The sequence below is a fragment of the Streptomyces orinoci genome (genome assembly GCF_003121295.1).
GTDB lineage: Bacteria > Actinomycetota > Actinomycetes > Streptomycetales > Streptomycetaceae > Streptomyces > Streptomyces orinoci.
Window position 1 is genome coordinate 1,693,439 of the sequence record NZ_PHNC01000031.1, and the last position, 57,671, is coordinate 1,751,109.

The 57,671-nt window shown below is 71.1% G+C and carries 51 protein-coding genes (2 of these 51 running past the window's edge); 42 read left to right on the plus strand and 9 right to left on the minus strand.

Annotated features, from left to right (window positions below; all coding sequences use genetic code 11):
* The 5 genes from CV755_RS30100 to CV755_RS30120 all read left to right on the plus strand — a co-directional run.
* Positions 1-835, plus strand: the 3' portion of a protein-coding gene (locus CV755_RS30100; protein ID WP_109283398.1) for an ABC transporter permease. Its footprint begins 164 nt before the window's first position; the window shows 835 of its 999 coding nt (coding positions 165-999); its start codon lies off the left edge, out of view; the stop codon is at positions 833-835.
* Complete coding sequence (locus CV755_RS30105; protein ID WP_109283399.1) at positions 832-1,911, plus strand: ABC transporter ATP-binding protein; 1,080 nt, start codon at positions 832-834, stop codon at positions 1,909-1,911. The genes CV755_RS30100 and CV755_RS30105 overlap by 4 nt, the downstream gene beginning before the upstream one ends.
* Positions 1,912-1,922: 11 nt before the next feature.
* On the plus strand, positions 1,923-2,939 hold the full coding sequence (locus CV755_RS30110) for an ABC transporter ATP-binding protein (protein ID WP_109283628.1): 1,017 nt from the start codon (positions 1,923-1,925) through the stop codon (positions 2,937-2,939).
* A gap of 75 nt (positions 2,940-3,014) precedes the next feature.
* A complete protein-coding gene (locus CV755_RS30115; protein WP_241561452.1) occupies positions 3,015-4,460 on the plus strand; it encodes a M1 family metallopeptidase in 1,446 nt (481 codons plus the stop codon).
* Between the two features lie 67 nt (positions 4,461-4,527).
* Complete coding sequence (locus tag CV755_RS30120) at positions 4,528-5,187, plus strand: trimeric intracellular cation channel family protein (RefSeq protein WP_109283400.1); 660 nt, start codon at positions 4,528-4,530, stop codon at positions 5,185-5,187.
* A gap of 38 nt (positions 5,188-5,225) precedes the next feature.
* Here CV755_RS30120 and CV755_RS30125 read toward each other — a convergent pair whose 3' ends face one another.
* Positions 5,226-5,666: a carboxymuconolactone decarboxylase family protein gene (locus tag CV755_RS30125; protein ID WP_109283401.1), complete on the minus strand. Its 441-nt coding sequence runs from the start codon at positions 5,664-5,666 to the stop codon at positions 5,226-5,228.
* 87 nt (positions 5,667-5,753) lie between these two features.
* Here CV755_RS30125 and CV755_RS30130 point away from each other — a divergent pair, with 87 nt between their 5' ends.
* Together CV755_RS30130 and mnmA are read left to right on the plus strand one after the other, a co-directional pair.
* Positions 5,754-6,923 carry a cysteine desulfurase family protein gene (locus CV755_RS30130; protein ID WP_109283632.1) on the plus strand — a complete coding sequence of 390 codons (1,170 nt, stop codon included), beginning with the start codon at positions 5,754-5,756 and terminating at the stop codon, positions 6,921-6,923.
* Between the two features lie 156 nt (positions 6,924-7,079).
* Positions 7,080-8,237, plus strand: coding sequence for a tRNA 2-thiouridine(34) synthase MnmA (mnmA, locus tag CV755_RS30135; RefSeq protein WP_109283402.1), 1,158 nt, complete (start codon positions 7,080-7,082; stop codon positions 8,235-8,237).
* 19 nt (positions 8,238-8,256) lie between these two features.
* Here the strand turns inward: mnmA and CV755_RS30140 are convergent, their stop codons facing one another.
* Positions 8,257-9,420: a barstar family protein gene (locus CV755_RS30140; RefSeq protein ID WP_241561453.1), complete on the minus strand. Its 1,164-nt coding sequence runs from the start codon at positions 9,418-9,420 to the stop codon at positions 8,257-8,259.
* Positions 9,421-9,596: 176 nt separating this feature from the next.
* Between CV755_RS30140 and CV755_RS30145 the strand changes: the two genes are divergently transcribed.
* Complete coding sequence (locus CV755_RS30145; protein ID WP_153068770.1) at positions 9,597-10,280, plus strand: hypothetical protein; 684 nt, start codon at positions 9,597-9,599, stop codon at positions 10,278-10,280.
* Positions 10,273-11,148, plus strand: a complete 876-nt coding sequence (locus CV755_RS30150; protein ID WP_109283405.1) for a hypothetical protein — start codon at positions 10,273-10,275, stop codon at positions 11,146-11,148. The genes CV755_RS30145 and CV755_RS30150 overlap by 8 nt, the downstream gene beginning before the upstream one ends.
* Before the next feature lie 75 nt (positions 11,149-11,223).
* Here CV755_RS30150 and CV755_RS30155 read toward each other — a convergent pair whose 3' ends face one another.
* Positions 11,224-11,622, minus strand: a complete 399-nt coding sequence (locus tag CV755_RS30155; protein ID WP_109283406.1) for a nuclear transport factor 2 family protein — start codon at positions 11,620-11,622, stop codon at positions 11,224-11,226.
* 244 nt (positions 11,623-11,866) lie between these two features.
* Between CV755_RS30155 and CV755_RS30160 the strand changes: the two genes are divergently transcribed.
* From CV755_RS30160 to CV755_RS30230, 16 genes are all read left to right on the plus strand, one after another.
* Positions 11,867-12,334, plus strand: coding sequence for a hypothetical protein (locus CV755_RS30160; RefSeq protein ID WP_109283407.1), 468 nt, complete (start codon positions 11,867-11,869; stop codon positions 12,332-12,334).
* Between the two features lie 52 nt (positions 12,335-12,386).
* Complete coding sequence (locus tag CV755_RS30165) at positions 12,387-12,929, plus strand: LOG family protein (RefSeq protein ID WP_109283408.1); 543 nt, start codon at positions 12,387-12,389, stop codon at positions 12,927-12,929.
* A 62-nt stretch (positions 12,930-12,991) separates the two neighbouring features.
* The gene (locus tag CV755_RS30170; protein WP_109283409.1) at positions 12,992-13,681 is read left to right on the plus strand and encodes an SDR family oxidoreductase; all 690 of its coding nucleotides are present in this window, start codon (positions 12,992-12,994) and stop codon (positions 13,679-13,681) included.
* Between the two features lie 27 nt (positions 13,682-13,708).
* Positions 13,709-14,143 carry a MarR family winged helix-turn-helix transcriptional regulator gene (locus tag CV755_RS30175; RefSeq protein ID WP_109283410.1) on the plus strand — a complete coding sequence of 145 codons (435 nt, stop codon included), beginning with the start codon at positions 13,709-13,711 and terminating at the stop codon, positions 14,141-14,143.
* 117 nt (positions 14,144-14,260) lie between these two features.
* Complete coding sequence (locus CV755_RS30180; protein WP_109283411.1) at positions 14,261-15,667, plus strand: DHA2 family efflux MFS transporter permease subunit; 1,407 nt, start codon at positions 14,261-14,263, stop codon at positions 15,665-15,667.
* The gene (locus tag CV755_RS30185) at positions 15,660-16,676 is read left to right on the plus strand and encodes a methionine synthase (RefSeq protein ID WP_109283412.1); all 1,017 of its coding nucleotides are present in this window, start codon (positions 15,660-15,662) and stop codon (positions 16,674-16,676) included. Before CV755_RS30180 ends, CV755_RS30185 begins: the two co-directional genes overlap by 8 nt.
* Positions 16,677-16,708: 32 nt before the next feature.
* Positions 16,709-18,931, plus strand: a complete 2,223-nt coding sequence (gene ligA / locus CV755_RS30190; protein WP_109283634.1) for an NAD-dependent DNA ligase LigA — start codon at positions 16,709-16,711, stop codon at positions 18,929-18,931.
* 173 nt (positions 18,932-19,104) lie between these two features.
* Entirely contained in the window at positions 19,105-21,210 is a 2,106-nt protein-coding gene (locus CV755_RS30195; protein ID WP_109283413.1) for a putative bifunctional diguanylate cyclase/phosphodiesterase, read from the plus strand.
* Between the two features lie 256 nt (positions 21,211-21,466).
* A complete protein-coding gene (gatC, locus tag CV755_RS30200; RefSeq protein ID WP_109283414.1) occupies positions 21,467-21,763 on the plus strand; it encodes an Asp-tRNA(Asn)/Glu-tRNA(Gln) amidotransferase subunit GatC in 297 nt (98 codons plus the stop codon).
* Positions 21,764-21,765: 2 nt separating this feature from the next.
* Entirely contained in the window at positions 21,766-23,262 is a 1,497-nt protein-coding gene (gene gatA, locus CV755_RS30205; RefSeq protein ID WP_109283415.1) for an Asp-tRNA(Asn)/Glu-tRNA(Gln) amidotransferase subunit GatA, read from the plus strand.
* Entirely contained in the window at positions 23,259-23,498 is a 240-nt protein-coding gene (locus CV755_RS30210) for a hypothetical protein (protein WP_109283416.1), read from the plus strand. Before gatA ends, CV755_RS30210 begins: the two co-directional genes overlap by 4 nt.
* 25 nt (positions 23,499-23,523) lie before the next feature.
* Positions 23,524-25,032: an Asp-tRNA(Asn)/Glu-tRNA(Gln) amidotransferase subunit GatB gene (gene gatB / locus CV755_RS30215; protein ID WP_109283417.1), complete on the plus strand. Its 1,509-nt coding sequence runs from the start codon at positions 23,524-23,526 to the stop codon at positions 25,030-25,032.
* A gap of 249 nt (positions 25,033-25,281) precedes the next feature.
* Positions 25,282-25,863, plus strand: coding sequence for an AMIN-like domain-containing (lipo)protein (locus CV755_RS30220; protein WP_109283418.1), 582 nt, complete (start codon positions 25,282-25,284; stop codon positions 25,861-25,863).
* Between the two features lie 229 nt (positions 25,864-26,092).
* Entirely contained in the window at positions 26,093-28,330 is a 2,238-nt protein-coding gene (locus tag CV755_RS30225) for an MMPL family transporter (protein WP_109283419.1), read from the plus strand.
* A 323-nt stretch (positions 28,331-28,653) separates the two neighbouring features.
* Complete coding sequence (locus CV755_RS34820; protein WP_161968768.1) at positions 28,654-28,827, plus strand: hypothetical protein; 174 nt, start codon at positions 28,654-28,656, stop codon at positions 28,825-28,827.
* Positions 28,828-28,852: 25 nt separating this feature from the next.
* A complete protein-coding gene (locus tag CV755_RS30230; protein ID WP_422070613.1) occupies positions 28,853-31,876 on the plus strand; it encodes a helix-turn-helix transcriptional regulator in 3,024 nt (1,007 codons plus the stop codon).
* Here the strand turns inward: CV755_RS30230 and CV755_RS35245 are convergent.
* Positions 31,854-32,018: a DUF6191 domain-containing protein gene (locus CV755_RS35245; protein ID WP_164503325.1), complete on the minus strand. Its 165-nt coding sequence runs from the start codon at positions 32,016-32,018 to the stop codon at positions 31,854-31,856. The genes CV755_RS30230 and CV755_RS35245 overlap by 23 nt on opposite strands.
* Positions 32,019-32,149: 131 nt before the next feature.
* Between CV755_RS35245 and CV755_RS30235 the strand changes: the two genes are divergently transcribed.
* Positions 32,150-32,743 (plus strand): DUF4865 family protein, encoded by a 594-nt coding sequence (locus CV755_RS30235; protein WP_109283636.1) that lies wholly within the window; start codon positions 32,150-32,152, stop codon positions 32,741-32,743.
* Between the two features lie 102 nt (positions 32,744-32,845).
* On the opposite strand, the gene CV755_RS30240 is transcribed toward CV755_RS30235, so the two are convergent.
* Positions 32,846-33,838, minus strand: a complete 993-nt coding sequence (locus tag CV755_RS30240) for an aldo/keto reductase (protein ID WP_109283421.1) — start codon at positions 33,836-33,838, stop codon at positions 32,846-32,848.
* An 84-nt stretch (positions 33,839-33,922) separates the two neighbouring features.
* Here CV755_RS30240 and CV755_RS30245 point away from each other — a divergent pair, with 84 nt between their 5' ends.
* The 7 genes from CV755_RS30245 to CV755_RS30275 all read left to right on the plus strand — a co-directional run bounded on the left by CV755_RS30245 (position 33,923) and on the right by CV755_RS30275 (position 44,228).
* Positions 33,923-34,900 carry a 2-hydroxyacid dehydrogenase gene (locus CV755_RS30245; protein ID WP_109283422.1) on the plus strand — a complete coding sequence of 326 codons (978 nt, stop codon included), beginning with the start codon at positions 33,923-33,925 and terminating at the stop codon, positions 34,898-34,900.
* Between the two features lie 307 nt (positions 34,901-35,207).
* Positions 35,208-38,120, plus strand: coding sequence for a putative bifunctional diguanylate cyclase/phosphodiesterase (locus CV755_RS30250; protein ID WP_422070614.1), 2,913 nt, complete (start codon positions 35,208-35,210; stop codon positions 38,118-38,120).
* A gap of 247 nt (positions 38,121-38,367) precedes the next feature.
* Positions 38,368-40,248, plus strand: a complete 1,881-nt coding sequence (locus CV755_RS30255) for an acetolactate synthase large subunit (RefSeq protein WP_109283423.1) — start codon at positions 38,368-38,370, stop codon at positions 40,246-40,248.
* A gap of 21 nt (positions 40,249-40,269) precedes the next feature.
* Entirely contained in the window at positions 40,270-40,794 is a 525-nt protein-coding gene (ilvN, locus tag CV755_RS30260; RefSeq protein ID WP_109283424.1) for an acetolactate synthase small subunit, read from the plus strand.
* 133 nt (positions 40,795-40,927) lie between these two features.
* On the plus strand, positions 40,928-41,929 hold the full coding sequence (gene ilvC, locus CV755_RS30265) for a ketol-acid reductoisomerase (protein ID WP_109283425.1): 1,002 nt from the start codon (positions 40,928-40,930) through the stop codon (positions 41,927-41,929).
* A gap of 231 nt (positions 41,930-42,160) precedes the next feature.
* Positions 42,161-43,765 carry a phosphoglycerate dehydrogenase gene (serA, locus tag CV755_RS30270; RefSeq protein ID WP_109283426.1) on the plus strand — a complete coding sequence of 535 codons (1,605 nt, stop codon included), beginning with the start codon at positions 42,161-42,163 and terminating at the stop codon, positions 43,763-43,765.
* A gap of 277 nt (positions 43,766-44,042) precedes the next feature.
* Positions 44,043-44,228 carry a hypothetical protein gene (locus CV755_RS30275; RefSeq protein ID WP_109283427.1) on the plus strand — a complete coding sequence of 62 codons (186 nt, stop codon included), beginning with the start codon at positions 44,043-44,045 and terminating at the stop codon, positions 44,226-44,228.
* Positions 44,229-44,372: 144 nt separating this feature from the next.
* Here the strand turns inward: CV755_RS30275 and CV755_RS30280 are convergent, their stop codons facing one another.
* On the minus strand, positions 44,373-45,254 hold the full coding sequence (locus CV755_RS30280; protein ID WP_109283428.1) for a helix-turn-helix domain-containing protein: 882 nt from the start codon (positions 45,252-45,254) through the stop codon (positions 44,373-44,375).
* A gap of 213 nt (positions 45,255-45,467) precedes the next feature.
* Here CV755_RS30280 and CV755_RS30285 point away from each other — a divergent pair, with 213 nt between their 5' ends.
* The 3 genes from CV755_RS30285 (at position 45,468) to CV755_RS30295 (ending at position 48,423) form a co-directional block, all read left to right on the plus strand.
* Positions 45,468-46,496: an aldo/keto reductase gene (locus CV755_RS30285; protein WP_109283429.1), complete on the plus strand. Its 1,029-nt coding sequence runs from the start codon at positions 45,468-45,470 to the stop codon at positions 46,494-46,496.
* Between the two features lie 65 nt (positions 46,497-46,561).
* Complete coding sequence (locus CV755_RS30290) at positions 46,562-47,971, plus strand: DHA2 family efflux MFS transporter permease subunit (protein ID WP_109283430.1); 1,410 nt, start codon at positions 46,562-46,564, stop codon at positions 47,969-47,971.
* Positions 47,968-48,423: a MarR family winged helix-turn-helix transcriptional regulator gene (locus tag CV755_RS30295; protein WP_109283431.1), complete on the plus strand. Its 456-nt coding sequence runs from the start codon at positions 47,968-47,970 to the stop codon at positions 48,421-48,423. Before CV755_RS30290 ends, CV755_RS30295 begins: the two co-directional genes overlap by 4 nt.
* Before the next feature lie 10 nt (positions 48,424-48,433).
* Here the strand turns inward: CV755_RS30295 and CV755_RS30300 are convergent, their stop codons facing one another.
* The gene (locus tag CV755_RS30300; protein ID WP_422070603.1) at positions 48,434-50,008 is read right to left on the minus strand and encodes an MFS transporter; all 1,575 of its coding nucleotides are present in this window, start codon (positions 50,006-50,008) and stop codon (positions 48,434-48,436) included.
* A 143-nt stretch (positions 50,009-50,151) separates the two neighbouring features.
* Here CV755_RS30300 and CV755_RS30305 point away from each other — a divergent pair, with 143 nt between their 5' ends.
* The 3 genes from CV755_RS30305 (at position 50,152) to CV755_RS30315 (ending at position 52,733) form a co-directional block, all read left to right on the plus strand.
* Positions 50,152-51,132, plus strand: a complete 981-nt coding sequence (locus CV755_RS30305; protein ID WP_109283432.1) for a TetR/AcrR family transcriptional regulator C-terminal domain-containing protein — start codon at positions 50,152-50,154, stop codon at positions 51,130-51,132.
* 168 nt (positions 51,133-51,300) lie between these two features.
* Positions 51,301-52,521: a cytochrome P450 gene (locus tag CV755_RS30310; protein ID WP_109283433.1), complete on the plus strand. Its 1,221-nt coding sequence runs from the start codon at positions 51,301-51,303 to the stop codon at positions 52,519-52,521.
* A 20-nt stretch (positions 52,522-52,541) separates the two neighbouring features.
* Positions 52,542-52,733, plus strand: coding sequence for a ferredoxin (locus tag CV755_RS30315; protein WP_109283434.1), 192 nt, complete (start codon positions 52,542-52,544; stop codon positions 52,731-52,733).
* A gap of 44 nt (positions 52,734-52,777) precedes the next feature.
* Here CV755_RS30315 and CV755_RS30320 read toward each other — a convergent pair whose 3' ends face one another.
* On the minus strand, positions 52,778-53,995 hold the full coding sequence (locus tag CV755_RS30320) for a PucR family transcriptional regulator (RefSeq protein ID WP_109283435.1): 1,218 nt from the start codon (positions 53,993-53,995) through the stop codon (positions 52,778-52,780).
* Positions 53,996-54,171: 176 nt separating this feature from the next.
* Between CV755_RS30320 and CV755_RS30325 the strand changes: the two genes are divergently transcribed.
* The 3 genes from CV755_RS30325 to CV755_RS35250 all read left to right on the plus strand — a co-directional run bounded on the left by CV755_RS30325 (position 54,172) and on the right by CV755_RS35250 (position 57,224).
* Positions 54,172-55,098, plus strand: coding sequence for a proline dehydrogenase family protein (locus CV755_RS30325; RefSeq protein ID WP_109283436.1), 927 nt, complete (start codon positions 54,172-54,174; stop codon positions 55,096-55,098).
* Between the two features lie 35 nt (positions 55,099-55,133).
* The gene (gene pruA, locus CV755_RS30330) at positions 55,134-56,765 is read left to right on the plus strand and encodes an L-glutamate gamma-semialdehyde dehydrogenase (protein ID WP_109283437.1); all 1,632 of its coding nucleotides are present in this window, start codon (positions 55,134-55,136) and stop codon (positions 56,763-56,765) included.
* 315 nt (positions 56,766-57,080) lie between these two features.
* A complete protein-coding gene (locus CV755_RS35250; RefSeq protein WP_164503326.1) occupies positions 57,081-57,224 on the plus strand; it encodes a hypothetical protein in 144 nt (47 codons plus the stop codon).
* A gap of 73 nt (positions 57,225-57,297) precedes the next feature.
* Here the strand turns inward: CV755_RS35250 and CV755_RS30335 are convergent, their stop codons facing one another.
* Positions 57,298-57,671 carry the 3' portion of a purple acid phosphatase family protein gene (locus tag CV755_RS30335; RefSeq protein WP_109283438.1) on the minus strand. It continues 1,213 nt past the right edge of the window, so the window shows 374 of its 1,587 coding nt (coding positions 1,214-1,587); the start codon falls outside the window, past its right edge — the gene reads right to left on this strand; its stop codon occupies positions 57,298-57,300.

A 57,671-nucleotide genomic window follows, 5' to 3' on the forward strand; every position in this document is an offset into this window, starting at 1 on the left:
CCGGCAGAAACTGGGGCTCGGCCAGCCGATCCTGGAGCAGTTCTGGCACTTTGTCACCGGCATCTTCGCCGGCCGGGACTACACCGGCGGCGGGACCAGCGATCACTGCCCGGCCCCCTGCTTCGGCTACTCCTTCCGCACCGAACAGGCCGTCTGGCCGGTGCTCACCGACCGGCTGCCGGTCACCCTCTCGCTGGCCGGCGGGGCCTGTGTGATCTGGCTGCTTGCCGGGGTGAGCACCGGAGTGGTCTCCGCCCTCAAACGCGGCACCAGGATCGACCGGGCCGCCATGGTGACCGCGCTGGCCGGGGTCTCGCTGCCCATCTACTTCACCGCGCTGCTCGCCCTGGCCGTCTTCAACAACCAACTGGGCTGGACCAAGGCCGAGTACACCCCCTTCGGCGAGGACCCGGGCGCCTGGTTCAGCGGGCTGGTGCTGCCCTGGATCACCCTGGCCTTCCTCTATGCCGCCATGTACGCCCGGCTCACCCGGGCCACCATGCTGGAGGTACTGGGCGAGGACTACATCCGCACCGCCCGCGCCAAGGGCCTCACCGAACGGGTGGTGATCGGCAAGCACGCCATGCGCTCCACCATGACCCCGGTGCTCACCATCCTGGGCATGGACCTGGGCGCCCTGGTCGGCGGCGCCATCCTCACCGAGACCGCCTTCAACCTGCCGGGCCTGGGCCAGGCGGCGGTCACCGCCATCAGCAACCGGGACCTGCCGCTGATCCTGGGCGTGGTGCTGATCGCGGCCACCGCCGTGGTGCTCGCCAACCTGGTGGTGGACCTGCTCTACGCCGTGATCGACCCCCGAGTGAGGCTCTCGTGACCACTCCCGTGACCGGCGCGGCCGCCCCCGCCGCCACCGCCTATCTGGACGTCCGCGACCTGCGGGTGCACTTCCCCACCGACGACGGACTGGTGAAGTCGGTGGACGGGCTCTCCTTCCAGCTGGCCAAGGGCCGCACCCTGGGCATCGTCGGCGAGTCCGGTTCCGGCAAATCGGTCAGCTCGCTGGGCATCATGGGCCTGCACACGGTGGGCCAGTACGGCCGCCGCAAGGCCAGGATCAGCGGTGAAATCCACTTCGACGGCAAGGAGTTGCTCACCGCCGACCCCGAGGAGGTGCGCCGGCTGCGCGGCCGCGAGATGGCGATGATCTTCCAGGACCCGCTGTCCGCCATGCACCCCTACTTCAGCGTCGGCCACCAGATCGCCGAGGCGTACCGGATCCACCATGACGCGGACAAGAAGACCGCCCGCAAACGCGCCGTGGAGATGCTCGACCGGGTCGGCATCCCCCAGGCCGACCGCCGGGTGGACGACTACCCCCACCAGTTCTCCGGCGGCATGCGCCAGCGCGCCATGATCGCCATGGCGCTGGTCAACAACCCCAGCCTGCTGATCGCCGACGAGCCCACCACCGCCCTGGACGTCACCGTGCAGGCCCAGATCCTGGACCTGATCCGGGACCTGCAGAAGGAGTACGGCTCGGCGGTCATCATCATCACCCATGACCTGGGGGTGGTGGCCGAACTGGCCGACGACATCCTGGTGATGTACGCCGGCCGCTGCATCGAGCGCGGACCGGCCGAGCAGGTCTTCTACCACCCCCAACACCCCTACACCTGGGGCCTGCTGGGCTCCATGCCGCGCATCGACCGGGCCCAGACCGAACGGCTGATCCCGGTCAAGGGCTCCCCGCCCAGCCTGATCAATGTCCCCGCCGGCTGCGCCTTCAACCCCCGCTGCCCCTACGCCGACAAGCCGGAGGGCGGACTCACCCGCACCCGGCGGCCCGAACTCGCCCCGGTGCCCGGCCAGGAGAACCACCACGCCGCCTGCCATCTGCCACCCGGGGAGCGGACGCGGATCTGGACCGAAGAGATTGCCCCCAAGCTGTGAAGGACCACAAGATGAACGTCCCCCGGCAGCGGACCGAGACCCTGCTGAAGGTTGACGGCCTGGTCAAGCACTTCCCCATCCACAAGGGGCTGCTGCGCCGCCAGGTGGGCGCGGTGCGCGCGGTGGACGGGCTGAGCTTCGAGGTACGCGCCGGGGAGACCCTGGGCGTGGTGGGCGAGTCCGGCTGCGGCAAGTCCACCATGGGGCGGCTGGTCACCCGGCTGCTGGAACCCACCGGCGGCAGCGTGGAGTTCGAGGGCCGGGACATCTCCCATCTGAGCGTGGGCGCCATGCGGCCGCTGCGCCGGGACATCCAGATGATCTTCCAGGACCCGTACTCCTCGCTCAACCCCCGGCACACCGTGGGCACCATCGTCGGCGCCCCCTTCCGGCTCCAGGGCATCACCCCGGAGGGCGGGGTGAAGCGGGAGGTGCAGCGGCTGCTGGAACTGGTCGGCCTCAACCCCGAGCACTACAACCGCTATCCGCACGAATTCTCCGGCGGCCAGCGCCAGCGCATCGGCATCGCCCGCGCCCTGGCCCTCAAGCCCCGGCTGGTGGTGGCCGACGAGCCGGTCTCCGCCCTGGACGTCTCCATCCAGGCCCAGGTGGTCAATCTGCTGGACGACCTCCAGGACGAACTCGGCCTCACCTATGTCATCATCGCCCACGACCTCTCGGTGATCCGCCATGTCTCGGACCGCATCGCCGTGATGTACCTGGGCAAAGTGGTGGAACTGGCCGACCGCCAGGCGCTCTACGACAAACCCATGCACCCCTACACCAAGGCCCTGCTGTCCGCCGTGCCGGTGCCCGACCCCAAGCGGCGCGCCAAACGGGAGCGCATCCTGCTCAAGGGCGACGTCCCCTCACCGATCTCGCCGCCCGCCGGCTGCCGCTTCCACACCCGCTGCTGGAAGGCCACCGAGGTGTGCAGACAACAGGAGCCACCGCTGGCCGCGCTGGAGACGGGACACCGGGTGGCCTGCCACCACCCGGAGAACGCGCCGCAGGACAAAGCGAGTTGAGGGAAGTACGGGCATGAGGTGACGGGAGAGGGGGCAGATTCCGCACGTCCGTCAACGCCATCGAAGGGACGTACGGTGCGACCCAAACCCGCTCGCTCGCTCACCACCGCACTGAGAACGCGCTCCACCAGGCTGCTGGCCATCGGTGTGGCGGTGGCCTCGGCCGGGGTGATCTCGGCCGGCCCCACCGCCCCCGCCGGCCACCACCCCACGCCCGGCGCGCCCGGCGTCGGCGACCCGTACTTCCCCCACCTCGGCAACGGCGGCTTCTCCGTGGCCCACTACGACCTGGACATCGGCTATGCCCCCGACAGCGGCCGGCTGGACGGCCGCACCACGGTAAGGGCCCGCGCCACCCAGGACCTCTCCCGCTTCGACCTGGACCTCCAGCAGCTCACCGTCAGCTCCGTCCAAGTGGACGGCCACCGGGCCGCGTTCACCCGGCAGGGCGACGAACTGGTCATCACCCCCCGGCACTTCATCCCCAAGGGACGGTCCTTCACCACCACCGTCATCTACGGCGGCATACCCCAGCCGCTCAGCGGCCCCATAGTCTTCGGCTCCAAATACGGCTGGATGAAGACCAAGACCGGCGTCTTTGTGGCCTGCGAGCCCAATGCCGCCTCCACCTGGTTCCCGGCCAGCGACCACCCCTCCGAGAAGGCCACCTTCGACATCACCGTCACCGCCCCCAAGGGCCTGACCGCGGTCTCCAACGGACGGCTGGTCTCCACCCGGAACCGGGGCGGCAGCACCGTCACCCACTGGCGGGAGAGCCGCCCCATGGCCACCTATCTGGCCACCGCCACCATCGGCAGAATGGACGTCCGCACCGGCCGCACCCCCGGCGGCATCCCCGTCTACACCGCCATCGACCCCACCCTGCCCAATCCGCGCAAGGTGGACGTCTTCGGACTGACCTCCGAGATCACCGACTACTGGTCCAAGGTCTTCGGCCCCTATCCCTTCGAGGAGACCGGGGCCATCGTCGATGGCATGCCGGATGCCGGGTTCTCCCTGGAGACCCAGTCCAAGCCCATCTACTCGGCGGTGCGCAGCGAGACCACCATCGCCCATGAGCTGGCCCACCAGTGGTTCGGCGATTCGGTCTCGGTACGGCAGTGGAAGGACATCTGGCTCAACGAGGGCTTCGCCACCTACGCCCAGTGGCTGTGGGACGAGCACAAGGGGCGGCGCACCGCCCATGACGCCTTCCGGAGTGCGTACGACTCCATCAAGCCCGAGGACCCCTTCTGGAAGATCGACGTGGCCGACCCCCAGCGGGACACCATGTTCGCCGACGCGGTCTATGAGCGCGGGGCGATGGCCCTCCAGGCCCTGCGGGAGCGGATCGGCGACCGGGACTTCTTCCGGCTGCTGCCGCAGTGGACGGCCCGGCACCGCTATGGCAACGCGAGCGTCGGCGAGTTCATCGCGCTGGCCGAGAAGGTGTCGGGGCAGCGGCTGGGTGACCTCTTCCACACCTGGCTCTCCCAGCGGGGGAAGCCGGCGCTGGGCTAGGCGGCCACAGGGGGCGCGCGGCCGGCCGCAATGCACCCGCACTGTCCGCCACGCGTAAGAATGTCGCGTGCTCTCCGATCTGTTCAGTCCCTCCGTCCAGCACTGGCTGGACATCGCCGGGATCTTTGTCTTCGCCATATCCGGCGCGCTGCTGGGTGTGCGCAAGAACTTCGACGTCTTCGGCATGGCCGTACTGGCCGAGGTCACCGCGCTGGGCGGCGGACTGTTCCGGGATCTGGTCATCGGCGCGGTGCCGCCGGCCGCCTTCACCGACCTCGGCTACTTCCTGACCCCGCTGCTGGCCACCCTGATCGTCTTCTTCCTGCACCCCGAGGTGGAGCGGATCACCACCGCGGTGGGCGTCTTCGACGCGGCGGGCCTGGGGCTGTTCTGTGTGACCGGCACGGTCAAGGCGTACTCCCATGGCCTGGGTCTGACCCAGTCCGCGACCCTGGGCCTGGCCACCGCCGTGGGCGGGGGCGTACTGCGCGACGTCCTCGCCCATGAGGTGCCCTCGCTGCTGCGCTGGGACCGCGATCTGTACGCGGTGCCGGCGATGGTGGGCGCGGCCATCGCGGCGGTGATGATCCGCTTCCATGCGCTGCACGGTCCCACCAACGCGGTGCCCGTCCTCACCGCCTTCTCGCTGCGGCTGCTCGCCATGCGGTTCAACCTGCGGGCGCCGAGGGCCTGGCATCGCAGGAGCCGGGCGGTGGAGGAGGTGTGAGATCACTTGCCGGTCCGAGATCACTGACCGGCCTGAGATCACTTGCCGACCGGCAGCAGCCCCCGCTCCGCGAAGACCTTCTTCGCCACAAAGGTGGCGTTCAGTGCCTTGGGAATGCCGCAGTAGACCGCCGAGTGCAGCAGGGCCTCCACCACCTGCTCCGGAGTCAGCCCCACATTGAGCGCTCCGTTCACATGCACCTCCAGCTGCGCCTCGCAACCGCCCAGCGCGGTCAGCATGCCGAGGGTGACCAGCTGCCGGTCGCGCGGCGCCAGCCCGGGGCGGTCGTAGATCTCGCCGAAGGCCCAGGAAATGATCTGGTTGCCCAGCTCCGGGTTGATGTCGGCCATGGCGTCCACCACCCGCTGGCCGGCCTCCCCGTCCACGTGCTTGAGCACCTGAAGGCCGCGCTCGAAGCGCGCCTGGCGGGCGTCGTCGATGGTGTTCTGGCTGCTGTTCTCGTTGATCGCGTCGTTCATGGGAGAGACGCTAGATGTTGGAGTTGACTCCAATGCAAACCCGCGGGGGACTGGCCGGGCGAGCCGGCTCGTAGAATCGTGCCCACCATGGCCTACCTCGACCACGCCGCCACCACTCCGATGCTGCCGGAGGCGGTGCAGGCGATGACCGCCCAGCTCGCCGTCGCCGGAAACGCCTCCTCCCTGCACGCCGCGGGGCGCCGGGCGCGCCGCACCGTCGAGGAGGCCCGGGAATCCCTCGCGGCCTCGCTCGGCGCCCGCCCCAGCGAGGTGGTGTTCACCGCGGGCGGCACCGAGGCGGACAACCTCGCCGTCAAGGGCCTGTACTGGGCCCGGCGGGCCGCCGACCCGGCCCGTACCCGGGTGCTGTCCAGCCCGGTGGAGCACCATGCCGTGCTGGACGCGGTGCACTGGCTGGCCGAGCACGAGGGCGCCACGGTGGAGTACCTGCCGGTGGACGGCCATGGCCGGGTGCACCCGGACGCGCTGCGCGAGGCGATAGAACGCGACCCGGACGATGTGGCCCTGGCCACCGTGATGTGGGCCAACAACGAGATCGGCACCGTGATGCCGGTGCGCCAACTCGCCGAGGTGGCCGCCGAGTTCGGCATCCCGCTGCACGCCGACGCGGTGCAGGCGGTCGGCCAGCTGGAGGTGGACTTCGCGGCCAGCGGCCTGGCGGCGCTCACCGTCAGCGGCCACAAGATCGGCGGCCCCTATGGCATCGGCGCCCTGCTGCTGGGACGGCAGTACGAGCCGGTGCCGCTGCTGCACGGCGGCGGCCAGGAGCGGCAGGTCCGCTCCGGCACCCTGGATGTGCCCGCCATCGCCGCCTTCGCGGTGGCCGGCGCGCTGGCCACCGAGCGGCGGGCGGACTTCGCCCGGGAGATCGGCGCCCTGCGCGACGGGCTGATCGAGGGCGTACGGGCGGCCGTACCCGACGCGGTGCTCGGCGGCGATCCGGACCCGGCGGGCCGGCTGCCCGCCAACGCCCACTTCTCCTTCCCCGGCTGCGAGGGCGACTCCCTGCTGCTGCTGCTGGACGCCCAGGGCATCGAGTGCTCCACCGGCTCCGCCTGCACCGCGGGCGTGGCCCAGCCCAGCCATGTGGTCCTGGCCACCGGCACCGACCCCGACCTGGCCCGGGGCACCCTGCGGTTCTCCCTCGGCCACACCTCCACCGAGGAGGATGTCCGGGCCGTGTCGGAGGCCATCGGCCCGGTGGTGGCCCGCGCCCGCAACGCCGGCCTGAGCTAGGCGGCCCCGTCAGACGCCATCAGGGGCGCGGGGAACTGTCCGATATGCGGCTCCGCCGCGTGGGCGCGACCAGCCACCCGGCCACCCGCACATGAAACGCAACCGGAAACGTGGGGCTCCAAGGCCCCGCACGGGGCCCCGTACCCTGGAGAGACCATGACGACTGACTTCCCCGGTGCACCCGACCTCTCCGCCCCCCGCGAGGGAAAGCCCCTCCGTGTGCTCGCCGCCATGTCCGGCGGCGTGGACTCCGCCGTGGCCGCCGCCCGCGCCGTAGAGGCCGGCCATGAGGTGACCGGTGTCCACCTGGCGCTCTCGGCGAACCCCCAGTCCTTCCGCACCGGGGCCCGTGGCTGCTGCACCATCGAGGACTCCCGGGACGCCCGCCGCGCCGCCGACGTCATCGGCATCCCCTTCTACTGCTGGGACCTGGCCGACCGCTTCCGTGAGGATGTGGTCGAGGACTTCATCGCCGAGTACCAGGCGGGCCGCACCCCCAACCCCTGCCTCCGCTGCAACGAGAAGATCAAGTTCGCCGCGCTGCTGGACAAGGCGCTGGCCCTCGGCTTCGACGCGGTCTGCACCGGCCACTACGCCACCATCGTGGTCAACCAGGACGGCACCCGCGAGCTGCACCGCGCCTCCGACATGGCCAAGGACCAGTCCTATGTCCTCGGCGTACTGGACGAGAAGCAGCTGGCGCACGCCATGTTCCCGCTCGGCGACACCCTCACCACCAAGGAGGAGATCCGCGCCGAGGCGGAGCGCCGCGGCCTGGCGGTCGCCAAGAAGCCGGACAGCCACGACATCTGCTTTATCGCCGACGGCGACACCCAGGGCTTCCTGGCCGCCCGCCTGGGCAAGGCGGAGGGCGACATCGTGGACGAGTCCGGCAGCAAGGTCGGCACCCACCAGGGCGCCTACGGCTTCACCATCGGCCAGCGCAAGGGCCTGCGGATCGGCCACCCCGCGCCGGACGGCAAGCCGCGCTATGTCCTGGACATCTCCCCGGTGAACAACACCGTCACCGTCGGCCCGGCCGAGTCCCTGAGCGTCACCGCCCTCACCGCCATCAGGCCCCGCTGGTGCGGCACCGCCCCGTCCGGCCCGGGCCAGTACACCGCCCAGCTGCGCGCCCACGGCGGCGAGACCGCGGTCACCGCCGAGCTGGTCGGCGACGAACTGAAGGTCTCCTTCACCGAGCCGGTCCGCGGCGTCGCCCCCGGCCAGGCCATCGTCCTCTACGACGGCACCCGCGTGGTCGGCTCGGCCACCATCGCGGCCACGGAGCGGGCGGGGGCCCTCAGCGGCTGAGGCAAAGGGGGCCGGCCTCTCAAGCGAGGACCACCGTGGCCCCATGCCGTTCAAGCAGTCGCACGATGTCCTCGAAGTAGGAGAGGCCCCCTTCCCCGGAACCGGATACGGCATCCGCCGGCACCCGGCGCGCGATATGGGCGTCGTGCCAGATCAGGGTGAAGGGAGGCACCACACCGAATCCGCCGCACAGGCAGTCGCGGAACGCGTTCCACTCCCGTCCGAAGTACTTTCCGGGGCCGAGCAGCGCCTCGGCCATGGCGCAGTGGAGCCCGGGTACGTCCGTGACAAATCTGCCGTCAAGGTGGTGCACGCCCCCGGACCGGTCGGGGCGCCGGCCGCTCAGGCCGGTGGCCGTCAGCTCCAGCCACTCGTTCCGCCCCTGCTCGCCATAGGGAGCCCACTGGTTCGGGGCCGTAGGAATTCCCCGGTACCAGGTCTCCCAGACCTTGCGGGCGATCAGCGAGGGCCGGTTGTCGCCGCCGTCGGTGAGCGTGATGTCGAGCAGGGTGCCCCCGAGTACCGATGGCCGCGCCCCGGTGATATCCAGACCGGCGTAATGGCGGTACATCACCCGGCCGTTGCCGTCCAGCGCCCACAACTGCACCCGGTCCCCGGCCCACTTGCGCGGCCCGCGCAGCACAGCGAGCAAGGGCTCCGCGGCCTCGCAGCCGATGAGCTCCAGGGGGAACACCGGCGGATCCGCACGCGGCCCGGACAGGCCGTCCACTCCCAGGCAGGACCCCAGGGCGCGGGCGCTTTGGGCGGACAACTCGAACCGCGGTGACGGTGGCAAGGCTCCTGACCACCCCTCGTCCTCTTCGACGCCGGATCCCACGATCACGTCCACCAACGCCGGATCGGCCCGGCTGGGGCGGTGGGCGAGGACCACGGTGTCCACCAGGTTCCACCACTGCACCGGGCGCTCCTGGTCCCAGATCTCGACGCAGACATCCCCCAGCTGCCGGGTCGCCTTCCCGCCCGGAGCGAGAGCGTCGCGCAATGGCCCCGCGGGAGCGCATCCCCGGAGAGTCAGCACCTCACGCGGCGGTGGCACCTTGTCCATGAAGAGGCCCTCCACATCCGCGCACCGCCCCCAGAACCGCTCCTCGCCGTCCTCGTCCTCGCGAACCAGGAGGTACTTGACCGGGAAGGCCCGGTCCCAGACGGCGTGTTCTTCCATTCGCGACAACCTCCGCATCACCGGACGACACTTCGGGCTCACGATACGGGGCGGCCCGGCCGGCGCTCCGTGCCATACGCACTGCCGAGCGCCGGGGGCGCGAGGCCGCGGTGCGTGCTCCAGCCGGACCGCACCAGCTGGTGACTGCCCGAATTCGGATTGAAACACTGGGGATTGTGAGCGCCGGTACCCGGCAGGAAGGGTTTGCCATGCCGCCCGCCATCCATCTCCCTCCGCCGCCGGACCGTCCGGGACTGCCCGAGCTTCCGCCGGTCGTTCATCCCGCCCTCAGGGAACTGCCCGCACCGGCCGCCGGGGAGGTGCCGGTCGAGGTCCTCGCCGACGCCCACCACCCGGACCGGGCAGCCAGGGAGCCGGACATCCTGGCCGTGCTGCTCGCGGATGAGCGGGTGCGCGGCGCGCTCCGGGGACACCGCTACGCCTACCTGGGCGCCGGCCCCGTCGATGACCACAAGGGTGCGGAGGCCCAAGTCCGCGCCCTGCTCTACGACTACACCGCCGGACGCCCCCTGGAGATCACCCTGCGCGGCGACGGGCCGTCCGTGGCCGCCGTCGGCGAGGGCACGGGGCAGCCCGCGCTGTCCGGCGCGGAGGCGGAGCGCGCGGTGGCGCTGGCCCGGGCGCACCCCGGGGTGGCCGGGCGCCTGGGGCCCGGCGATGTCCCCATGGTGCTGCTCACCAGCGATGTGGGGGAGGGCGACCGGCACCATGGCCGCCGCCGCGCGTATGTCGGCTTCGGCCCGCCGGACGAACGCCTGCCCCGGGTACGGGTGATCGTGGACCTGGGCGAGGAGCGCGTGGTGGAGACGGATGCCGGGGGAGGGTGCTGCGATGAGTGAGTCCGGTCAGGTCTCCTGGCCCGAGGGGCAGCCGCTGTGGACCTTCGACTGGCGGCTGGCCGACGCGCCGGACGAGGAGGGGATCGTCATCTCCCGGGCCGCGTACCGCGGCCACCAGGTGTTCGCCAAGGCGAGCCTGCCATCGCTGCGTGTGCAGTACGACGGCGACGCCTGCGGCCCGTACAAGGACCCGCTCAACTACGACAACTCCCATCCCACGCGCCACTGTCCGGGCCGGCGGGTGTGCGTCTACTCCTACTCCGGCGGCGGGCAGCGGGCGCTGAGCGTGGATTCGTACCACACCATCGGCGCCTACCGGCTGACCCACCGCTGGGTGTTCTGGTCCAACGGCGTGGTGATGCCACGGCTGTTCAGTGCGGGGCTCCAGTGCCGTTTCGATCACCGGCACCATGCCTACTGGCGCTTTGACTTCGATATCGACGGCCCGCCGCGCGATCTGCTGCTGGAGTACAACTCCTATGGCGGGGACGAGGGATGGGGCCGCGGCTGGCACCCGTTCCGCCGGGAGACCCGCCGCGTGAAGAACGCCCCGTCGCGCCGCGCCTGGGCGACCGTGGACATGGACAGCGGCCGCGGCTACTACCTGCTGCCGGGGCCCAACGACGGTAAGGCGGACGCCTTCTCCACCGGAGACCTGTGGCTGCTGCGCTACCACGCCGCCGAGGACCGGCACGGGCGCCAGGGCAGCGCGGCGGGCGACGGGCTGGACGCCTATGTGAACGGCGAGGACGTCTACGGCCAGGACCTGGTGGTCTGGTACTGCGGCCATCTGTTCCACCGGGTGAGCGGTGGCGGCGATGAGTGGCACGCGATCGGGCCGGACCTGGTGCCGGTGGGGCCGTGGTGACGTCTGGGTACGGATCGGTGTCCTGCGGCGGAAGAGGATTGCCGTCGCAGGCCACCGCCGTCATGCCGTCACGCCTCAGCCGACACCGAAGGAGCGCGCCAGGGCGAGGCTGTCCTCGTAGGCGATATAGCGTGTGATCTTCCCGTCCACGACCGTGAAGTGGAAGGCAAAGGGGGAGTCGAAGAGCAGCCCGGTGGGCTTGACCTTCTGCACCATGCGGCCCAGGACCACGGCGTCCTCGCCGTCGATGAAGACCTTCGCCACGGAGAACTCCTGCGGCTGCAGATACTCGGGCAGCGTCTTGAAGAACGCGACGGCCTCCGCCTTGGTGGTACGCCGCCCCGTCCACGGCACCTCCTCGGCGCCGTACACGTTCAAGTCCACCGTCTCGGCGAAGAATTCACCGAGCCCGGCGATGTCGCCGTTGCCGACGCGGCGGAAGAACTCGTCTATGACGGTGCGGGTGTCACTCATGGCACTCCTCGGGCAGGCGAGATCGCTACGAGGGGGCGAGCGCTTTGGATGCGCGGGGTATTCCCGCCGCCGGCGCTGCACCTCGCGGCGGTCCGGCCCGTGGTACCGCGCCGGTATGACGCCGCTTCCTCCCTGCCGTGGGCGGTGGACGAAGGGTTCAAACGACCGGAGGTGGAGACCCCTCGGCCCGGGCACCTACCGTCGTGCCGTCATCAACACCCATGGCAACGAGGGGGAGTCCGTCATGAGAACCCAACTGGTCCTGCGCCGTACCGCAGTTGCCGCCACCATGGTGCTCGCCTGCTCCGCCGGCCTGGTGCTCAGCGGCGGGTCGGCCCAGGCGGCCGCCGCAGAGCCGGACGGCACCATCAACCACAGCTGCGGCCCGGCCATCAATGTCAACAGCACCACCAGCCGCCATGTAGTGACGCCGGCGCCGGTCGGAGGCGCCACCATCCGGCTGGAGGCCGGCCGGAGCAGCCGGTACGGCACCACCTACTGGGCCCACCTGCTGAAAGCCCGCAAGGGCAGCTCGGTATGGATGGACTGGTCCGACGACGGCGGCCATAACTGGCACCAGTGCGGCCCCTACTCGGTGGACGGCAGCCAGGGCGCACACGATCGCTGGACCTGGGGGGTCAACTGGGTCGGCGGACGGAAGTTCCGTGCCTGCGCGCACCAGGGCTACACCCACTGCACCATCTGGAAGTGACGCGGCAGGGGCGGGCGAGCCGCCCGCTCCGCCGGCCCGTAACCTCACCCCCATGGACATCACCGTCTTCTGCTCAGCCGCCGACCTCGACGACCGTTACACCACCCCCGCCCGGGAGTTCGCCGAGCTGATCGGCAAGGGTGGTCACACCATGGTCTGGGGCGGCTCGGAGAGCGGGCTGATGAAGGTGATGGCGGATGGCGTCCAGGCCAACGGCGGCCGTCTGGTGGGGATTTCGGTGGAGTTTCTGCGGGACAAGGCCCGGACGGACGCCGATGAGATGGTGATCGCCAAGGACCTGGCGGAGCGGAAGGCGGGGCTGCTGGCGCGCGGCGAGGCGATCGTGATCATGGTGGGCGGGACCGGGACGCTGGACGAGGCCACCGAGATCCTGGAGCTGAAGAAGCACGGGCTGCACGAGAAGCCGGTGGTGCTGCTGAACACCGCCGGGTTCTATGACGGGCTGCGGCAGCAGTTCCGGCGGATGGAGGCGGAGGGCTTCCTGCCGCGCCCGCTGGCCGAGTTGGTGTTCTTCGCGGAGGACGGGGCGGGGGCGCTGGCCTATCTGGAGTCCGTAGCGGCGCGGACGCGCTGACCGGCACCCTTCCGCCGGGGGCCACCGAGCCCCTCCCTGCAAGGTAGGGCAAGCTGTACCGCATGGCTACACATATGATCACCGGCGCTGGATCCGGCATTGGGGAAGCGGTCGCGGAGCGGCTGCTGGAGCGGGGGGACGAGCTCTGGCTGTTCGCCCGGGACGCGGGGCGGGCCAAGGAGCTGGCGGCGCGGTTCCCCGGGGCCCGTACCCTCGTCGCCGACCTGGCCAACCCGGACCGGCTGTCCTGGGCGCTGGGGCACCAGACGCTGCCCGAACGGGTGGACTCGCTGCTGCATATCGCGGGGATCGCCGAGCTCGGCCCGGTGGGCGAGCTGACGACCAAGACCTGGAACGCCACCCTGGCGGTCAACCTGGTCTCGCCCGCCGAGCTGACCCGGCTGCTGCTGCCCCAGCTGAGGGTCTCGCGCGGAACGGTGGTCTTCGTCAACTCCGGCGCGGGGCTGAACGCCGGCCCCAACTGGGGCGCGTATGCGGCGAGCAAGCACGGGCTGAAGGCGCTGGCCGACTCGCTGCGGGGCGAGGAGCACGCCAACGGGGTGCGGGTGACCAGCGTGTACCCGGGGCGTACCGCCACCGCCATGCAGGCCAAGGTGCACCAGCAGGAGGGCAAGGCGTACGACCCGGGGCAGTGGATCGACCCGAAGTCCGTGGCGGACACCATCCTGCTGGCGATCGACCTGCCGCGGGATGCGGAGATCAACGACCTCACGGTCCGGCCGGGCCGCTGATCCGGTGACGGACGTACGCTGAGTGGCATGAGCAGCGCAATGGACACCGCCGCGGCGGGGACCTCGGTCCGGGACATCCGGCTCCTGGTCAATGAGCTGGGCAAGCGGATGGACGCGCACCGGCGCAGCCGGATCGCCGAGTTCGATCTGACCCTGACCCAGGCCAACGCCCTGGAGGAGCTGGCGGATCCCAAGACGGCGCGGGAGCTGGCGGCGGTGCTCAGCTGTGAGCCGCCCAATGTCACTTATGTCATGGACAAGTTGGAGAAGCGCGGCCTGGTGGTGCGCGAGCCCCATCCGCAGGACCGGCGGGCCAAGCGGCTGGTACTGACCGACGCCGGGCGGCAGTTGCGGCTGGAGCTGCTGCGGCGGATGGCGCAGGACTCCCCGCTGGACCACCTCTCCGGGGAGGACCTGGGGGAGTTGCGCGACCGGCTGTTCCGGGCGCTGGCCGGGTCCTGACGGGTGGCGGTCGGGTGAAGCCCCCGGGGATCGCCCCTGGGGGCTTTCGTATAGCCTCAGTAAAGTTCGAGCTGTAATCAGTAGTGCTGTAGTCGGTACAGTTGTAACTTCTTTCGCATGATCACTGAGACCCGTCCCGCGGCCGCCGGCGCCACCGCCACCGCCCGCCTGGGGCTGCAACTCCCCGCACTCGCCCTGGGCTTTGTGATGGCCACCCTGGACACCACCATCGCCAATGTGGCGGGCCCCTCCCTGCGCTCCGGCCTGCATATGTCGCTCACCGGCCTGACCTGGGTGATGAGCGGCTATGTACTGGCCTTCGCCTCGCTGCTGCTGCTCGCCGGCTCGCTGGCCGGGCGCTTCGGGGCCCGGCGGGTGTATCTGGCGGGCCTGGGGCTGTTCACCCTCGCCTCGGTGCTGTGCGCCGCCGCCCCGGTGACCGGAGTGCTGGTGGCGGCAAGGCTGTTGCAGGGCGCGGGCGCCGCGCTGTTCATGCCCAGCTCGCTGACGCTGCTGCTGGCGGCCTTCCCCGGCGGCCGGGAGCGGGCGCGGGTGCTGGGCCTGTGGTCGGCGATCGTCTCCACGGCGGCGGGCGTGGGCCCGGCCGTGGGCGGCGCGCTGGTGAACGCCTTCGGCTGGCGCGCCATCTTCCTGGTCAACCTGCCGGTGGGGATCGCCGGACTGGTGCTGGCCCGCCGCCATGTGGCCGAGTTGCCCGGCCGGGCCGGAGCGCTGGGCCTCGGCGGGCATGCGCTGGGGATGCTGGCCCTCGCCGGGCTGAGCTATGGGCTGGTGCAGGGGCCGGAGGCGGGCTGGGACTCGCCGGTGGCGCTGGGCTCGCTGGCGGTGGCGGCGCTGGGGGCGGCCGCCTTCGCGGTACGGGAGCGCCGCTCGTCCGAACGCATCGTGCCCGCCGTCCTCATCGCCAACTCCCGCTTCCGGGCCGCCAGTCTGATCGGATTTGTGTTCAACTTCGCGGTATACGGCGGGATGTTCGTCCTCGCCCTGTTCTTCCAGCAGGCGCGGGGGGCGAGCCCCATGGAGGCGGGACTGGAGATGCTGCCCGCCCAACTCGTCTGGCTGGCGGGCAACATCCTCTATTCGCGCCTGGGGCGCCGCGTGGGCAACCGCGCGGCGCTGGGCGCGGCGCTGGGCCTGGCCGCGGCCGGCATGCTGACGCTGGCCCTGACCGTCTCCGCCGCCATGCCCTACTGGGTGATCGCCGCCATCCTCACCGTGACCAACCTGGGCGTCGGGGTGGCCTCCCCGGCCATGACCGGTGCCCTGATGGAGGCCGCCGGGCCGGCCCACGCCGGGATCGCCAGTGCCTCGCTCAACGCCAACCGGCAGATCGGCAGCCTGGTGGGGATCGCGGTGATGAGCGCCGTGCTGGGCGGGGTGAGCGGCTGGTACGGGGGCGTGGCGGTGGTCTTCGCCCTGATGGCCGCCGCCTATGGCGCGGGGGCGCTGGCCGGATGGCTCGGGCTGCGGGCCCGGCGTTGCGTACCCTTCCCGGGTGAGTGACAACGAGCTGAACCAGGGCCCCGGCGTCGCCACGGGGGTCGGGTCGATGCCCGGGATGGATGCCCGGGAGGCCGTCAAGACCGTCGTGGGGTCGCTGGAGGCCCTGCCGTATCTGCCCGAGCTGCCGGCGCGCGGGCCGGGCGCCGATATGACCGGCCGGACCGCCGGGCTGCTGGTGGAGGTCTTCGCCCATCTGGAGCCCAGCGGCTGGCGGATCTCCGACCGGCCGGGACGCGACACCCGGCGGGCCCGCTCCTGGCTGGGTGAGGACCTGGACGCGCTGGAGGAGTTCGCCCGGGACCACCAGGGGCTGCTCAAGGTATCGGCGGTGGGCCCCTGGACCCTGGCCGCCGCCCTCGAACTGCGCGGCGGAGAGGCCGCGTTGAGCGACCCGGGCGCCTGCCGGGACCTGGCCGCCTCGCTGGCCGAGGGGCTGCGCGGGCATCTGGCCGAGGTACGGCGCCGGGTGCCCGGCGCCCGGCTGGTGCTCCAGCTGGACGAGCCCTCGCTGCCCGCCGTGCTGGACGGGCGCATCCGTTCCGCCAGCGGCTACCGGACCTACCGGGCGGTGGACCGGTCCGTGGTCGAGGCGGGGCTCCGTGAGGTGGGACAGGTGGTGAAGGAGGCCGAGGGGGCGCTGATCATCCACTCCTGCGCTCCCCAAGTGCCCTTCGGGCTGCTCCGCCGGGCCGGCGCCCAGGGCATCTCGTTCGATTTCTCGCTGCTCACCGAGCGTGAGGAGGAGGCCATCGGCGAGGCGGTGGAGGCGGGCACCAGGCTGTTCGCGGGCGTGGTGCCGGGCGTGGACGGCCGATTGTCCGACCCTGCCGGTAGCGTCATGGGGGTCAGGACGCTGTGGCGCAGGCTGGGGCTGGCACCGGGAATCCTCGCGGAATCCGTGGTGGTCACGCCCTCGTGCGGGCTGGCGGGCGCTTCGCCCGCATATGCCCGTACGGCGCTGGCGCACTGTGTCCGGGCGGCCGCATCGCTCGCGGACAACCCTGAGTGACGGCGCTCAACGGAAAACGGGAGGAAAAGACGGTGGCTGTCGAACAGCACGGCGGCAAGCTCGCGGCGGGGGGCTCGGTGCCCGCCGAGGCGCGGGAGAAGCATGCGCTGCTGGCCGAGCAGGTGGAGGAGCACCGCTTCCGGTACTACGTCAAGGACGCGCCGGTCATCAGCGACGCCGAGTTCGACACACTGCTGCGCTCGCTGGAGGCGCTGGAGGAGGAGTATCCGGAGCTGCGCACTCCGGACTCGCCCACCCAGAAGGTCGCCGGGTCCTATGAGACCGAGTTCACCTCGGTCGAGCACCGGGAGCGGATGCTCTCCCTGGACAACGCCTTCACCGACGAGGAGCTGGCCGGCTGGGCCGACCGCATCGTCAAGGAACTGGGCGAGAAGGCCGGCTACCACTTCCTGTGCGAGCTCAAGGTGGACGGTCTGGCCGTCAACCTCACCTATGAGCACGGCCGTCTGGTGCGCGCCGCCACCCGAGGCGACGGCCGCACCGGAGAGGACATCACCCCCAATATCCGCACCATCGCCGAGATTCCCAACCGGCTGACGGGCAAGCGGATCCCGCCGCTGGTGGAGGTGCGCGGCGAGGTCTACTTCCCGATGGCCGAGTTCGAGAAGCTCAACGCCCGTCTGGTGGAGGCCGGGAAGCCGCCGTTCGCCAACCCCCGTAATGCGGCGGCCGGTTCGCTGCGGCAGAAGGATCCGCGGGTCACCGCCACCCGCCCGCTGCATATGGTGGTGCACGGGGTGGGTGCCCGCGAGGGCTTCGCCATCGAGCGCCAGTCCCAGGCCTATGAGCTGCTGCGCGAATGGGGCCTGCCCACCGCCGCGCACGCCGAGGTGGTCGATTCGCTGGACGGGGTGCGCAAGTTCATCGCCCACTACGGCCAGCCCAAGGTGCGCCACTCCATGGAGCACGAGATCGACGGCGTGGTGGTCAAGCTGGACGAGGTCCCGCTCCAGGGCCGGCTGGGCTCCACCGCGCGTGCCCCGCGCTGGGCCATCGCCTGGAAGTACCCCCCGGAGGAGGTCAACACCAAGCTGCTGGACATCCGGGTGGGGGTGGGCCGCACCGGCCGGGTGACGCCCCAGGCGGTCTTCGAACCGGTCACCGTGGCCGGTTCCGAGATCGAGTTCGCCACCCTGCACAACCAGGAGGTGGTCAAGGCCAAGGGCGTGCTGATCGGCGACACCGTGGTCATCCGCAAGGCCGGAGATGTGATCCCCGAGGTCCTCGGCCCGGTGGTGGATCTGCGCGACGGCACCGAGCGGGAGTTTGTGATGCCCGCCGAGTGCCCCGAGTGCGGCACCGCGCTGCGCCCCATGAAGGAGGGCGATATCGACCTCCGCTGCCCCAACGCCGAGAGCTGCCCGGGGCAGTTGCGCGAGCGCGTCTACTATCTGGCCGGCCGCGAATGCCTGGACATCGAGAACTTCGGCTATGTGGCCGCCTCCGCCCTCACCCAGCCGCTGGAGCCGGCCACCCCGCCGATGAAGAACGAGGGCGACCTCTTCGATCTGACCATCGAGCAGCTGCTGCCCATCAAGTCCTATGTGCGCGACCCGGATTCGGGGCTGCCCAAGCGCGACCCCGGGTCGGGCGAGGAGAAGGTGGTCACCTTCTTCGCCAACCAGAAGGGCGAGCCCAAGAAGAACGCCCTGGCCATGCTGGAGAACATTCAGGCCGCCAAGCAGCGCCCGCTGGCCCGGATCATCAACGGCCTGTCCATCCGTCATGTGGGCCCGGTCGCCGCGGCCGCGCTGGCCCGGGAGTTCCGCTCCATCGACCGCATCGCCGAGGCCACCGAGGAGCAACTGGCGGCGGTGGACGGGGTGTCCAAAGTCATCGCCGCCGCCGTCCGGGAGTGGTTCGCCGAGGACTGGCACCGGGAGATCGTGGAGAAATGGCGGGCCGCGGGCGTCCGGATGGAAGAGGAGGGCGGCGAAGAGGAAGGGCCTCGTCCGCTCGCCGGGCTGACCGTGGTGGTCACCGGAACCCTCAGCTCCTACACCCGGGATGCGGCCAAGGAGGCACTGCAGAGCCAAGGAGCGAAGGTGACCGGTTCGGTCTCCAAGAAGACCGACTTCGTGGTGGTGGGTGACAACCCCGGTTCCAAATACGACAAGGCGATGCAGTTGAAGGTTCCGGTGCTGGAGGAGGACGGCTTCGCCGTGCTGCTCACCGAGGGCCCGGACGCCGCCCGGGCGGCCGCCGTTCCCCAGGAGGCCACCCCAGCGGAGTAATGCCCGCAAGGGCAGTGGGCATTACCCCTACAGCGCTCAACAGAAGGCTGCGGAAGGCCGGATCCCGTTCGGGCAACCGGTGCCGATCGCTGCCCGTCGTAGCCTTCTGCGGCCTACTGTTGAGATGTGCGCCTGCCGTGGCGCGGGCACCGCCGGCTGTGAGAGGGACGGGCATGAAACCCACCGACAGCGCCGAACCGGTATCACGGCTGCGCCGGGATCCACCGCATGCGCTCCCGGTGATCTGCATCCCTCTGGCGGCGCTGGTGCTGGCCGTCGGCGTGGTGTGCAGCTTCACCGCCGGCCGGGCGGTGTTCCCCGGCCATACCGTGGGCTGGTCGCTGGCCACCCTCACCGCGCTGATCGTCGCCCATCTGGTGGCGCTCGGCCGGGACCGGTGGTGGGGCGGCACCGGCTCCGGCGCCGCCCTCACCCTGGCGGTGCTGCTGCTCTTCGGCTGGATCCCGGCCGCCCTGATCGGCATGGCGGTGGTCACCTTTGTGGCCATCGCCCGCCGGCACCGCTGGCGCCAGGCGTTACTCCACTGCGCCGTGGACATCCTCGGAGTCGCGGCGGGCGGACTGGTGCTGAGCGCCTGGGGCACCGATGTGAGCGTGGAGAATCCCTGGCTGCCGGACCTCTGGCGGCTGGGGGACGTCCCGGAGATCGCACTGGCCGCCTTTGTCTATCTGGCCGTCACCCGCGCCCTGCTATGGCGCTATCTGGCCCCCGGGAACGGGCTGACCACCAATCTCGCCCGGGCCGCCCTCTGGCGGCAGGCCCTGGTCGGCGGCGCCCTGCTGGGCATCGCCCCGCTGATCGCCGTGGTCGCCGACCACGCCCCGCTGCTGCTCCCGCTGTTCGCGGTGCCGCTGATCGCCCTGGACTCCACCCTGTGGATCGCCCACGCCCGCGCCGAGGAGCAGCTGCGCGACCCGCTCACCGGACTGCCCAACCGGCAGTGGCTGCTGGAGCGCACCTGGGCCGCGCTGGACGAGGCGGAGGAGTCCGCCGACCGGACGGCCCTGGTCCTGATCGACCTGGACCGCTTCCGGTCCGTCAATGACACTCTCGGTCATCTGGCCGGGGACCGGCTGCTGTTGCAGATCGCCGCCCGGCTTCGGCTGGCCCTGCCACGCGACGCCGAGGCCGCCCGGCTGGGCGGCGATGAGTTCGCGGTGCTGCTGCCGGTCACCGACTCCCTCACCAGCGCCCAGCGGGTGGCCCGTTCCCTGGTGGCCGCCCTGGGCTCGCCCCTGGACCTGGACGGGCTCACCCTGGTGCTGGAGGCCAGCGCCGGAGTCGCGGTCTACCCCGACCACGCGCTGGACGCCGAGGGGCTGCTGCGGCGCGCCGATGTGGCCATGTACCAGGCCAAGCGGGACCGCAGCGGGGTGGAGGTCTACGAGGCCCGGCGGGACGGCAACACCCCCGACCGGCTGGGGCTGTTGGGCGACCTGCGGCGGGCGCTGGACGCGGGCGAGGTGGAGCTGCACTACCAGCCCAAGGTCGGCTTCGACGGACATGTCGAGGGCCTGGAGGCCCTGGTGCGCTGGGTGCACCCCGAGCGGGGGCGGATCTCCCCGGATGAGTTCATCGCCATCGCCGAGTCCTCCGGGCTGATGCCCCGGCTGACCGAGTACGTCCTGGAGACCGCGCTGGCCCAGGTCGCCCGGTGGCGGGCGATGGGCCTTGAGGTGCCGGTCGCGGTCAATGTCTCCCCGCGCGATGTGCACACCCCCGGCTTCGCCGGCTCGGTGGCCGCCCGGCTGGCCCGGCACGGGGTCCCGCCGGGAGCGCTCCAGCTGGAGATAACCGAGCACGTCCTGCTGGAGGACCCGCAGCGGGCGGCCGACACCCTGGCCGGGCTCACCGGGCATGGCGTGAAGATGTCCCTGGACGACTTCGGCACCGGCTACTCCTCGCTGGTCCATCTGCGGCGGCTGCCGGTGAGCGAGCTGAAGATCGACCGTTCCTTTGTGGCCCGGCTGGCCATCGACAACGAGGACGCGGAGATCGTCCGCTGCACGCTGGACCTGGCCCACTCACTGGGGCTGCTGGTGGTTGCCGAGGGCGTGGAGGACGACGAGACCTGGGAGCGGCTGCGGGATCTGGGGTGCGATGCGGTGCAGGGGTGGCTGGTGGCGGCCGCGATGCCGGCCGATGAGACGACGGCCTGGCTTCGCCTCCGCAGCGAGAGCGGCTGGCACCGGGAGGGTGCGGCTCCGCTGCCCCGGGTAGTCCCCGCGGCCGCGGCCGAGGAGGATGCGGTCACGTAGGGCGTCACATAGGGCGGGTTCGCAGTCGGGTGCGGGCCGTCCTGGGCTGGTCGCGCAGTTCCCCGCGCCCCTGACGGGGCACGTGTCCGCCGGTTGTGGGCAGTCGTTCCGCAGGGCGGAACGGGTGGGCACAACCGGCCACCGGGCCGCAGCCGGCGACGAACCACGCACGCTCCGGCCAAACCGTTTCGCGGCCACCGCGCACCGAGCCATAGGATTGGGCGCGAAACCACCCACTCACCCTGAGGATCGCTGCATGCCTGGCATCACGCGCGAGGAGGTCGCCCACCTCGCCCGGCTGGCGCGCCTGGAGCTGCGGGACGAAGAGCTCGATCACTTCGCCACCCAGCTCGACGACATCATCGGCGCGGTCGCTCGCGTCTCCGAGGTCGCCGAACAGGACGTACCGCCGACGTCGCACCCGCTGCCGCTGACCAACGTCATGCGCCCGGACGAGGTCCGTCCGTCGCTGACGCCCGAGCAGGCGCTCTCCGGCGCCCCCGCCCAGGAGCAGCAGCGTTTCAAGGTGCCGCAGATCCTGGGGGAGGAGTGACCATGACCACCGAGCTGATCAAGCTGACCGCCGCCGAGATTGCGGCGAAGATCGCCTCCGGCGAGGTCACCGCCGTCCAGGTCACCGAGGCCCACCTGGCCCGGATCGAGGCCGTGGACGAGAAGGTGCACGCCTTCCTGCATGTGGACCGCGAGGGCGCGCTGGCCCAGGCCCGTGCCGTGGACGCCAAGCGCGAGCGCGGCGAGAAGCTGGGCCCGCTGGCCGGTGTCCCGCTGGCGCTGAAGGACATCTTCACCACCGAGGGCGTGCCGACCACCGTCGGTTCCAAGATCCTCGAGGGCTGGATCCCGCCGTATGACGCGACGCTCACCAAGCGCCTCAAGGACGCCGGCGTCGTCATCCTCGGCAAGACCAATATGGACGAGTTCGCCATGGGCTCCTCCACCGAGAACAGCGCCTACGGCCCCACCGGCAACCCCTGGGACCTGACCAAGATCCCCGGCGGCTCCGGCGGCGGCTCCTCCGCCGCGCTGGCCGCCTATGAGGCCCCGCTCGCCATCGGCACCGACACCGGCGGTTCCATCCGCCAGCCGGCCGCCGTCACCGGCACCGTCGGCGTCAAGCCCACCTATGGCGCGGTCTCCCGCTACGGCATGGTGGCCTTCTCCTCCTCGCTGGACCAGGGCGGCCCCTGCGCCCGTACCGTGCTGGACGCGGCCCTGCTGCATGAGGTGATCGCCGGTCACGACCCGCTGGACTCCACCTCCATCGACGCCCCGGTCCCGCCGGTGGTCGAGGCGGCCCGCAACGGCTCGGTGGCCGGCATGCGGGTCGGCGTGGTCAAGCAGTTCCGCGGCGAGGGCTACCAGGCCGGTGTGATCCAGCGCTTCGACGAGTCGGTGGAGCTGCTCAAGGAGCTGGGCGCCGAGATCGTCGAGCTGGACTGCCCGTCCTTCGACCTGGCGCTGGCCGCGTACTACCTGATCGCGCCGTCCGAGTGCTCCTCCAACCTGGCCCGCTTCGACGGCCTGCGCTATGGCCTGCGGACCGGTGACGACGGCACCCGCTCGGCCGAGGAGGTCACCTCGCTGACCCGTGAGGCCGGCTTCGGCCCCGAGGTCAAGCGCCGGGTGATGCTCGGCACCTATGCGCTCAGCTCCGGCTACTACGACGCCTACTACGGCTCCGCGCAGAAGGTCCGCACCCTGATCACCCGGGACTTCGAGAAGGCCTTCGAGCAGGTCGATGTGATCGTCTCGCCGACCACCCCGACCACCGCCTTCGCGATCGGCGAGCGCGCCGACGACCCGATGGCGATGTACCTGGCGGACCTGTGCACCATCCCGACCAACCTGGCGGGCAACGCGGCCATGTCGCTGCCGTGCGGCCTCGCCCCGGAGGACGGGCTCCCCGTGGGGCTCCAGATCATCGCCCCGGCCATGAAGGACGACCGGCTCTACAAGGTCGGCGCGGCCGTCGAGGCCGCGTTCAACGACCGCTGGGGCCACCCGCTTTTGGAGGAGGCACCGCAGCTGTGAGCGCGATCAAGAAGGCCAAGGGCTTCAAGAAGTCCAAGGCAGGCACGTATCTGTCCATCGGCACCACGCTGTTCGGCGCGGTGAGCGTGGTCAAGCAGGTGAAGCAGGCGCGCGGCGAGCAGGACACGCTCCAGCTGGTCGATGCGGTGGTCTCCGCCGCCGCCATCGTCACCGGCGTCGCCCTGCTCGTCCGCGAGCTGCGCCGGATGAACACCGACGACGTCCTCGCGGGCTGAGCCGGGACTGAGAGGTAAGTTTTCCGTGACCGTCACTGAACTGGTCCCGTTCGAGGACGCGTTGGCGTCCTACGACCCCGTCATGGGCCTGGAGGTCCATGTCGAGCTCGGCACCAAGACCAAGATGTTCTGCGGGTGTTCCACCGAACTGGGCGCCGAGCCCAACTCGCAGACCTGCCCCACCTGCCTCGGCATGCCCGGCTCCCTCCCGGTGGTCAACGCCGTGGGCGTGGAGTCCGCCATCAAGATCGGCCTCGCGCTCAACTGCGAGATCGCCGAATGGTGCCGCTTTGCCCGGAAGAACTACTTCTATCCGGACATGCCGAAGAACTTCCAGACCTCCCAGTACGACGAGCCCATCGCCTTCAACGGCTACCTGGACGTCCAGCTGGAGGACGGCGAGGTCTTCCGGGTGGAGATCGAGCGGGCCCATATGGAGGAGGACACCGGCAAGTCCACGCATGTGGGCGGCGCCACCGGCCGTATCCATGGCGCCCAGCACTCGCTGCTGGACTACAACCGGGCCGGCATCCCGCTGATCGAGATCGTCACCAAGCCCATCACGGGCGCCGGTGCGCGCGCCCCCGAGGTCGCCAAGGCGTATGTCGCCGAACTGCGCGAGCTCATCCGGGTGTTGCGGGTCTCCGAGGCCCGGATGGAGATGGGCCAGATGCGCTGCGACGTCAACCTGTCGCTGCGCCCCATCGGCACCGAGAAGTTCGGCACCCGCTCCGAGACCAAGAACGTCAACTCGCTGCGCAGCGTGGAGCGCGCGGTGCGGTTCGAGGTCCAGCGGCACGCGGCGGTGCTGCGCTCCGGCGGCACCATCGTGCAGGAGACCCGGCACTTCCACGAGGACGACGGCTCCACCACCTCGGGCCGGATCAAGGAAGAGGCCGAGGACTACCGCTACTTCCCCGAGCCGGACCTGGTGCCGGTGGCCCCCTCCCGTGAGTGGGTCGAGGAACTGCGGGCGGCCCTGCCGGAGTTGCCGCGTGTGCGCCGCAACCGGCTGCGTGAGGAGTGGGGCATCTCGGCGCATGAGATGCAGTCCCTGCTCAACGCGGGCGCCATCGACCTGATCCTGGCCACCATCGACGCGGGTGCCGACGCGGCCTCCGCCCGTAAGTGGTGGATGGGCGAGCTGGCCCGCCGGGCCAACGAGGACGGCGTGGAGCTGCCCGCGCTGCCCATCACCCCCGAGCAGGTGGCCCGGGTCTCGGCGCTGGTCGCCGAGGGTTCCCTCAATGACAAGCTGGCCCGCCAGGTGATCGAAGGCGTGCTGGCCGGCGAGGGCGGGCCGGACGAGGTCGTGGACAAGCGCGGCCTGAAGGTGGTCTCCGACGAGGGCGCCCTGGGCACCGCCGTGGACGAGGCGATCGCGGCCAACGCGGCCATCGCCGACAAGATCCGCGGCGGCAAGGTCGCGGCGGCCGGTGCGCTGGTCGGCGCGGTGATGAAGGCGACCCGCGGGCAGGCGGACGCGGCCCGGGTGCGTGAACTGATCCTCGAGCGGCTTGCCCCGAGAGGATGATCAAGCACAGCCTGGAGAAGCTCGGCGTCGAAGGCTGAGCCCGGCCGAATCGGTACGACGATGGCCGCCCCTCCCGCTGCGGGAGGGGCGGCCATCGTCGTACCGGTGAGCAGACCGTACTGGTGATATAGGCGATCAGTCGCAGTTGGCCGGAATTGTTCGCTACCTCCCCCGGCGCCGGAAAGGGTCCGGCATGATCCCGTCGGACGGGCCGGTGAGCGTGCCCGCACTCCACGGCTGGGGGTTGCAATGCGACGGTTGACCACCGCGCTGGCCGCTTTTCTGCTGGCCGGCGCCGGGATGACGGCCGCGACGGCGTCGGTGGCGGCCCACCACGGGGCCGACAGGCCCGCCGTCTGCCGGGCCGTGGACTGGGGCAGCCGCCCCAAGGCCCGGGCCGAGGCCGACACCAAGCCGCTGACCGACATCAGGGTCGGCCGGCACGACTGCTTCGACCGCATGGTGTTCGATGTCCATATCCCCGGAGATCACCCGATCGGGTACCGGGTGCACTACGTGGACAAGCTCTATCAGGACGGTTCCGGGTCGATGATCCCGGTGCGGACCGGGGCGGTGCTGGAGATCCGGGTGGCCGCCCCCAGCTTCGATGTGGAGGCGGGCAGTGCCCGCTACCCGGGACGGGCCGGAAAACCGCTGCCCGGAGTGGACCTCAGCGGCTTCCGGACCTTCCGGGAGGCCAGGTTCGGCGGCAGCTTCGAGGGAGACACCCAGGTCGGCCTGGTGGTGCGGGCCCGGCTGCCGTTCCGGGTCTTCCAGCTGGGCAACCACCTGGTGGTGGATGTGGCCCACAGCTGGCGCGAACTGCGCTGAACGGACCAGCTGAACAGACCACCGGACAGGACGTCTTGTGTGGCTTGAGCCACACTTGAGGCATAAAAGGTCAATTGATCTCTTTCGGCTGTCACAGTGATGTGCTGTGCCCCGCCCGCGCCGCCGCGCGCCCCCTCGGCGAGGGCATACCACCAGCTCACTGCGGTCGAAAGCCACCAAGGATCAGTCCCGGCGACACGATGCGATCGCGAGACCCGGGAAGCGGCCCATGACCTCACTTGCCCGGTGGTGCCTGCGCCACCGCCTCGTCGTCATCGCGCTGTGGCTCCTGGCGCTGGCCGGCACCACGGCGGCCGCCACCCTCGCCGGCTCCGCCTACTCCGCCGACTACCGGGTGCCGGGCACCGAGTCGGCCCGGGCCACCGCCCTGCTGGACCGGCAGTTCCCCGGCCGGGGCGGCGAGGACACCATCGTCTGGCACACCGACCAGGGCACCGTACGCTCCGCCCACGTCAAGCGGGCCATGACCGAGGTGCTGCACAGAACCGCCACCCTGCCCGGCGTCACCTCGGTCAGCGGCCCGTACACCACCGGCGGCGCCGGACACGTCAGCAAGGACGGGCACACCGCCTACGCCGCCCTGACCTTCCGCGACGATGTGACCAAGGCGCAGGTCCAGCGAGTGGTGGACACCGCCCGCGGGGCCGAGGGCAACGGCCTGAAGGTGGCGCTGGGCGGCGGGGACATCGCCACCACCGAGAGCAAGGGCGGCCACCTCAGCGAGATCATCGGCATCGCGGTGGCGGCGGTGGTGCTCTTTGTGGTCTTCGGCTCGCTGGCCGCCAGCCTGTTGCCCATCGCCACCGCGCTGGTCGGCGTGGGCACCGCTGCCATGGGCACCCAGCTGCTGGGCCATCTGCTCCCGGTGGCCGATTTCGCGCCCATGCTGGGCACCCTGATCGGCCTGGGGGTGGGCATCGACTACGCGCTGTTCATCGTCACCCGGCACCGCAAGGGGCTGCGCCAGGGACTGCCGGTGGCCCTCGCCGCCCAGCGGGCAGTGGCCACCACCGGCCGGGCGGTGGTGTTCGCCGGCGGCACCGTATGCGTCGCCCTGCTGGGCATGCTCATCCTCGGCCTGGGCTTCCTCACCGGGGTGGCCGTCGCCGCCTCGCTCACCGTGGTGCTCACCGTCGCCGCCTCCATCACCCTGCTGCCCGCCCTGCTCGGGCTGATCGGCGAGCGCGCCCTCAGCCGTCGCGAGCGCCGCCGCCTGGCCGTTTCCGGGCCCCGCCCGGACACCCCCACCACGCTGGCCGCCCGCTGGTCCGCCTTCGTGGAACGCCACCCCAAGGCACTGGGTACCCTGGCCGCCGCCGTGATGCTGGTGCTGGCGCTGCCGGTGGGCGCGCTGCACCTGGGCACCTCCGACCAGGGCACCGACCCCGCCACCAGCACCACCCGGCAGGCCTACGACATGCTGGCCCGGGGCTTCGGGCCCGGTGTCAACGGCCCGCTGACCCTGGTGGCCGAGCTGGACGGGGCCGCCGACCGGCTGGCCTTCGACCGGCTGCCGGACCGGCTGCGGCACACCGAGGGCATCGCCTCGGTGGGCCACGCCACGCTCAGCGGCAATGGCTCCACCGGTGTGGTCACCGTGGTCCCCGCCACCTCACCGCAGTCCAGGGCCACCAGCGAACTGGTCGGCCGGCTGCGCTCCACGGTGCTGCCGCAGGCCGCCGAGGGCACCGCCATGAAGGTCCGGGTCGGCGGGGTGACCGCCGGCTATGACGACTTCGCCGGCGTCATCCTCGGCAAACTCCCGCTGTTTGTGGGCACCGTGGTGTCCCTGGGCTGTCTGCTGCTGCTCCTGGCCTTCCGCAGCGTGGGCATACCGCTGAAGGCGGCCGTGATGAACATCGCCGCCGTCGCCTCCTCCTTCGGCCTGATCGTGGCGGTCTTCCAGTGGGGCTGGGGCAGCGAAGGGCTGGGCCTGGGCGCGGCGGGCCCGATAGAACCGTTCCTGCCGGTGGTGATGGTCTCGGTGCTCTTCGGGCTGTCCATGGACTACCAGGTGTTCCTGGTCAGCCGGATGTACGAGGAGTGGCTGGCGACCCGGGACAACCGCCGCGCGGTACGGGTCGGCCTCACCGAGACCAGCCGGGTCATCAACTCCGCGGCCGTCATCATGATTTCCGTCTTCCTCGCCTTTGTCCTCAGCGGAGACCGGGTCATCGCCATGTTCGGCATCGGACTGGCCGCCGCCGTCGCCCTGGACGCGTTTGTCCTGCGCACCCTGCTGGTTCCGGCGCTGATGCATCTGCTGGGCGGGGCGAACTGGTGGCTGCCGGGGTGGCTGGAGCGGCGGCTGCCAAGAATCAGCATCGAACCGGCGGAATGCGGCGTGCCTGCGGCGCGGTTGGGGGTGCCCCGTAAGGGGCGCGGGGCGGATTCATATGCGGCTCCGCCGCGTGGGCGCGACCAGCCGCCCACGGCCCGCACGTAGGTGGTGTCTGGCGGCTCAGGGCCGTGCCATCGCCGGGCGCGGTTCCTCCGGTGAGCGGCCCCATGCCGTCGGTCACGGGTCACGTGCGGGCCGTTTGTGGCGGGTCGCGCCCACGCGGCGGAGCCGCATGGTGCAGCTGCCCCGCGCCCCTGATGGGGCGCCGCGGCACTAAGGCCCCCGTCAGAACCCCTAAGGCACCCCCCGGCCCCAACATCAGGCACTCACCCGATGTGAGCCACCCCCCTCAGAGAGCACGCTTCTTCCAGGGCCGAAAAGGCCCGGCGAAAAACGCGAGAACCGCTCAACCCGGAGGGGAACCCACCATGTTCACCGACCTGCTGCACAAGTTCCGCGCCATCGAGCTCACCCGGGACGCCGCCGACTACCGCCTCGCCGAGGCCGCCCGCCGAGCCGCCGGCGACACCGCCGCCAACGACACCGCCCCCGGCCGGAAGGGCCCGTCCCGGTCGCGCGCCTCCTACCGCACCGCCGCCTGAGATGGCCCAGCCGGAGCCCTGTGCCATCCTCGGCGACGTGCACAAGAACTCCGTGAGCCCCGTATTCATCGGACGCGCCGAGGAACTCGGCATCCTCACCGACGCCCTGGCCCGCGCCGCCGGGGGCGAGCCGCAGGCCCTGCTCATCGGCGGTGAGGCAGGCGTCGGCAAGACGCGCCTGATCGAGGAGTTCCTCACCGCCGCCACCGGGGCCGGAGCCGTCACCGCGGTGGGCGGCTGTGTGGAGATCGGGTGCGAGGGCCTGCCCTTCGCCCCCGTCTCCACCGCCCTGCGCGCCCTGCACCGCCAACTGGGCGGGGAGTTGGCGCTGGCCGCCGCCGGCCAGGAGGGCGAGCTCGCCCGGCTGCTGCCCGAACTGGGCGAAACCACCCGGGAGTCACACGACGAGGACGGCCGCGCCCGGCTCTTCGAGCTCACCGCCCGGATGCTGGAGCGGCTCACCGCCGAGCGCACCCTGGTGCTCGTCGTCGAGGACCTGCACTGGGCCGACCGCTCCACTCGCGAACTGCTCGCCTATCTGCTGCGTTCCCTGCACACCGGCCGCCTGGTCATCATCGCCTCCTACCGCTCCGATGACATCCACCGCCGCCACCCACTGCGCCCCTTCCTCGCCGAACTGGACCGGATGCGCAGCCTCGTCCGAATCGAACTGTCCCGCTTCACCCGGGCCGAAGTCGGCGCCCAACTCACCGGAATCAGCGGCTCCGTGCCCGATGACGCGCTGCTGGACCGGGTCTTCGCCCGTTCCGACGGCAACGCCTTCTTCGTCGAGGAACTGGCCACCGCCATCGCCGAGGGCTGCACCTCCGGCCTCAGCACCTCGCTGCGCGATCTGCTGCTGGTCCGGGTGGAGGCGCTGGCGGAGGACACCCAGCAGGTGGTGCGGTTCGCCGCCGAGGGCGGGCTGGCGGTGGAGTACCAGCTGCTCCGCGCGGTCTGCGGTCTGGGTGAGGACGAGCTGATAGCCGCCCTGCGCCAGGCCGTCGGCGCCGGCATCCTGCTGCCCGCCCTGGACGGCGACGGCTACCGCTTCCGGCACGCCCTGGTCCGTGAGGCGGTCACCGACGACCTGCTGCCCGGGGAGCGCTCCCGCCTCAACCGCCGCTACGCCCAGGCCCTTGAGGCCGAACCGGCCCTGCTGCGGGCCGATGAGCTGGCCGCCCGGCTGGCCACCTACTGGTACCACGCCCATGAGCCCGTCAAGGCGCTGCCCGCGGTGCTGGCAGCCTCCGTCCGGGCCCGCCGCCGCTACGCCTACGCCGAACAACTGCGGCTGCTGGAGCGGGCCCTGGAGCTGTGGGAGGACGTCCCGGCCGAAGAGCGGGACCGGCAGCGGCCCTTCGACGCCGCCGACGCCTACCCGGCCTGCGGCTGCGCCGACGAGGCCCTGAGCCTGCTGGACCTGCTGGCCGAGATGGTCACCGCCGCCATCATGTCCGGCGAACGCGAACGCGCCCTGGCCGTCTGCAAAAAGGCGCTGAAGATGCTGGACGAGACCAAGGACCCCCTTCGCGCCGCCTGGTTCTGGACCCAGCGCAGCAAGCTGATGGAGGGCCTGGTGCGCACCGACGGCTCGGCCGAGATCATCCGGGCCCAGGAGCTGGTACGCGGCCTGCCGCCGTCCCCGGTGCACGCCGAGGTGATCGGCCAGGCCGCCGCCTGGAGCGCGGTGCACACGCCCGGCCCGGACAGCTATCAGCTGGCCGAGCGCGCCGTGGAGCTGGCCCGCCTGGTGGGGGCCGAGGGCACCGGGCTCAACGCCCGGCTGACGCTGGCCGGGCTGCGGATCGACTCCGGTGATGTGGAGGGCGGGCTGGCCGAGATGCGCGCGGTGCGCGCCCGGGTGGTGGAGCTGGGGTACGTCCCCGTCATAGGGCGCTGCCATGTCAACCTCTCCTCCGCGCTGGAGGGCGTGGGCCGCTCCGCCGAGGCGGTGGCGGTGGTGGACGGGGCCCTCGCGCTGCTGGACCGCTACGGTCTGCGGGACTCCAAGGCCTGGGCGCTGTCCAACAAGGCCAAATCGCTCTTGTCGCTGGGGCGTTGGACGGAGGTCGAGCAAGTGGTCCCGGAGGTGCTGCGGCTGGCCCAGGGCCGCAAGCCCAGCGGCTTCGGCGCGCACAGCCTGGCCCGGCTGGCCCTGGCCCGCGGCGATCTCGCCCAGGCCGAGCGGCAGCTGGCGGCGGTGCGCGAGCACCATGGGGTGGAGGATCCCCAGCCGCAGATCGTCATCCCGCTCGCCCACACCACCCTGGAACTGGCCGCTGCCCGCGGGCAACTGGCCGACGCCCGGACCGCCCTGACCGGGATCCTGGACGCCGGGCTGCCCCCGGGCACCCAGCGGAGCGGCTGGCCGCTGCTGATCGCCGCGGCCGGGGCGGAGGCGGACGCCCGCGGCCTGCCTGCCGCAGAGCCCGGCCGGGCGGAGATCCTCGCCCGGATCCGTACCGCGGCCAAGAAGCTGCCCCGGATCGTCCCGCTCTGGCAGGCGTATGGGGCCTTCCTGGACGCCGAACTGCTGCGCGCCGAAGGCCAGTGGGAGCCGGACCGCTGGGCCGAGACGGTGGCCGCCTTCGAACTGACCGACCGCCCCTATGACCTGGCCCGGGTGCGCCACCGCTGGGCCGAGGCGCTGCTGACGACCGGGGGAGCGGGCGGCGTCGAACGGGCCGCCGAACTGCTGCCGGAGGTCCATGCCACCGCCGTCCGGCTGGGTGCCCGCCCGCTGCGGGAGGCCGCCGAACTCCTGGCCCGCCGCGCCCGGTTGCCGCTGACGCCGCCGCAACGCCCCACCGCTGCCGCCGGGTCGGGCGCCGAGGCGCTGGGCCTGACCCCGCGCGAGCGCGATGTGCTGCGCCTGGTGGCGCAGGGCCGCAGCAACCGGCAGATAGCCGAGGAACTGTTCATCTCACCCAAGACGGCCAGCGTGCATGTCTCCAACATCCTGGCCAAGCTGGGCGCTTCGGGCCGTGGCGAGGCGGCCGCCACCGCATACCGGCTGCGGCTGTTCAGCCCTGCCGAAGGCGTATGACCACCTGACCCGAGTCGAGGTCCACCGGGCCTCGGCCGGGATCGGCGTCGCCCACGTCATCCAGGCACAGCTCATGCCGATCGCGCTCATCCCGGGTGTGCTTGCGGCCGGGGGCGAACAGGTCCTCCAACGCGTCGAACATCCCAACTCCCCTGAGTGGTCCCGGCTTTCCATTGTACGCGGCAGACACTTTTCTCTGTACCTATTGGTATGTACAGTGGTCGGACGATCAACGGCACCAGCCCGCGGACCGGACGAAAGGCCATGCCCACCGTGTATGCGATGCAGTACGAGATCACCCTGCCCGCCGACTACGCCATGGACGTCATCCGGCAACGGGTGGCCGCCGCCGCCCATCTGCTGGACGACCGCGCCGGGCTCGGCCTCAAGGCGTACCTGATCCGGGAGAACGGCCGGGAGGGCTCACCGGTCAACCAGTACGCGCCGTTCTATCTCTGGCAGGAGACCGGCCCCATGGCGGACTTCCTGGTCGGCGGCGGCGGATTCCAGCGCATCATCGGTTCGTTCGGGCGTCCCGCCGTCCACCACTGGACCGGGCTGGCCGCCCTCCCCGGCCCCGCCCGGGCTGCCGTACCGCGGGCCGCCACCCGGCGGCTGACAACCCTGCCGGAGTTCGCCGATCCGGACGGCCTGGCCGCGCTGTTCGAGGAGGAGACCGCCCGGCTGCACTCCACCGCCGGGCGCGAGGGGGTGCACACCACGGCGCTCGCCTTCGACCCCCGGCACTGGCAGCTGCTGCGCTTCACGCTGTGGGAGGACGCCGCCCCCGCGGACGAGGACGCCACCGAGCGTTATGAGGTGCTCCACCTGTCCGCACCCCACCTGGACGCGCTGCCGGGCGCCTGAGGGGCGCGGGGCGAGCTGCATCATGCGGCTCCGCCGCGTGGGCGCGAACGGCCACAGCGGTCCGCAGGTGAAGTGCTGCAGTTCCCATGGAGCGCCCTGTGCTCAGTCCCACGACCCCAGCGCCCTGGGCAAGGCGGCTATCTCCGCCAAATCCTCCTCCCCCAGCCGAAGTTCCGCAGCGGCAGCGTTCTGCACCGCCCACTGGGCCTTCTTGGTGCCCGGCACCGGCACCACATGCCGCCCCTGGGCCAGCACCCAGGCCAGCGCCACCTGCGCCGCGGTGGCGCCATGGCGCCGGCCGACCCGGCGCAGCCCGGCCACTATCGGCTGGTTGGCCGCCATCATCTCGGCGGTGAACCGGGGGTGCCGGGCCCGGATGTCCTCCGGCTCAAAGCCCTGGCCGGGGGTGAGGGTGCCACTGAGGAAACCGTTCCCCAGAGGCATCGCGGCCAGCAGCCCCACCCCCCGCGAGGCACACCAGGGCACCAGGGTGTCCAGCGCCTCCCGTGACCACACCGACAACTCGGCCTGCACACAGCTCACCGGGAACACCTGTTGCACCCGCTCCAGTTGGCGGACCGTGGCGTCATAGAGCCCCGCGCCGGAGCGCCGCTGGGTGCGGGCGCCGATCGCGCACCACCCCAGGGCCCGTACCTTCCCGGCGGCCACCAGTTCCGCCATGGCGCCCCAGGTCTCCTCCACCGGCACCTCCGGGTCGGGCCGGTGCAGCTGGTAGAGGTCGATCACATCGGTCTGCAGCCGCCGCAGCGAGGCATCACAGGCCCTCTTGACATACCCGGGGCGGCCGTTGGCCACTATGTGCTGTTCGCCCACCAGCAGCCCGCACTTGGTGGAGACAAACGCCTCCGACCGCCGCTGGCGCAACACCCGCCCCACCAGTAGCTCGTTGGTGAACGGCCCGTACATATCCGCGGTGTCCAGCAGGCTGACTCCCGCGTCCAGCGCCGCGTGCACGGTGCGCAGTGCGCCCTCGCCGCTCTGCTGGGAGGCGGTGTAGGCCCAGTGCATGGGCATACAGCCCAGGCCGATTGCCCCCACTTCGAGCGCCGTGGCACCGATTCTCCTGCGCTCCACCGGCCGTTTCCCTCCCGTGCCCTGCTGATCGGCGCTCCCCCAACTTAACCTCTGGCGCACCGCCCTTTCGCATAGCCTCCTGGCATGACTGCAGATCACAGCGGTGCCGACCGCCCCATGGCCTGGCTGCCCCTGCCTCTGGAGGAGCTCGGGGAGCTGCCCGGCGGCCTGGAGTACGCCTACTGGAACGGCGAGGACGACTACCCGGCCGACCCCGGACGGTGTGTGTTCTACGCGGTGCCCTATGCCGCCCATGGCCGGCTGCACGGGCCGGAGGTGTGCGCCCGTCCGCTGCCGCTGATGCGCAATCTGCGGGTGGTGCAGGCGCTGACCGCCGGAGTGGACCATCTGCTGCCCGCCCTGCCGCTGCTGCCGCCGGGTGCCGTGCTGTGCAACGCCCGGGGCCTGCACGACGCCAGCACCGCGGAGCTGGCCCTGGCCCTCACCCTGGCCTCGCTCAGGGACATCCCGGGTTTCTCCCGGGCGCAGGGAGCGGGGGAGTGGCGCCCGGGCTTCCAGCCGGCGCTCGCCGACAAGTCCGTACTCATCGTCGGCTACGGTTCGATCGGCAGTGCCATCGAAGACCGGCTCGCGCCCTTTGAGTGCGCCCGGGTGGCGCGCGTCGCGCGCTCCCCGCGCACGACCCTGCGCGGCCCGGTGCACCCGGTCACCGAACTGCCCCGGCTGCTTCCCGAGGCGGATGTGGTGATCCTGGTGGCGCCGCTCACCGAGGAGACCCGTGGCCTGATGGGCGCCGCCAACCTGGCCCGGATGAAGGACGGGGCGCTGCTGGTCAATGTGGCGCGCGGGGCGGTGGTGGACACCGGCGCGCTCCTCGCCGAGCTGCGGACCGGCCGTCTGCGCGCGGCACTTGACGTCACCGACCCCGAACCCCTGCCCCCGGACCACCCGTTGTGGACCGCCCCCGGCGTGCTGATCACCCCTCATGTGGGCGGCGCCTCCTCGGCCTTCACCCCCCGTGCCCAGGCGCTGATTCGAGGCCAGCTGGCCAGATTCATGCTGGACGAGCCGCCGTTGAATGTCGTAGCCAGTGCCAGCTGAAAGCAACGTAGAGGTACCGTTCGGCTGCACAGCGTGTCCATATTCCGTTAGCTAGTTACGCTATGTATATGAGCTATGTCCCTGAGTGACCACTCTGGTGTATCGTCCGGACCGGGGGCTGCGCCGCGCATGGAAAGGCGCAGCGAAGTACCGGCACTCAAGGGGGGCGACGGGCGATGCACGGCCAATGGACGATCAACCCGACGCGGCTCATGCACCGGCCACTTGCGCACCGGCGGCGAGTCCACTGCACGGCGACCCTGCTGCTGTGGCTCCCGTGGATCGCCTGGCTCAGGACGGCGGCACGGTGAGCGCCCCCGGAGCGGCCCTGCCCCGCCGCCGGTCACCCGCCCAGGGGCCGGCCGGCAGCGCCGGTATGTTCTCCCAGCTGCTGCTCGCCCTGGTCTGCGGCGGCTATGCCACCGGCGCCGCCTTCGGCTGGGGCTCGTCCGAACTCGCCCTGGCCATGGGCGACTTCGGCCTCAGCGGCGCGGCCGGGCTGGCCGCCGCCTCCTGCTTCTGGTACGCGCGTACGCACAGCACCCGCTTCCGGCCCGCCTGGCTGCTGTTCGCCGCCTCCTCCGGGATGGCCGGCTTCGGCAACGCGGTCTGGGGCTGGTACGAGGTGGTCCTGGGCCGCCACGTGCCCAGTCCCTCCCCGGCCGACTTCTGCTTCCTGCTCTTCGCGCCGCCCGCCATCATCGGCCTGCTGGTGCTGGCCCGCCGCCCGGTCACCCGGGCCGGCTGGGTCTGCCTGGGGCTGGACTCCTGGCTGATCGGCGGCTCGCTGCTGACCCTCTCCTGGAGCCTGGCGCTGGCCCACACCGCCCACTTCGAGGGCGAGACGGTGGCGCACGCCGCGCTCAACCTGGCCTATCCGCTGCTGGACATCGTGCTGGTGTCCATGGTGCTGGCGCTGCACTTCCGCCGCTCCTCCGCCAACCGCTCGGCGATCAACACCGCCATCGCCGCGCTCGCCCTGACCGTCCTGTGCGACGCCCTGTTCACCTCACCCCTGCTGCGCGAGAACTACCGCTCCGGCCAGATCCTGGACGCCGGCTGGTTCGCGGGCTACATGCTGATGGCCTACGCGCCCTGGGTGGCCCGCGAGGAGAGCGGCAGCCCGCGCGGCGAGGGCCGTGGCGCCGCCCAGCCCACCCGCCCCATCGCCGGCTCGCTGGCCGCCCTCACCCCGTATCTGGCCGCCGCCGTCTGCACCCTGGGCATCCTCTACAACGTGCTGGACGGCCACCGGGTGGACCGGGTGGTGCTGTTCACCGGCTGCACCGTGGTGCTGGCCCTGGTGGTCCGCCAGGGCATCATGCTGCTGGACAACATCTCCCTCACCCAGGAACTCGCCCAGAAGGAGAACCACTTCCGCTCCCTGGTGCAGGGCTCCAGCGATGTCATCATGATCGCCGCGCCCACCGGGATACTCCGCTATGTCAGCCCCGCCGCCGCCGGGGTCTACGGACGCGACGCCGAAGAACTGGTCGGCTCCGAACTCGCCTCCCTGATCCACCCCGAGGACCTGGGCCGGGTGGTCCACGAGGTGCGCCGCTTCCTGGCCGCACCGCCCGCCGAGGAGCCCACCACCCGCATCGAATGCCGCTTCCGCTCCGGCGACGGCGAGTGGCTCAATGTGGAGTCCACCGTCAACCGCCATCACGGCGGCCTCATCTTCAACAGCCGTGATGTCACCGAACGGGTGCGACTCCAGGCCCAGTTGCAGCACACCGCCGAGCACGACCCGCTCACCGACCTGCCCAACCGCGCCCTGTTCACCAGGCGCGTCCAGCAGGCCCTCACCGGCCGCAGAGTGACCGACGCGGGCACCGCCGTGCTCTTCATCGACCTGGACGGCTTCAAGGCCGTCAATGACACCGTCGGCCACCAGGCCGGGGACGAACTGCTGGTGCAGGCCGCCCGCCGGCTCCAGGAGTCGGTACGGGCCGGGGACTCCACCGCCCGCTTCGGCGGCGACGAGTTCGCGGCGCTGATCCTCGGCGACGGCACCCGCGACCCGGCCGCCCGTGAGCGCCGCATCCGGGAGGTCGCCGAGCGGCTGCGGGTCACCCTCTCCCAGCCCTATGTGGTGGAAGGAGGCACCGAGGTCCGGGTCGCCGCCAGCATCGGCGTCGCCTTCGCCGAGCCCGGCATCACCCCGGGCACCCTGATGCGCAACGCCGACCTGGCCATGTACCGCGCCAAACAGGCCGGAAAGGGCCGGGTGGAGCTCTACGCCCCGCAGATGCAGGCCGATGTGGTCCGCCGCGCCGGGATGGCCGGCCGGCTGCGCACCGCCCTGCACGAGGGGGAGTTCGCCCTGCTGCACCAGCCGGTGGTCGAGCTGGCCACCGGACGGATCACCGCGCTGGCCGCCCAGGCCCGCTGGCGCTCGCCGCAGGGCATCCTGTTCACCCCGGACGAGTTCCTGTGCATGTCCGAAACCCGCCGCGACCCCGAGGGCGGCCGCTCCCGCGAGGACGCCCCGGGCGCCGAGCTGGCCCGCTGGACCCTGGAGAACGCCCTGGAGCAGGCCTCCCGGCGCCGCCGCACCGGCCACGGCGTCCCGGTCTATGTCCGCCTCTCCGCCGGCCGGCTGCTGGACAAGTCACTGCCGCCCAAGCACCTGGAGTCCCTGCTGCTGCGCCACGCCCTGCCCGCCGGCTCACTGGTGCTGGAGCTCACCGGCGAGGACCTCCGGGCGCCGCTGGACGAGCTGGAGCGCCGGCTGGTCTCGCTCCGCAGGTTCGGCGCCCGGGTTGCCCTGGACGGCTTCGGCACCGGCTTCGGCGCCATGAGCGCCCTGCGCCGGCTGCCCGTGGACGTACTGCGGCTGGACCGCACCCTGGTGGACGGGGTGGTGGAATCGGCCAGGCTGCACAAGATCACCGCGGGGCTGCTGAGGATCGCCGGTGACCTGGGCCTGCAATCGGTGGCCGAGGGCGTGGACGACCCGGAGCAGGCCCGTGCCCTGCGCGCCATGGGCTGCACCCATGGCCAGGGCCTGGCCTTCTCCGGGGCGCTGGACGAGCAGCGGCTGCGCCAGGCCCTGGACCGGGGCTGCTACCCGGTGCCCAAGGAGGCGTCCGAGGGCGCCAAGCGGGTGCTGGTGGGCGGCGCGCTGCCGGTGCGTACGGTGGCGGTGGGCGGGCCCGCCGCGCTGTCACATGCTCCATTGCGCTCAAATAATGAGACGCCCGTCCCACCCACTTGACACCTCGCATGCACCGGAGGGAGGGTCAGTGCCATGCGCACCCGAATTCTCGTACTTGGACAGCGCGTCGGCTGAAGCAGGCCACCCGTCAACGCCTGCTGAACGCACCGGCGCGCTCCCCTCGCTTGCCTGATGGCACGAGGGGTTTTTTGTTGCACCGGCACCCCACCGACCGCCCAAGAACCGTACGCCGCAGTTCCGAACCAGCAACCATCAACAGCAGTCGATCTCCGAGAAGAGAACGTCGATGACCGAGCAGGCCACCGGAGCCCACCATCCGCAGCCGCGCACCCGCGGCGCGGCGCAGCAGCCCACCATTGTCGAGCAGAACGTCACGGGCGCGCAGTCACTGATCCGCTCGCTGGAAGAGGTAGGGGCCGACACCGTCTTCGGCATCCCGGGCGGGGCCATCCTCCCCGCCTACGACCCGATGATGGACTCCGCCAGGGTCCGCCACATCCTGGTCCGCCATGAGCAGGGCGCGGGCCATGCCGCCACCGGATACGCACAGGCCACCGGCAAGGTCGGGGTGTGCATGGCCACTTCGGGCCCGGGCGCCACCAATCTGGTCACCCCCATCGCCGACGCGCATATGGACTCCGTGCCGGTGGTGGCCATCACCGGCCAGGTCTCCTCCAAGTCGATCGGCACGGACGCCTTCCAGGAGGCGGACATCTGCGGCATCACCATGCCGATCACCAAGCACAACTGGCTGGTCACCGACCCGGCCGAGATCCCCAGAACCATCGCCGAGGCCTTCCATGTCGCCTCCACCGGCCGCCCCGGGCCGGTGCTGGTGGACATCGCCAAGGACGCCCTGCAGGCCCGTACCACCTTTGTCTGGCCGCCGCAGACCGATCTGCCCGGCTACCGGCCCGTCACCAAGCCGCACGCCAAACAGATCCGGGAGGCCGCCAAGCTGATCACCCAGGCCCGGCGCCCGGTGCTCTATGTGGGCGGCGGGGTGCTCAAGGCCGGGGCCACCGACGAGCTGAGGGTCTTCGCCGAACTGACCGGCGCCCCGGTGACCACCACCCTGATGGCACTGGGCGCCTTCCCCGACAGCCACCCCCAGCACATCGGCATGCCGGGCATGCACGGCTCGGTCACCGCGGTCACCGCGCTGCAGAAGTGCGATCTGATCGTGGCCCTGGGCGCCCGCTTCGACGACCGGGTCACCGGCAAACTGGACTCCTTCGCCCCGCACGCCAAGGTGGTGCACGCCGATATCGACCCCGCCGAGATCGGCAAGAACCGGGCCGCCGATGTGCCCATCGTCGGTGACGCCCGGGAGGTGCTGGCCGATCTGATCGTGGCGGTCCAGGCCGAGCATGCCGCGGGGCATGCCGGCGACCACGCCGCCTGGTGGGACGACCTCAACCGGTGGTGCCGCACCTACCCCTTGGGCTACGAACAGCCCGCGGACGGCACCCTGTCCCCGCAGCAGGTCATCCAGCGCATCGGCCAACTCGCCCCGGAGGGAACGATCTACGCGGCCGGGGTGGGCCAACACCAGATGTGGGCCGCCCACTTCATCGACCATGAGCGCCCCGCCACCTGGCTCAACTCCGGGGGCGCGGGCACCATGGGCTATGCCGTCCCGGCCGCCATGGGCGCCAGGACCGGGATGCCGGACCGTACCGTGTGGGCCATCGACGGTGACGGCTGCTTCCAGATGACCAACCAGGAACTGGTCACCTGTGCGCTCAATGACATCCCCATCAAGGTCGCCATCATCAACAACGGGGCGCTGGGCATGGTGCGCCAGTGGCAGACGCTGTTCTACAACGAGCGCTACTCCAACACCGTGCTGCACACCGGCCCCGAGGTGCTCAAGGGCGGCTCCGCCACCGGCAACGGCAAGGCGCCCTGCCCCGGCACCCGCATCCCCGACTTCGTCAAACTCGCCGAGGCCATGGGCTGTGTGGGCCTGCGCTGCGAGGACCCGTCCCAGCTGGACGCCGTCATCGAGCAGGCCAACGCCATCAACGACCGCCCCGTGGTGGTGGACTTCATCGTCCACCAGGACGCCATGGTCTGGCCGATGGTGGCCGCCGGCACCTCCAATGACGAGATCCTCGCCGCCCGGGGCGTCCGCCCCGACTTCGACGACGTCGCCGACGACTGAGAGCAGGAGAGCGTAAGACCCATGACCAAGCACACCCTCTCCGTTCTGGTGGAGAACACCCCGGGCATCCTCGCCCGGATCGCCGCCCTGTTCTCCCGCCGCGGCTTCAACATCGACTCACTGGCCGTCGGGGTCACCGAACACCCCGACATCTCCCGGATCACCATCGTGGTCAACGTCGAGTCACTGCCGCTGGAACAGGTCACCAAACAGCTCAACAAGCTGGTCAATGTGCTGAAGATCGTCGAGCTGGAGGACGCCACCGCGGTCCAGCGCGAACTCGTTCTGGTGAAGGTCCGGGCCGACAACGAGACCCGCTCCCAGATCGTCGAGATCGTCAAGCTCTTCCGGGCCAAGACCGTGGACGTCTCCCCGGAGGCCGTCACCATCGAGGCCACCGGCAGTGGCGACAAGCTGGGCGCCATGCTCCGGATGCTGGAACCCTTCGGCATCAAGGAACTGGTCCAGTCCGGCACCATCGCCATCGGCCGCGGCGCCCGCTCCATCACCGACCGCAGTCTGCGCGCCCTGGACCGGTCCGCCTGACGACCCGTCTGGGTACGCGTCCGACGACCCCTCCGGGATGCGTGTGACGACCGTAAAACCCGGACCCGCCAACCTTCCCCGTCCCGCCCGTCATACGGTGGGACGTACACCCGCGAACAAGGAGACACCTCACGTGGCCGCCGAGCTCTTCTACGACAACGACGCCGACCTCTCCCTCATCCAGCGCCGCAAGGTTGCCGTCCTGGGCTATGGCAGCCAGGGCCACGCCCATGCGCTCTCGCTGCGCGACTCGGGCGTGGATGTCCGGGTGGGCCTGCCCGAGGGCTCCAAGTCCAAGGTGAAGGCCGAGGAGCAGGGCCTGCGCGTGGTCACCCCCGCCGAGGCCGCCGCCGAGGCCGACGTGATCATGATCCTGGTGCCGGACCCCATCCAGGCCAAGGTCTACGAGGAGTCCGTCAAGGACCACCTCAAGGACGGCGACGCCCTGTTCTTCGGCCATGGCTTCAACATCCGCTTCGGCTTCATCAAGCCCCCGGCCGGCGTGGACGTCTGCATGGTCGCCCCCAAGGGCCCGGGCCACCTGGTGCGCCGCCAGTACGAGGAGGGCCGCGGCGTGCCCTGCATCGCGGCCGTCGAACAGGACGCCACCGGCGGCGCCTTCGCCCTCGCCCTGTCCTACGCCAAGGCCATCGGCGGCACCCGGGCCGGGGTCATCAAGACCACCTTCACCGAGGAGACCGAGACCGACCTCTTCGGCGAGCAGGCGGTGCTCTGCGGCGGCGCCTCGGCGCTGGTCAAGGCGGGCTTCGAGACCCTGGTCGAGGCCGGCTACCAGCCGGAGATCGCCTACTTCGAGTGCCTGCACGAGCTCAAGCTGATCGTGGACCTGATGTACGAGGGCGGCCTGGAGAAGATGCGCTGGTCGGTCTCGGAGACCGCCGAGTGGGGCGACTATGTCACCGGCCCGCGGATCGTCACCGAGCAGACCAAGGCCGAGATGAAGAAGGTCCTCGGCGAGATCCAGGACGGCACCTTCGCCAAGAACTGGATGAAGGAGTACCAGGACGGCCTGCCCAAGTACAACGAGTACAAGAAGGCCGACGGCGACCACCTGCTGGAGACCACCGGCAAGAAGCTCCGCAAGCTGATGAGCTGGGTGGACGACAAGGAGTAAGGACAGGGGCAACGGGCCGCGGCACTCGCCGCGGCCCGCTGTCCATTCCGGAAGAAGCCGGCCTCGTGATCCTTCCGCGAAGGCGGAAGACAGACGCCCGTCCGCCGATAGACTTCTCCGCAACAAAGCGCGTCAGGCTCACAGCGTCGTGCGTCTTCCACGCGGCTGCGCCCCCTTCACCGCCTGCGGCCGTCGGGACGGCCGTCCGCCATGGACCAGTGAGGACCCCACGTGAGCACTGCTTCGACCCGTAAGCCCGTCGTACTCATCGCCGAAGAGCTGTCCCCCGCCACCGTGGACGCCCTCGGCCCCGACTTCGACATCCGGCACTGCAATGGAGCCGACCGGGCGGAGCTGCTGCCCGCCATCGCCGACGTCGATGCCATCCTGGTGCGCTCGGCCACCCGGGTTGACGCCGAGGCCATTGCCGCCGCCAAGCGGCTGCGGGTGATCGCCCGGGCCGGAGTGGGCCTGGACAATGTGGATGTCTCCGCCGCCACCAAGGCCGGTGTGATGGTGGTCAATGCCCCGACCTCCAATATCGTCACCGCCGCCGAGCTGGCCTGTGGCCTGCTGATCGCCACCGCCCGCAATATCCCGCAGGCCAACTCCGCGCTGAAGAACGGCGAGTGGAAGCGGTCGAAGTACACCGGCGTGGAACTCTCCGAGAAAACCCTGGGAGTTGTGGGCCTGGGCCGCATCGGGGTGCTGGTGGCCCAGCGGATGTCCGCCTTCGGCATGAAGGTGGTGGCCTATGACCCCTATGTCCAGCCCGCGCGTGCCGCGCAGATGGGAGTGCGGCTGCTTTCGCTGGACGAGCTGCTGGAGACCTCCGACTTCATCACCGTCCATCTGCCCAAGACCCCGGAGACCCTGGGGCTGATCGGCGACGAGGCACTGCACAAGGTCAAGCCCTCGGTCCGTATCGTCAACGCCGCCCGGGGCGGCATCGTGGACGAGGCCGCGCTGGCCTCGGCGCTCAAGGAGGGCCGGGTCGCGGGCGCCGGCCTGGATGTCTACGCCTCCGAACCCTGCACCGACTCCCCGCTGTTCGAGTTCGACAATGTGGTGGCCACCCCGCACCTGGGCGCCTCCACCGGCGAGGCCCAGGAGAAGGCGGGCATCGCGGTCGCCAAGTCCGTCCGGCTGGCGCTGGCCGGTGAACTGGTGCCGGACGCCGTCAATGTGCAGGGCGGGGTCATCGCCGAGGACGTCAAGCCCGCGCTGCCGCTGGCCGAGAAGCTGGGCCGGATCTTCACCGCGCTGGCCGGCGAGGTGGCGGTCCGCCTGGACGTCGAGGTGTACGGCGAGATCACCCAGCACGATGTCAAGGTGCTCGAACTCTCCGCGCTCAAGGGCGTGTTCGAGGACATCGTCGATGAGACGGTCTCCTATGTGAACGCCCCGCTGTTCGCCCAGGAGCGCGGGGTGGAGGTACGCCTGACCACCGGCTCGGAATCCACCGACCACCGCAATGTGGTCACCGTGCGCGGCACCCTGTCCGGCGGTGACGAGGTCGCCATCTCCGGCACCCTGGCCGGCCCCAAGCACCTCCAGAAGATCGTCGCGGTGGGCGAGCACGATGTGGACCTCGCCCTGGCCGACCATATGGCCTTCCTGCGCTATGGCGACCGCCCCGGCGTGGTCGGCACGGTCGGCCGGATCCTCGGCGAGGCGGGCATCAACATCGCCGGGATGCAGGTGTCGCGGGCCGTCGAGGGCGGCGAGGCGCTGGTGGCCCTGACGGTGGACGAGTCCATCGGGACCCCCGTACTGGCCGAGATCGCCGAGGAGATCGGCGCGGCCTCGGCCCGGGCGGTGAACCTGACCGACTGACCCGCACGGCACGGGCGAGCGGCTCGCCACAGGCGGCAACGGCGGGCCACTCGTGTGTGGGGGGACGGGCAATTGCCGGGTGTGGAACGGTCCTTGGCGCTGCACCGGCCAAACCGGCACCCGACACCAGACGTGGCTCAGCGCCGTCCCGGTGCCGGGTTCGGTTCGCCGTCGCCCGTACCCGGGTGTCGGCCCGGGGGGCTGGAGCCCCCGAACCAGCTCATCCGCCAGTCGGCGCGGGCTCTCGCCACGGTCCGCCGGCAGCGCCCGCCGTCGCTTGGCCACGGCCCGGTTCTCCGTCTTCGACCTCTTCGACGTCTTCGACTGCTCGAAGGCCGCCCGCAGCGCAGCCTGGGCCGTGGTCGTCACCGGCCGTGCCGCCTGCTCGCGGGCGGCACGGCCGCGCCGCATTGACCCGGCGCGGGCCGTCCACCCGGCACCGGGGACCCGCGGGCAGCGGTGAGCCGAAGTCCCGCCGGACGAACTCCAGCAGCCCGTACCGCCGGGCTCGCCGCCGAAGGCATGACGGGCAGGGCGAACACCCTCCGGCCCGGCGATCTCCAACGCTCGTCCTGTCAGCCGGCGCCGGCGAAGAACCGGGCCCGGTTCACCGGGATATCTCCTCGCTGCGCCGCACGGCCGCATGATCACCGGCCATGGCCGTGGTGGCGGCTCCCAGCCCCGCCAGCAGCCGCAGCGAGGTCTCCGAGGCGGAGCCCGCGGCCGCGGTGTAGGTCACGAGCAGCTGCTCGGGATCGTCGGGAAGCCGGAGCGTCTCGTAATCCAGGGTGAGTTCACCCACCGCCGGGTGACGGATCACTTTGGAGCCATGGGCCTTCTCCCGGATGGTGAACCCCGACCAGAGCCTGGTGAATTCCACACTGCTCAGGGAGAGTTCACCGATCAGCGTGGCCATGGCGGGGTCGTCCGGGTGGCGCCCGGCATAGGAGCGCAGGACGCCGACCACCTCCTTGGCCACCGCCTCGAAATCCGGATAGCGATCCGGTCCGTCGTGGAGGAAGACCAGCCTGGCGATGTTGCGGTCCTTCGGGGGCAGCCGGTCGAAGTCGGCCACCACCAGCCTGGCCAGCGGGTTCCAGGCCAGGACGTCCATCCGCCGGCCCAGCACCAGGGCCGGGATGTCATGGGCGCACTCCAGCAGCCGGCGCAGCCCCGGCCGCACCCGCTGCGGACGAGGCGTATGCCGCTTACGGGGCGCCGGGCGGGCGAGGTTGCGCAGATAGACCCGCTCATCCGGGGACAACTGCAGGGCGTCCGCAACGGCCTCCAGCACCTCGTCCGAGACATTGCGGGTACGGCCCTGCTCAAGCCGTACGTAGTAGTCGATGCTGATCCCGGCCAGCAGCGCCAGCTCCTCCCGGCGCAGCCCCGGCACCCGGCGGCGGGCCGCCGGACCGGACAGCAGCCCATAGTCCTCGGGCCGGATCGCGGCCCGTCGAGTGCGCAGGAATTCCCCGAGTTCAGACATGCCCCTCAGTATCCGCCGGGCATGCCGACCGTGCCTGGTGTTGCTGGTACCAGGAACGCCGTTCCCCCGGAACAAGCGTGCCTGGCAGCCCTGTGGCCCCGGACGGAGAGTGGTGTGCGAGGCCGCGAACGCAGCCTCCGGGCCCAAGCCGTAAGCCAGGCCATCAAGCCCGGCCATCAAGCCAGGCCATCAAGCTGGACGGAGAAGAAAGCAATGCACACCACCACCCTCGGCCGCACCGGCATCACCGTCAGCCGCATCGCCCTCGGCACCATGATGCTGGGGAAGTGGGGCAACCCCGACCACGACGAAGCCGTGCGCCTGGTGCACACCGCCCTGGACGGCGGGGTGAACTTCATCGACACCGCCGATATGTACTCGGAGGGCGAGTCCGAGGTGATCGTCGGCAAGGCCCTCAAGGGCCGCCGGGATGAGGTCATCCTGGCGACCAAGGTGCACTTCCCCATGGGCGACGACCCCAACCGCCGGGGGAATTCGCGCCGTTGGATCAGGAAGGCAGTGGAGGACAGCCTGCGCCGCCTGGGCACCGACTACATCGACCTCTACCAGATCCACCGGCCGGATCCGGCCACCGATATCGATGAGACCCTCTCCGTGCTCTCCGATCTGGTGCGCGAGGGCAAGGTGATGGCCATCGGCTCCTCGGACTTCGCCGCCGAGCAGCTGGTCGAGGCCCGCTGGACGGCCGAGCGGCGCGGCCATGTCCCCTTCCACACCGAGCAGCCGCCCTACTCGATCTTTGTGCGGGGCATCGAGCGTTCGGTGCTGCCCACCGCCGAGCGCTATGGCATGGGAGTGCTGACCTGGAGCCCGCTGGCCAGCGGCTGGCTCACCGGGAAGTACCGCAAGACCCGGGAGATGGAGCTGAACGACTTCCGGCGTTCCTGGATCTCCCACAAGTTCGACCAGCAACTGCCGGGGAACGTCCGGAAGTTCGAGGTCGTGGAGGAGCTGGTCAAGCTCGCCGAGGAGGCGGGGCTGTCCTTGACCCACCTGGCCCTGGCCTTTGTGCTCAGCCACCGGGCGGTGAGCAGCGCCATCATCGGCCCGCGCACCGTGGAGCAGCTCGATGATCTCCTTGCCGCCGCCGAAGTCACCCTGGATGACGCGGTATTGGACCGCATCGATGAACTGGTGCCGCCGGGTACCGACCTCAACCCCTCGGATGCCGACTACACCCCGCCGCATCTGCTGGATGCCTCGCTCCGGCGCCGGAAATAATTTGCCACCACAGATAGTTGTACGATTTAAATGATTGGAGTTATCCAACCAACGGAGGCCGCCGCATGCCCGAACTCTCCCGTCAACGCCGGCTGCTGGTGCTGGGCATCTGTTGCTCGGCCCTGCTGATCGTCAGCCTTGACAACACCATCCTCAATGTCGCTCTGCCCTCGCTGCGGACGGATCTGCACGCCTCGGTCTCCGGGCTCCAATGGACCATCGACGCCTATGTGGTGGTGCTGGCCTCGCTGCTGATGCTGGCCGGATCAACGGCCGACCGGATAGGCCGCCGCCGGGTCTTCCAGACCGGGCTCACCCTGTTCACCATCGGCTCCGCGCTCTGCAGCCTGGCCCCCGGCCTCAACTGGCTGATCGCCTTCCGGATGGTGCAGGCGGTAGGCGGGTGCATGCTCAACCCGGTGGCCATGTCGATCATCACCAACACCTTCACCGACCCCAAGGAGCGCGCCCGGGCGATAGGCATATGGGGTGGAGTGGTGGGCATCAGCATGGCCGCCGGCCCCATCGTGGGCGGAGCCCTGGTCCAGACCGTCGGCTGGCGCTCGATCTTCTGGATCAATGTGCCGGTGGGGCTGGCCTCCCTGGTGCTCACCGCCCGCTATGTGCCGGAATCCCGGGCTCCCAAGCCGCGCCGGGTGGACCCGGTGGGGCAGTCGCTGATGATTGTGATGCTGGGCTCGGTGATCTACGGAATCATCGAGGGCCGGGCCGCCGGCTGGGCCTCGGCGCAGATCATCGGGTGCTTTGTGCTCGGGCTCTGCGCCCTGCTGGGGCTGGTCGCCTATGAGAACCGCCGAGTGGAACCCCTGATAGAGCCGCGGCTGTTCCGCAGCGCCCCCTTCGCCGGTGCCACCGCCCTGGCCGTGTGCGCCTTCGCGGCCCTGGCCGGTTTCCTCTTCCTCAATATGCTCTATCTCCAGGAGAACCGGAGGATGTCGGCGCTGGAGGCCGGGCTGCACCTGCTGCCCATGGCGGCCATGTGCCTGGTCTTCGCCCCGGTCTCCGGACGGCTGGTGGGCTCGCGCGGCCCCCGGCTGCCGCTGGTGCTGGCCGGGGTGGCCCTGACGGCGAGCGGAGCGCTGTTCGCCGCCTTTGACGCCGAGACCTCCGACCCGCTGCTCTTCACCGGCTATGTCCTCTTCGGTATCGGCTTCGGCCTGGTGAACGCGCCCATCACCAATACGGCCATATCCGGGATGCCCCGGGACCGGGCCGGAGTGGCGGCCGCGGTGGCCTCCACCAGCCGGCAGGTGGGCACCTCCATGGGCGTTGCGGTGATCGGTGCGGCGGTGGCCGCCGGGGCGACCGTCACCGCCTGGTGGATCATCACCGGCTGTGGGCTGGCGGTACTGGCCCTGGGTACCATCACCACCGGCCGCTGGGCCACCGGGACCGCCGAGCGGGCGGCGGCCCGCCTCGCTTCCGACCAGACCAGGATCCCGGTGACGACATGACCACCACCCAGCACGAAGCGGCGCTCAGGGCCTGGAGCAACCTCCGGGAGCTGGTCCTGGGCAGCAATGAGCGGCGCAAGGAGGTCGTGGAGGCGCTGGGGATGAGCTTCTTCCGGATCAAGGCGCTGCGCCGGATCGCCAAGGGGCCGATAACCCTCTGCGCGCTGGCCGATGAGCTCACCACCGACCGCCCGTACACCACCCTGGTCGTCGATGATCTCGCCAAGCGCGGGCTGGTCCAGCGCACCGCCAACCCGGCCGACCGCCGCTCCAAGATAGTGACGGTCACCGAGGCGGGCCGGGCGGCCGCCCAGCGGGCCGAGGACATCCTGGGCGCCCCGCCGCCCGCTCTGCTGGCCCTCGCCGAGGAGGAGTTGGCGGCACTGGAGCGGATCTCGGCCCGGCTGGTGGAGGGTTCGGCGGCCATGCCCGCACGCGCCGCCGGGGGGTGAGGACGCCCGGTCACCGCACCCCGGCGGTCTCCGGCATGATTGCCGGTTCCTCGGCCGGGATGGCCGGGGACGGCGCGGAGGCCAGGCCGCGCAGGCGGGTGAGGACGAAGCCCGAGGCGAGCAGCATCACCGCGAGGGCGCCGATCGCCGCGGCATGCATGCCCTGGACAAAGGCGGTGCGTGCGGCATGGACCAGCGCGGGGCGCGCCTGGCTGGGCAGGCGGTCGGCGACCGTCAGGGCGTTGCCCAGCGTCTGGCGGACGGAGTGCAGCGCCCCGTCCGGCAGGGCGGCCGGCGCCGAGTCCGTCACCTCCCGGCGGTAGACCGCCGCACCCAGCGAACCCAGCACCGCGGTGCCCAGCGCGGCACCGAACTCCTGCCCGGTCTCCAGCAGCGCCGAGGCCGCACCGGCACCCTGCGGCGGCACCGTGCTCAGGGCCAGGTCGGTGTTCTGCGTCATGACCATCACGATGCCGGCGGCGACCACCCCACAGGCGAGCAGGACGAGCCAGATGCCGGAGCCGGCGGTCACGCCGAGGGCCGTCGCATAGCCGAGCGCCGCCAGGGCGAAGGCGCCGCCCACGATGTACGCCCGGTCGACTCCGCGCTGGGACAGGGCGGTTGCGACGGGGGCGGCGCAGCCGACCAGGGCCGAGGGAGCCAGGCTCCACAAGGCGGCTTCCAAGGCGCTCTTGCCCAGCACCAGTTGCAGATACTGGGTGGAGAAGACGCTGAAGCCGGCAAGGGCGAACATGGCCGCCGCGTTCAGTGCGATGGCGGGCCCGAAGCCCCGGCGGTGGAACAGCGCGGGGTTGACCATCGGATGTTCGGCCGTCCGCTGCCGCTGGACGAAGGCGGCCCCGAAGGCGAGTCCCGCCACGATCGCCAGGGTGGGCGGAGCGGTGAAGCCGTCGGCGGCGATGCGCTTGATGCCATAGACCGTGGGCAGCGTGGCGGCCAGCGAGAGTGCGGAGCCGAGCAGGTCGAAGCGATGGCCGGGGGAGGAGTCCTTGAACTCCGGTACCAGCAAGGGGGCCAGGATCAGCAGCAGGGCCATGGCGGGCAGGTTGACCAGGAAGACCGAGCCCCACCAGAAGTGGTTCAGCAGGAATCCGCTGAGCACCGGCCCCAGGGCCACACCCCCGGTCAGCGTCCCGGACCAGACGGCCACCGCGGTGCCGCGCTGCCGTTCATCGGGGAAGAGGTTGCGCACCAGGGCCAGGGTGGAGGGCATCAGGGTGGCGCCGCCCACGCCCAGCAACGCCCGTAGCGCGATCAGGGTTTCGGCGTTGTGCGCATAGGCCGCCGCGGCCGAGGCGGTGCCGAAGGCGGCGGCGCCCAGCAGCAGCAGTCTGCGGCGGCCGATGCGGTCACCGAGCGCGCCCATGGTGAGCAGCAGCCCGGACAGGACGAAGCCATAGATGTCGAAGATCCACAGCTGTTGGGCGGCAGTCGGGTGCAGATCGCGGCTGATGAAGGGAACGGCGAAGTAGAGCACCGAGACGTCCATGGAGACCAGCAGCAGTGGCAGCAGCAGGACCACCAGTGCCGTCCACTCCCGCCGCCCGGCCCGTTGTGCGGTCACGCGATTCCCCCTGAAATGAGATGTGTACGCCGTACGTCGGCTGCTGCGCACGCTAGGCACACCGGCCGGGGACAACAACTCAGGCGGCCGGAAAGGCAGTTCACGTACTAGTGCACCCCAGGTGGCGGCGCTACGATCCGGGCATGAGTGCACTAGGACAGTCCGCCGAGCCGCCCTACCTTCGGATAGCCGCCGAACTGCGTGAGCGGATCACCTCCGGCGAGCTGGCGGAGGGCGAGAAGATCCCTTCCACCCGGGGGATCACCCGGGAGTGGGGAGTGGCCATGGCCACCGCCACCAAGGCGCTGGCGGTGCTGCGGCAGGAGGGGCTGGTGCGGGCCGTGCCCGGCGTCGGCACGGTGGTGGCCCCCCGGGTGGCGCCGCCGCCCCGGCCGCGGCCGGCCGTGCGGAGCGGCCGGGGCCGGTCCCGGTCCGAGGAATCCGCCGCCATGCGGGAGCGCATCGTGGCCACGGCGGTCGCCATCGCCGACCGGCAGGGTTCGGCGGCACTGTCCCTGCGGGCCGTCGCCGCCGAACTCGGCGTCTCCACCATGGCCTTGTACCGGCATGTGCCGGGCAAGGGCGAGCTGGTGGAGCTGATGATGGACGCCGTCTTCGCCGCCGGCCCGCTTCCGGTGCCCGCGCCCGCGCACTGGCGGACCCGTCTGGAGGCGGGAGCCCGCCGCCAGTGGGCGCTGCATCGCGAGCATCCCTGGCTGGCCAAGGCGATGTCCTTCACCCGGCCGCCGATGTCCCCGCATGCCATGGCCCATATGGAGTGGTCGATGGCCCCGCTGGTCGAACTCGGCCTGGATGCCGTCACCTTGCTGCATATCGCCGTCGCGGTGGCGGGTTCGGTGCGGGCGGCGGCGATGGACCTGGAGGACGAGGCGCTGGCCCGTCAGGACACCGGGATGACCAATGACGAGTGGATGACGGGCCGGATGGCGGAGTTCGGTGCCCTGCTCGCCGGCGGGGGCTTCCCGATGTACGGCCGGGTCGTCGAGGAGGAGGGGGACTTCTTCAGCTCCGACACGATGTTTGAGTTTGTGCTGGCCCGGCTGCTGGACGGCCTGGAGCCACTGGTCGCCGAGGGTTGCCGGCGGGGTGGCGGCTCCCATTGACACCGGGCGGCCGGCTGCTTCTCCGCCGGGCCGCTCCACCCGGGCCGGCGGTGAACTCCCGGCTGAGCCGGGTTGGTTGGCCGGTTTTGATGGGGCGTACTGGACGGAAGGGGCATCCTTCGTTCTACGGTTGCCTTAGGACACCAGTCCGTTTCCCGGGAGGTCGCCATGACCGAAACCGTCGCCTCTCCTGCTTCCGTTACCCATCCGGCGCCCCAGTGGCCGCAGGACCGCGGCTGTCCCTACCACCCGCCCGCCGCCTATCCGCGTCCCGCCACCGGTCGCCCCCTGACCCGGGTGACGCTCTGGGACGGCAGCCAGGTGTGGTTTGTCAGCGGGCATGCCGAGGCCCGTGCGCTGCTGGCCGACCCACGGCTGTCCTCCGACCGCCACCGCCCGGAGTTCCCGGTGGTGATGGCCCGTTTCGGGGACCAGCGCACCGTTGACCTGCCACTGCTCGGGGTGGACGACCCCGAGCACAACCGCCAGCGCCGGATGCTGATCCCGCGCTTCGGCCTCAAGCAGATCGCCGCCATGCGCCCGCGCATCCAGCAGATCGTGGACACCCTGATCGACCGGATGCTGGCGGGCGGGAACCGGGCCGACCTGGTGCCCGAGTTCGCCCTGCCGGTGCCCTCCATGGTCATCTGCGAGCTGCTCGGAGTGCCCTATGCGGACCACGAGTTCTTCGAGTCCCGCTCCCGGGTCATGCTCAACGCCGATTCCCTGGAGGAGATCCGCCTCGCCCGGGAGGACGTCAAGGCCTACCTCCAGCGGCTGGTGGACGCCAAGCGGGCCGAGCCGGGGGAGGGACTGCTGGACGACCTGATCGCCGAGCGGCTCGCCGATGGCCACCTGGACCGCGAGGAACTGGTCATGCTGGCGCTGATCCTGCTGGTTGCCGGCCATGAGACCACCGCCAACATGATCTCCCTGGGGACCTTCACCCTCCTCCAACACCCGGACCAGCTGGCCATGTTGCGCGCCGAGCCGCAGCTGGTCCCGGGGGCGGTCGAGGAGTTGCTGCGCTATCTGTCCATCGCCGACGGCATGGTGCGGGTGGCCACCGAGGATGTGGAGGTGGGCGGCGAGACCATCCGGGCCGGCGAGGGAGTGCTGATCGGCACCTCGGTGATCAACCGGGACCCGGCCGCGTACCAGGACCCGGACACCCTGGATCTGCGTCGCTCGGCCCGGCACCATGTGGCCTTCGGCTATGGCATCCACCAATGCCTTGGCCAGAACCTCGCCCGAGTGGAGCTCGAAATAGCCCTCGCCACGCTCTTCGCCCGTATCCCCACGCTCCGCCTGGCCGTTGCCCCCGATGAGGTGCCCGCCAAGCCCGGCGGCAGCATCCAAGGACTCTTCGCCCTCCCGGTCACCTGGTGACCACAGAACGGAGCACCACCATGTCTGTGCACATCGATTCCGGCCTCTGCATCGGTTCCGGCCAGTGCGCGCTTACCGCGCCCGGCGTCTTCACCACGGACGACGACGGTTTCGGCACCGTCATCCCCGGCAAGGACGGCGCGGACGACCCCATGGTCAACGAGGCGGTACGCGCCTGTCCGGTGCAGGCGATCTCCGTGGCGGAAGGGTAGGCGCCGGGTCGCGTCCCAGCCGGCCCCGCGCCCCGCACGGGGCGCTAGCCCAGCCGGGCCGCCTTGAGGGTCATATGGAGCAGCAGCCGGTCCTCGCCGTTGTCCAGATCGAGACCGGTGAGCTGTTCCACCCGGGACAGGCGGTAGTAGAGGGTCTGCCGGTGAATGCCCAGGGCCGCCGCCGCCCGGCCCGCCTGGCCCGCACAGTCGAGGTAGACCTCGGCGGTGCGGGCCAGTTCGGTGTGGGCCGGGGCCAGCAGCGGCCGTACCACCGGGTCGGCGGCCCGCTCGGCGGCCAGTGAGGTCAGCACCCGGTACGGGCCGATGGCCGACCACTCGGCCACCGGGCCCAGCTGCCGCTCCGCGCCCGCCGCCCGGGCGGCGGCCAGCGCCTCGGCCCAGGCCTGGGGCAGTTCCGCCAGACCCCGCCGGGGGCCGCCGATCCCGGCCGCCGCCAGCCCCGGCCCGGCCGTGGCCCGGGGCGAGTGCAGCAGCCGGTCGGCCGCCGCCCGGGCCGCCGCCGGCGCCCCCAGGGCACGCAGCCGCACCAGGGCGGCCAGCGCCGCCCCGCCGCCGGGCAGACAGTCCGGCACCGCGCACAGCGCGGCCACCCCGGAGCGGGCCGCCAGCGCGGCCGGCCCCTCCGTGCCCTGCTGCTCCTCGGAGTCCTCCAGCTGCCAGGGCGCCACCGCGACCAGCGCCAGCGGCCCCTCGGCCGCGCTGCCGAGCGCCTCGCGCAACGCGTCGCGCGCCGTCTCGCGCGCCGCGGGGCGCGCGGTCAGCAGGTCGCGCAGCAGCTCGCCCAGTTCCGCGCCGGCCCGGGCCTCCGCCGCCAGCAGGGCGCCGATCCGGGCGGCCGTCTCCATGGCCTGGGTCACCCGGGGATCGGTATCCGGCGGCCCCAGCTCCAGTCCCGCCAGCTGCTCGTCGTCCAGCAGCCAGACATAGCCGTACACCACGCCCCGGTGCCGCACCGGCAGACAGATCCGGCCCTTGAACACCCCGGCCGCCGGATCCGGCGGAATGCGCAGCGGGGCATGGGCGCGGGCGATGCCGAAGGCCTCGAACCAGGCCCGGACCGCCGCCGTGGACCGCCGCTGGAGGATCGACCGGGTGCGCACCGGATCCATCGTCAGCTCCAGGTCGTCCTCGCCCCCGTGCGCCCCGAAGGCGATCAGCCCGAAGTCCCGGTCCTCCAGCGTGGCGGGGGCGCCGAGCGTCGCCGAGATCTCGTCCACGAGCTGCTGGTACTCACCTCGCATACGCGCTCATCTCCCTTCCGCCATCCCGCGCGGACCATTGTCATACAGATGTCTGAGATCCCGGCCACGGATGCGTGACAGCTGTCGATGGCTGGAAGGAGGGACGAATCCTAGGTTTCACGATGAGTTACGTATGCCGTCTCCCCGCGGAGCGGCCGTCATCGTGGAGGTGCCCAGTGCTGGGTCCCGTGCTGCTCGCCGCTTCGCGCAGCGATGCCATCCGCCGTATCGTTTCGGCCGCGCCGGTCACCCGGCCGGTGGTGGACCGGTTCGTCGCCGGCGAAGTCCTGGACGAGTCCATGGCCGCCGTGCGCTCGCTCAATGAGCGCGGCCTGGAGGTCACCCTGGACCACCTCGGCGAGGACATCACCGATGCCGCCGAGGCGCTGCGCACCCGCGATGCCTACCTCAAGCTGGCCGAGGCGCTGAAGGGCGAGGGCCTGGGCGAGCGCGCCGAGATGTCGGTGAAGCTCTCCGCCTTCGGCCAGGCGCTGCCCGGCGGGCACGACCTGGCGCTGGCCAATGTCACCCCGGTCGTGGAGGCCGCCGCCGAGGCCGGCACCACGGTGACCCTGGACATGGAGGACCACACCACGGTGGACTCCACGCTGGCCATCCTGGCCGAGCTGCGCAAGCGCTTCCCGCAGACCGGCGCGGTGCTGCAGTCCTATCTGTTCCGCACCGAGGACGACTGCCGCGCGCTGGCCACCGAGGGCTCCCGGGTGCGGCTGGTCAAGGGCGCCTACAAGGAGCCGGCCTCGGTCGCCTACCAGGACAAGCGCGAGGTCGATCTGGCCTATGTCCGCTGCCTGAAGATCCTGATGGCCGGCGAGGGGTACCCGATGATCGGCTCCCATGACCCGCGGATGGTGGCCATCGCACAGGAGCTCGGCCGCCGCCACGGGCGCAAACTGGATGAGTACGAGTTCCAGATGCTGTACGGCATCCGCGAGGCCGAGCAGCAGCGGCTCGTCGCCGAGGGTCACCGCATGCGGGTGTACATCCCGTACGGCACCGACTGGTACGGCTACTTCATGCGGCGGCTGGCGGAGCGCCCGGCCAACCTGGCGTTCTTCCTGCGGTCCCTCGTGACGCGCGGCTGACAACGACCCGATTCCCGATAAAGGAGGACATGGCAATGGATGCCGTGACCCAGGTCCCCGTGCCGGTCAACGAGCCGGTGCACACCTACGCCCCCGGTTCCCCGGAGCGTGCCCGCCTTGAGGCCAAGCTCAAGGAGCTGGCCGGCAACCCCATCGAGCTGCCGATGACCATCGACGGCGTCAAGCGGATGGGCGGCGGCGAGGAGTTCCAGGTCGTGCAGCCGCACAACCACCGCGCCGTGCTGGGCACCTACCGCAACGCCACCAAGAAGGACGCCCAGGACGCCATCGACGCCGCCCTGGCCGCCGCCCCGGCCTGGCGGGCGATGTCCTTCGACGACCGCGCCGCGATCATCCTGCGCGCCGCCGAGCTGCTGGCCGGCCCCTGGCGCGAGACCATGGCCGCCTCCACCATGCTGGGCCAGTCCAAGACCGCCCAGCAGGCCGAGATCGACACCCCCTGTGAGCTGGTCGACTTCTGGCGGTTCAATGTCCACTTCGCCCGCCAGATCCTGGCCGAGCAGCCGGTGGCCAACTCCGCCGGGGTGTGGAACCGCAGCGACCACCGCCCGCTGGAGGGCTTCGTCTACGCGATCACGCCCTTCAACTTCACCGCCATCGCGGGCAACCTGCCCACTGCCCCGGCCCTGATGGGCAATGTGGTGGTCTGGAAGCCGTCCCCGACCCAGACCCACTCCGCGGTGCTGCTGATGCAGCTGCTGGAGGAGGCCGGACTGCCCAAGGGCGTCATCAACCTGGTGACCGGTGACGGCCTCGAGGTCTCCGAAGTGGCCCTGAACCACCCGGAGCTGGCGGGCATCCACTTCACCGGCTCGACCAAGACCTTCCAGTACCTGTGGAAGACGGTCGGCAACAACATCGAGAAGTACCGCTCCTACCCGCGCCTGGTCGGCGAGACCGGCGGCAAGGACTTTGTGGTGGCGCACCCCAGCGCCGACCCGGCGGTGCTCAAGACCGCGCTGACCCGTGGCTCCTTCGAGTTCCAGGGCCAGAAGTGCTCGGCCTCCTCCCGTGCCTACATCCCCCGTTCCATCTGGGAGAACGGCTTCAAGGAGGAGTTCTGCGCCGAGGTTGACGGCATCACCATGGGCGATGTCACCGACCTGTCCAACTTCATCGGTGCGGTGATCGACGAGCGGGCCTTCGCCAAGAACAAGGCGGCCATCGACCGCGCCAAGGCGGACCCGTCCTGCGAGATCATCGCCGGCGGCACCTATGACGACTCGGTGGGCTACTTCGTCCGTCCCACCGTCATCGAGTGCACCGACCCGGCCAACGAGGTGTTCACCACCGAGTACTTCGGGCCGATCCTGGCCGTCCATGTCTACGAGGACGCCGACTTCGACGCCATGCTGGCCCAGATGGAGTCGGTCTCGGCCTATGCGCTGACCGGTTCCATCATCGCCAGGGACCGGGCGGCGGCCGCCGACGCCATGGCCAAGCTGCGGTTCGCCGCGGGCAACTTCTACATCAACGACAAGTCGACCGGCGCCGTGGTCGGCCAGCAGCCCTTCGGCGGCGGCCGCTCCTCCGGCACCAATGACAAGGCCGGTGCCGCGTCCAACCTGATGCGCTGGATCTCCACCCGCTCCATCAAGGAGACGCTGGTCCCGCCGACCGACTACCGCTACCCGCACATGGGCTGATCACCGGCCCCAGTGAGCCCCGCCCCCGACCGGTTCCCCAGCCGGCCGGGGGCGGCGTCGTTCCGGCACCGTCCCGGAGAGGCCGTCTCAGATAGTAGGAAGTCCCACTAAAAAGAGAGACAGGGGCGGGCGGCTGGCTTAGCGTGGAAGCAGCCGAACCTCCCGCTCCATCGAGCGCCGGCGGTCGCGGCCGGGCGCATCGGCGCAGGTGATCCCTGCGGCGCCCGGGCCCCCGCCCCTTTCTTCCGGCTGTTTCTCCACCCTTCTCCACCTCGCACCGATCCCTTGACGGAGCCCAGCAAGAGGAGACGACTCATGGCCGAGACCGCCGTCCGCAGGACCCGCCGTGCCGCCCGCCACACCGACCGCGCCCAGCGCCAGGCCGACCGGGTGAACGCCGCCGACGCGCTCCAGCGCGCGCTGGACCGCCGCGACAACGGCGGCGCCACCGGCCACTGACCGACTACCGCCCGGGGCGCATCACCTCACAGCGCTAGCCCTTCGAGGCTCCGCTCCGCGTCACCTCACAGCGCTAGCCCTTCGAGGCTCCGCTCCGCGTCACCTCGAAGTGATCGATCCGCTCCCCGCTCTCCGCCAGCGCCGTCACCCGCAGCCGCGGGTGGCGGCCCGGCTCGGCCTCCACGGCCAGGAACGAGTAGCCGGTGTAGCGCACCCGGGACCACTCCACCTTCTCGGTGCTCTTCTCACCGCTCTTGGTCCAGTGGTAGGTGCTGACGCTCTCCACATCCCTGACGTGGCCCTCATAGCTGTCCGGCGCCGGGAAGTCGTAGAGCGATTTGCCCGCGCCGCCGGCGGTGACATAGACGATGCCGTCCCTGGAGGAGTCCAGGGAGGCGCCGATGGGCACCTTGCGGCTGACCCGGCGGCCCTTGATGGCGTCGGTGC

Coding starts and splice junctions, on each gene's coding strand:
- CV755_RS30110 (WP_109283628.1), top strand. CDS start 1,923: ATGAACGTCCCCCGGCAGCGGACCGAGACCCTGCTGAAGGTTGACGGC.
- CV755_RS30125 (WP_109283401.1), bottom strand. CDS start 5,666: ATGAACGACGCGATCAACGAGAACAGCAGCCAGAACACCATCGACGAC.
- CV755_RS30130 (WP_109283632.1), top strand. CDS start 5,754: ATGGCCTACCTCGACCACGCCGCCACCACTCCGATGCTGCCGGAGGCG.
- mnmA (WP_109283402.1), top strand. CDS start 7,080: ATGACGACTGACTTCCCCGGTGCACCCGACCTCTCCGCCCCCCGCGAG.
- CV755_RS30140 (WP_241561453.1), bottom strand. CDS start 9,420: ATGGAAGAACACGCCGTCTGGGACCGGGCCTTCCCGGTCAAGTACCTC.
- CV755_RS30150 (WP_109283405.1), top strand. CDS start 10,273: ATGAGTGAGTCCGGTCAGGTCTCCTGGCCCGAGGGGCAGCCGCTGTGG.
- CV755_RS30155 (WP_109283406.1), bottom strand. CDS start 11,622: ATGAGTGACACCCGCACCGTCATAGACGAGTTCTTCCGCCGCGTCGGC.
- CV755_RS30160 (WP_109283407.1), top strand. CDS start 11,867: ATGAGAACCCAACTGGTCCTGCGCCGTACCGCAGTTGCCGCCACCATG.
- CV755_RS30165 (WP_109283408.1), top strand. CDS start 12,387: ATGGACATCACCGTCTTCTGCTCAGCCGCCGACCTCGACGACCGTTAC.
- CV755_RS30170 (WP_109283409.1), top strand. CDS start 12,992: ATGGCTACACATATGATCACCGGCGCTGGATCCGGCATTGGGGAAGCG.
- CV755_RS30175 (WP_109283410.1), top strand. CDS start 13,709: ATGAGCAGCGCAATGGACACCGCCGCGGCGGGGACCTCGGTCCGGGAC.
- CV755_RS30180 (WP_109283411.1), top strand. CDS start 14,261: ATGATCACTGAGACCCGTCCCGCGGCCGCCGGCGCCACCGCCACCGCC.
- CV755_RS30195 (WP_109283413.1), top strand. CDS start 19,105: ATGAAACCCACCGACAGCGCCGAACCGGTATCACGGCTGCGCCGGGAT.
- gatC (WP_109283414.1), top strand. CDS start 21,467: ATGCCTGGCATCACGCGCGAGGAGGTCGCCCACCTCGCCCGGCTGGCG.
- gatA (WP_109283415.1), top strand. CDS start 21,766: ATGACCACCGAGCTGATCAAGCTGACCGCCGCCGAGATTGCGGCGAAG.
- CV755_RS30220 (WP_109283418.1), top strand. CDS start 25,282: ATGCGACGGTTGACCACCGCGCTGGCCGCTTTTCTGCTGGCCGGCGCC.
- CV755_RS30225 (WP_109283419.1), top strand. CDS start 26,093: ATGACCTCACTTGCCCGGTGGTGCCTGCGCCACCGCCTCGTCGTCATC.
- CV755_RS34820 (WP_161968768.1), top strand. CDS start 28,654: ATGTTCACCGACCTGCTGCACAAGTTCCGCGCCATCGAGCTCACCCGG.
- CV755_RS35245 (WP_164503325.1), bottom strand. CDS start 32,018: ATGTTCGACGCGTTGGAGGACCTGTTCGCCCCCGGCCGCAAGCACACC.
- CV755_RS30245 (WP_109283422.1), top strand. CDS start 33,923: ATGACTGCAGATCACAGCGGTGCCGACCGCCCCATGGCCTGGCTGCCC.
- CV755_RS30255 (WP_109283423.1), top strand. CDS start 38,368: ATGACCGAGCAGGCCACCGGAGCCCACCATCCGCAGCCGCGCACCCGC.
- ilvN (WP_109283424.1), top strand. CDS start 40,270: ATGACCAAGCACACCCTCTCCGTTCTGGTGGAGAACACCCCGGGCATC.
- CV755_RS30280 (WP_109283428.1), bottom strand. CDS start 45,254: ATGTCTGAACTCGGGGAATTCCTGCGCACTCGACGGGCCGCGATCCGG.
- CV755_RS30285 (WP_109283429.1), top strand. CDS start 45,468: ATGCACACCACCACCCTCGGCCGCACCGGCATCACCGTCAGCCGCATC.
- CV755_RS30290 (WP_109283430.1), top strand. CDS start 46,562: ATGCCCGAACTCTCCCGTCAACGCCGGCTGCTGGTGCTGGGCATCTGT.
- CV755_RS30295 (WP_109283431.1), top strand. CDS start 47,968: ATGACCACCACCCAGCACGAAGCGGCGCTCAGGGCCTGGAGCAACCTC.
- CV755_RS30305 (WP_109283432.1), top strand. CDS start 50,152: ATGAGTGCACTAGGACAGTCCGCCGAGCCGCCCTACCTTCGGATAGCC.
- CV755_RS30310 (WP_109283433.1), top strand. CDS start 51,301: ATGACCGAAACCGTCGCCTCTCCTGCTTCCGTTACCCATCCGGCGCCC.
- CV755_RS30315 (WP_109283434.1), top strand. CDS start 52,542: ATGTCTGTGCACATCGATTCCGGCCTCTGCATCGGTTCCGGCCAGTGC.
- CV755_RS30320 (WP_109283435.1), bottom strand. CDS start 53,995: ATGCGAGGTGAGTACCAGCAGCTCGTGGACGAGATCTCGGCGACGCTC.
- pruA (WP_109283437.1), top strand. CDS start 55,134: ATGGATGCCGTGACCCAGGTCCCCGTGCCGGTCAACGAGCCGGTGCAC.
- CV755_RS35250 (WP_164503326.1), top strand. CDS start 57,081: ATGGCCGAGACCGCCGTCCGCAGGACCCGCCGTGCCGCCCGCCACACC.